The sequence below is a fragment of the Nostoc sp. FACHB-888 genome, from assembly GCF_014696655.1.
In the GTDB taxonomy this organism is placed as follows: domain Bacteria; phylum Cyanobacteriota; class Cyanobacteriia; order Cyanobacteriales; family Nostocaceae; genus Nostoc.
Genome location: NZ_JACJQM010000038.1, coordinates 1 through 57671 on the forward strand (window position 1 = coordinate 1; position 57671 = coordinate 57671).

Sequence of the window (57671 nt, forward strand, 5' to 3'; positions counted from 1 at the left end):
CAACGAAGGCAGGAGTTAGGGGGCAGGAGGCAGGAGGAAAACTGACCCCTAACTCCTGCCCGTGACCGGAGGGAACTTGGGTTTAAGACCCCCACCAAATTAAAAATTTGGTGGCTTTTATTCAGGAGGGGTCTGAATCCCCTTGTGAATAAGACCTTCTGCCTTCTGCCTCCTTCAATTATAAGTTCCTTAAGTAAGCAATACTTCGCCAAAATTTGATACTTTAGTTCTGTGCATCTGTCACAGGAAACAATTATTGAATTTACGAACTAAGACTCAAGAGTTATTGGAAAATTGACAGTGAAGGTAGTCCCAATGCCTTGAATGCTTTCAACTTGAATATGACCCTGATGATGTTCGACAATAGCTTGGGCGATCGCTAATCCCAATCCTGAACCAGCAGCGCTGGCTGTAGCTGTATTCCCAGTTGTATGAGTCCGTGCCGGATCTACGCGATAAAAGCGATCAAACAAGCGTGGTAGTGCTTCTGCTGGAATTCCAACACCAGTATCACTCACTTTAACTTGCAACTGAGCGGTGGTATAACGTAGTCCAGAAACGCGATTTATTCCCTCTATCCGCGCCAATTCAACTTTCACGCGTCCACCTGCTGGTGTGTAATGCAAAGCATTAGCAATTAAATTTGTGAACAGCCGCACCAGTTGATCCCAATTGCCTACAAGGGTAAACCAATTTTCCAGTAATTCTGGGTTAGTTTCAGAAGCAGGCGGATCAACTAAGTCTAGAGAAAGGGCAATTTTTTTTTCAGGAAATAATAATTGTTGTTCTTCAACCACCTCCATCAACAAAGCGTCCATCGGACAAGGTGAAAAGATATCTTTGCTAATACCACTATCCTGTCGTGCTAAGAACAGTAAGTCATTGACTAATTTCCCCAAACGCTGCGTTAACCGTTCCACTATCTTTAATTGTTGCCGATACTGCAAAGAAGTAGCTGCTTGTGTCTCTGCTAAATCCAAGTCAGCAAGGGCAACTTGCACATTTGTTTGAATCAAAGTAATCGGACTTCTAAGTTCATGGGAAGCATCAGCAGTAAATTGTTTGAGGCGTTGATAAGATTCACGTACGGGTTCCATCGCTTTACCCGAAAGAAACCAGCCACTTGCGCCTACAGAAAGCACCATTACCCCAATACCTAGTGCCAAATCAAAAATTAGCTGGCGACTAGGTTTAGTAACTTCAAACCAGGGATGACTAACACGCAGATATCCTAATACCTGCCGTCCCACTTGCACTCGTTGGGTAACTTGCCGTAATAATAGTGCTGAGTCGCTCCAAGCCCCCTTCTCTGCCTTGACTACGCGTACAGTTTCACCAGTAAGATTGGCATGAATGGGAATATTTAGGGGTTCAAACAGAGTTGACCAGAGTAATTCACCCGTCGGGCTAAACCATTCTAGGTCAATATGGTCATCTTCTACATTGTCAGCATTATTGCGAAAACTGGATTCTACATTAACGCGGAATTTGCCAACATCACCATTGATCGGCTCAACTACAAGCGATCGCTCGACAATTTCCACCACATGATTGAGGGTATCGTCAATCCGCTCGATTAATGTACTGCGGACATATAAATATACTCCACTGGCGAATAATAATAGTAATACAGCGGTGATGGCAGTGTACCAGACGGCAAGACGGCGACGAGTAGCTTGAAACATTAAGTCAGTGAGTTAGGGAAGATGAAAACAGAGATGGTATCACCAATTATTTTCTCTACATAGACTTTCAGTATGGTTATTATAAGGCGCTTCACCCTATGCACTATTTAACTTACTATGTTTATATTCTCCAGTGAAATGGGCTATATCTGCCTGCCTTTAGGTCATTATGGCAAAATCTAAAAAAAGCTCTAACCCTATCAATCTCAGCGATCCACAATATTATCTTAACCGAGAGTTAAGCTGGCTGGAATTTAATAGCAGGGTGTTACATGAAGCCTGTGACGATCGCACACCTCTTCTGGAACGCCTCAAGTTTTTGGGAATCTTCAACTCTAATTTGGATGAGTTTTTCATGGTGCGGGTTGCTGCTTTAAAGCAACAAGTAGATGCAAAAATCAGCCTGTTAACTCCCGATGGTCGGACACCACAACAACAGCTAGACGATATTCGGTCTACCCTGATTCCTCATGTAATAAAAGAGCATCAACATTTTGAGCAAATACTTCGTCCCCTATTAGCAAATCATGGTATCCATATTCTGGATTACATAGATTTGAATCAAAAACAGCGAACTCATCTAAATAGCTATTTTGAGGAACAAGTATTTCCAGTTTTGACTCCTTTGGCTGTTGATCCTAGTCATCCCTTTCCTTTTATTTCTAATCTCAGTCTAAATCTGGCTGTTGTGGTCAAAAATCCAGACACTGAAGAAGAATTCTTTGCCAGAGTTAAAGTCCCCAGTGTTCTCCCACGATTTTTACCGATTCCGCCGGAATTGGGAGATCAAAATAACGAAAAACCTGCCCACTGGACTGGAGTACCTTTAGAACAAGCGATCGCTCATAACTTGGAATCTCTATTTCCAGGCATGAACATTCAAGAATACCATCCGTTCCGCATTACCCGTGATGCCGATTTAGTCTTAGAAGAAGATGAGGCAGATGACTTATTGTTAGCAATCGAACAGGAACTGCGAAAACGACGGCTAGGTGGGAGTCCAGTCCGCTTAGAGATTCAATCCCAGACTCCTGAAATAGTGCGATCGCGATTATTGCACGATTTGGAATTAACAGAAAGCGATCTTTACGAAGTAGATGGTCTTTTGGGACTGCGGGATTTGATGTCTTTTATGGCCTTGCCATTGCCAGAACTTAAAGATCCACCACGCCAATCTGTTGTACCATTACGCCTGCAAAGGCTGAGGGAACCAAGTTTAAACCCAGATGCGCCAGAGACAGACGAAGGAAAAGACTTTTTTGCTGTAATTCAAGAAAAGGATTTGCTAGTACACCATCCTTATCAATCCTTTTCGGCTACAGTGGTGCGCTTTATTACCCATGCTGCCTACGATCCGAATGTGTTAGCCATCAAGATGACCCTTTACCGGACTTCTGGTGACTCGCCCATTGTCAACGCTTTAATTGCAGCTGCCGAAAATGGCAAGCAGGTATCCGTACTGGTGGAATTGAAGGCGCGATTTGATGAAGAGAATAATATTTACTGGGCAAGACGACTAGAAAGAGTTGGAGTTCATGTTGTCTATGGTCTAGTAGGACTGAAAACCCACAGTAAAACCATCCTGGTGGTACGCCGGGAAAAAGATCGGATGCGTCGCTACGTGCATATTGGCACAGGTAACTATAACCAGAAAACGGCACGGCTGTATACAGACTTAGGATTATTTAGTTGTCGTGAAGAATTAGGTGCTGACATCACAGATTTATTTAATTTCTTGACAGGTTACTCCCTGCAAAAATCTTATCGAGAATTACTGGTTGCACCTGTAAATATGCGCGATCGCTTTTTGGCACTAATTCACCGCGAAATCGAAAACGTTCAGAATGGATTTTCTGGGCGCATTGTTGCCAAAATGAATTCTCTAGTCGATCCGCAAATTATCGCCACTTTATATGAAGCTTCCCGCGCCGGAGTGCAAATTGACTTAATTATCAGAGGCGTTTGCTGTTTGCGCCCAGGACTCAAAGACATTAGTGAAAACATTCGCATAATCAGCATTGTCGGTCGCTTTTTAGAACACTCTCGGATTTATTATTTTCATAACAATACACAAGAGGAAATCTATATCGGTAGTGCCGACTGGATGCGGCGCAATTTAGATCGCCGAGTGGAAGTAATTACCCCAATTAAAGACCCTGATATTGCTAAAGATTTGCAAGAAATTATGGGAATTATGCTCGCCGATAATCGCCAAGCTTGGGAATTACAAACCGATGGCACTTATATTCAACGCCGTCCTTATGAGGATTCTCCAGAAGCTAATTCACAAAAAATTCTTATGAATATGGCATTACGCTCAAGTGGGGTAGTTTCAAACCTGATTGATTAAAAAATAAGTTAGCAATACCTTAATAGCTAGCTCAACTTAGTTTTTTTTAGAAAACTTAACTTTATTGAGAAGTTTTCTAAGTTGTTTGTCATGGGTTCGCACAAGTTATTCAACCACAGGATAGAGTCAGTGCTGGCATTCGTTCCCATAGACTAGAGAGGTTGTTCTGAAATAATTTCGTCTTTCCCCTCAATGCTAATGTTATCCTGTGAGCTTTCTACCTTGCGTGTTCTAGTAGTTGATGACCATGAACTGACTCGTTTAACTTTACAATTAGTTTTTTCTTGCCAGGAAAATATTCAAGTAGTAGGTTTAGCCAGTAATGGTGAAGAAGCTATAGAAATGGTTAAACGTTGCCATCCTGACGTAATTGTTCTAGATTTACAAATGCCAGTTATGGATGGCTGGAGTGCGTCTAGTCACATTAAAGCTATATCTCCAAACACGCAGATCCTTGCTTACTCCTCAGTGGAAGACGTAAATCTTCAGGGAACAAAGGCAATGTCTAGCTTTGATAACGTTTGTAAGAAAGATGTACCTACAAGCGAACTTATTGCCTTAGTTAGGCAGTTAGGTCACCGTGCAGGCGATGTTTAACTTGCCGGATAAATTATACAGCAATTATACAGCTATATTCCTTTGCAAACTCACGCTTAGTTCAGTTTGAGGATTTGAGAACATGATAGTACTGAGGAGCGTCGGTATAACTTGAGGTTAATGGTTAAACCGACGCAATTTTTGATAATTTCTACTCTATCGGAATGGTGCGTCGAAATTCATCAATTAATTCGTCTAGCTCTTCCAAAGCCTGATTTACGTCAACTCTCAAAGTTCCCAAATTTGGTTGCTCAAGTAAGCCTAACAGGTACTCGCGTTTGCTTTGAACTGCGAGAATTCGTTCTTTTATAGTCTGTATATCCATTACCTTTTTCCTATTTTTAACTACCTTTAAATTTAAAGTTAACTCAAAATCCAACATTCTGGCGCACTCTACGCCTTAGTAGTCTACTATACTAAGCTTGTGACTGAGGAACTTTCCGCGTTCCTGCATCTACCGAAGTTCTGGGCAAGGAAGATAGAACCTCTTGTTCATGGAAATTTTGAGTTGGTTGAATACTACTGACTAGAGACGATGTTCTTCCCTAAATTGTTATTCATAGCCGATGATAATAAAACTGAGGTATTCAGAATTTATATTAATTTAAGCTCATGCTACGCAAAATCTCTTTGGGAACACTCGGTTTAACTATTGGTGGCATATTAACCATCATAGGCTTCGTCGCCTATGCTGATAATAATGCCACACTCAATCTTGTCGGATTTTTTTACGGGATTCCTCTATTGTTGGGAGGGTTGGCCCTGAAAGCTAATGAACTCAAGCCAGTACCCTTTAGCCAAATTACGTCACCGTCAGCCTTGATATTGCGGGAACAGCAAGCAACTGATACTCAAAATAAAATTCGCAAAGACATCACCCGATATCGTTACGGCCAAGATGCTCATCTAGATACAACACTTTCTTTTCTGGGTTTGAGTCCCTCAGACCAGGAACGGCCAACAGTAACAGGCTTACGAGAAACAGAAATCAATGGCAAATATGCCCTAATTTTAGAATTTGATTCACCCCTAGTGCCAATTGATGTGTGGCAAAAAAAGCAGGAAAAAATGACCAACTATTTTGGCCCTGGATTGGAGGTTGAAATAACGCAGCCATCTGAAAATACAATTGAGTTAGCGCTGATCCATGCTCCACAACAGTCATTAGTCAGTAGTCAATAGTCAAGAAGAGAAATTATGATTGTCTAAACTCCATGCGTTGATGGCTGTCGTTATCCACATTCCTGTAACAGTTAAAGTGTAATGTTAACCAACATCTCACCCATAAGTTAACTTCTGAACTAATAGCTTCTATAAGACTAAGGGAGGAATGAAATTTTCACTTTTTAAAAGCAATAGAAGCTATTAGCCTCGGAATTTATTCTCAGACCGGATAGCAATAAAACGGAAGTTTAAAAGATTTTGATTAATGATAAAGCTTTTAAGTATAAGATTTCCCCCCTGCTTCTTCCTTAACTTATTTTCCTTTTAACCACTTATGAAACAAGTCACTTTTCTAAACGAACTGCATACCACTGCAAATATTGCCCTGGAGCAATATCTAATTTGCAACTTGTGTCAAGTAAGTATTGTGCTTGAGCTTCCGCAGTATCAAACTTTTGCAAGTCAGGTGGTAAATCTTGAATTATGAGTTGTTGGAGAGTTATTTTGAGCTTTTCTAATAACTCTGATTGTGTTAGGAATTGCTCTGATTGATTTGTTTCTAGAACAACAAAATGATCTTGCTGATACATTAATGAGTCTGGCATTTTAAAGATTTAGTGGATGTAAATAGGGTTTAATTTTTTTGTAAGAACTTCTGATTTTAACGTAGCTAATAAAACTTTCCTTTGATGTGCTGTCTGGCAAGAAATTTAAAATTTAATTGTTGAAAGTATTAATTTTGTTCTAGTATATCTTCATTTAAACTTAATAACAAATCTATAGTTTTTCAAAAAAAATAATCTATTTTTTAATTTAACTAAACTATACTGAATGAAATGTAATAAAAGTTTTACTTGATTTCTTAACCTGAACTTGTTGAGAAATAAAGCTTTGCACCAAGTTTAATATCAATTTTATGTAATTATACTCAACCTCCGCAGCAGTTACCAAATAACTAAATAAATTTAAGTCCAGGATACTTGTATTTTGCCTTAAATCTCTTTGAAGCATACCTTGGCGATCATTTTAACCTGTATCTTTAGGTTTCTAAACTAACTACAAAACTAAAATAATTAAGATGTGCATTTGCAATTCTCAAAAAAATTTCAATTTGACTTTAGCAATGGGGAAATATAAAAGTAACATTTCCTCCCATAACCACAGCCGAACAAAAAGGTAACAATTGCCTTCGTGTTCCAATTATAGATTGTCTATGCAACTTAGTTATCTACCGCTTGCTTGGCTCACTAACATTGAGCAGTCTATTGCCAAAAAACAGTTGATTGTGAAGCTAGACACACCTTTGCCACAAATCCTGGCATTGATGAAAACAGCGACCGCTCCCATGCGATTGAGTTGCACAGCCTTTTTCAGGATAGTCCCGCAAGTGGAAGGCAACTCATGTCAGGCATAAGCTCATTTTCTGTATCTAAACAACCACCACTGATTCTAGTGGCTGATGATGACAAAACCATCCGCGTGTTGTTGCGTAAAGCTATGGAACAAGAAGGTTACCGAGTGGTCGAGGTCAATGATGGTAAGCAATGTTTAGATGCTTACGAGGCTATCAAACCGGATATAGTTTTGCTAGATGCTGTAATGCCTGTGATGGATGGTTTTACCTGCTGTAGGCACTTGCTCCAGATTGCCAGGAATAATCTAAGATCAGCTGTTGCAACCTTTGATACTGACTCGGCACTTAATAATACTGTGATCTCTAAGATATGGGAGCGCACTCCTATATTGATGATCACGTGCTTGGATGATGAAGAATCCGTAGACCGTGCTTTTGACGCAGGGGCGACTGATTATGTCACTAAACCAATTCACTGGCCTGTATTGCGCCAAAGGTTACGCCGACTACTACAGCAAGTGCAAGTATACAAACAATTAGAGGCGGCAAACCAAGCTTTGCAGCACCTTGCCAATGTAGATGGCTTAACTGAGTTGGCTAATCGTCGCCGTTTTGACGATTACCTCAATGCTCAGTGGATTAATCTGGCACAAGAGGAATCTCCTTTGTCAATGATTTTGTGTGATATCGATTATTTTAAGTTTTATAACGATAAATATGGTCATCCTGCCGGAGATGTTTGTTTACAAAAAGTGGGAGCTGTATTAAGCCTCAAGGCACAAAAACATCAGGATTTAGTAGCGCGTTATGGTGGAGAAGAATTTGCTGTGATTATGCCATACACGCCTGCATCTGGCGCAGTTCACGTTGCCGCAGCGATACAAGAGGGAATAAAAGATTTGCGAATTGTTCATGATGGGTCTGCGGTGAGTCAGCATATCACCTTAAGTATGGGCGTGGCTACTGTTGTGCCCACTTGGGAATCCTCACCTTCAGATTTGATTGTCCAGGCAGATAAAGCACTTTACCAAGCTAAGGCTGGGGGGCGCGATCGCTTTGTTTCAAGTTTTTAATTGTCATTAGTCATTATTCATTAATGAATGACTAATCCTTAAAAAGGATAAACTGGTAGTGTGAAGTGAAACCATGCTCCATTATTGGGGGCAGAGTCTACCCAAATTTGACCATAATGTGCCAGGATAATCCGTTGGCATAAACAAAGGCCAATCCCGTAGCCTACTGTACCTTCATCCCGTTGCAGGCGGAAGTGGTTTTCAAAGATGCGATCGCGATTCTCTACAGGAATACCAGGCCCAGTATCGCCAATACTAAACTGAACTTTTTGGGTAGTACGGTGCAATCCGGCAACACTAATCCTGCCACCTTCTGGGGTATATTTGATGGCATTATCCAACAGATTCACTAGCACTTGACGGATGCGTTCTGGGTCAGCATATACATAGGGCAAATCACTAGGAATATCTATTTCTACCTTTTGAGATTTGGCGGTGTAGCGATCGCACAATTCTTCTAGTACATCTAAGAAAAGTTTACCTAGTTGTACTTTTTGTGGTAAAATCGGAAACTCTGTATCTTTGCCACGACCTACCTCTAAAAGGTCAGCAATCATCCGGTTAATAACCTTAGTTTGATTGCGGGCTTGTTTTAATAAATGCGCCGTCATCGATGGCTTAAGGCGCTGGAATTGTCCTGTATCTGAATTGTAGTTAGACTGGAGAGTTTCGATGGCGATCGCAGCAGCAGTTAGCGGATTGCGAAGATCGTGCGCCAGCATAGAAATCACCCGGTCTTTAAACTGTAGCTGCTCTTGGAGGTTATCTTTTTCCTGCTTCAAACGAAAAATTTCGTCTGAGAGTCGGATTAATTCCGCAGAAACAGCAACTGAACGGATAGTGGATTTGGGTAACATCACCCTAGTATTGTCGTCTATACGTTCTTGTAAGTCTTCCTGCACTTTTAAGTAAGCGTCTACAGCAGTTTGCCAGCGAGGCCACCAATTTTTCAATTGCGCTATTATATTACTCCCAGCTAGAACCTGTCGTGGTTCCGGATGGATTTTGATTAAAGCTGGCGTTGCTATCAATTTAAAGTGTTCTGCTAAGTAAGGTTGTTGTCCAACATCGATAGTTTGAAGTTCAAAACTATACTCAGCCTGCAATTCTTTTAAGTAAGCACGGATTCGCTGTACTTGTTGCCGGGACTTTGGGCGTCCATCGACAAACAGTAACAGCTGGAGTGGAGCCTCAGAATAAATAGGCTGATCCTGGGAAACTTGCATGTAATCGTGTTTCAGCACTGGTAACAACCCGGCGACGCTTTACAGAAAGTAAAATAGACTGACGGTTGTCAATGGTCGTTGTTTTTCTTCAATTTAATATCTATTCTAGATTCTTAATACTCCTATCAGTTCTGCGTTTTTGACATAGACATATCTTTTTCAGCCTTTTGCCGCGTTTTGGTTAACTTCATCTCCAAGAAACGCCCAAGTCCCTTGAATATAAGTCTTAATTTGCCCTGAATCAAAAATTTTCGTCAGAGCTAGCAGGTGAAAGGTTTAAAACTATGTCAATTCGAGTACTTGCTTTGAACAAGCGATTACCCAAGCAAACGCAGATGCTAATTGTATCTAATCTATCAGGAAGCTGTTAACTGTTCAGACCAAGTTTGTAGAGGGCTTTCTCAACCGCCAGTGCATCCGATGAAGTGTCTTTTTTGCCTCTACCCAATCATTACTAAAATTGGGAAAACAGTTACAGCTAACTATAGTACTGCCTCTATAACTTGCGAAGCACACCCTCTATCCAGCCTTCCTAAAATAATCCTTACCCTATCCCAGAAGAACAGGAGATGGATTGCCAAGGAGAAAACTTTGGATAACCTAGAGGCGATGCCTACGGCGGTAAACTACGCATTTTTAGAGTCAGCACTCACTGTTTTCGAGGCTGCCAAGAAACTCTTGACTACAGCGCAAGTAGCACTTTCCCCAGAAAATCAATTTAGAGATACTAGGAAAACTGTTGCGATACTTGACTGCTTTGCCTATGACCCCGACCCCCAAGAACCACAAACTTACGCTAAGTTCCTGAAATTGCCTAATATTGGCATTTTCTACCTATTGCCTTACTCAGCTTACCATCGTCAGATGAATAATTTCCAGAATCGATTTTAAGCTAGCGTTAGCGAACTTTATCTATTCCCCTCTTTGAGTGAGGCTAAGGGGGGCTTTAGTTCTAGTCTATCACTTCAGTTGGTTGGCGTAGCCTTTGCCCGCCGTAGGCATGGCACCAACCTAATGCATCTGGAAAAAGATAAAGCTTTTAGTACCTACACTCTTATTTGGTGGCCTCCCTTCAGCGATCATTTTTGGATTCGTCAAGTACTTGGTTTGAGCATCCAAATCATAAAACTCTTATCTAGCAGGTATTTCACGTTTATTTATGTTTTTTTCCCAAAAATGTTAGTTTGCCAGAATTTTAGGGAACTCTATAAATAAGCATGGGAATTATCAAAACCTAATGGCTGTAAAACGAAGACAATACGGTAGCTTTTGCTACCGTTTACTCATTTTTAGAGATATTATCATTTTTACCAACAAAGACATTTACCAAGAGGGCGTTGTGAGTCGGTAGTGTCTTTTAGTGATAAGCTGATGCGCGCCTAAATTGTATAAACACTCTTTACGGTCGTTAACTGTTGACGGTTATCAGTCAACAGTCATAGGTCATCAGCCTTCATGTAAATGTTCAAGTTAAATGCGTAACAGCTTATACCAATTTGAAAAAAGAATGCGACAGATGGGTAAGGGCACAACAATGTTGTGCCCTTACAAATAATTGATGTGTCGCAAACATTATTTGAATTGGTATTATTAATAAGCTAGAGAGGCAGAGGAGCAGAGTAAATGGGTTTTTATCCAATATTCCATTCCTAATGCTTAATGCCCCATGCTCATTTAATGAACAGTGTGCGCTAGGGTAGAAATTGAAACTCAATTTGTGATTTCCTGTGCTTCCCTGTAAACGTCCAGCTGTATTTCTAATTTGGCCTGTTCTACTGACTTCGTTAACAGCCTGTGCTAACAGTCCAATCACCAAAAACCTTGAAGAATCTTTAGCGGCAGATCCTAAGCTGCAAAGCAATCCAGTTGTCTTTGGAGAATCTCAGAGTAATCAACCGCAAGCACAGCAAAACGAATCAACAGTTCAGTTACCACCTGATTTTCCCAACGAGATCCCACTATATTCCAATGCCAAACTACAGGAAGTGACACCTGCTAGCGGCTCAGAAAACAGAATCTCAACTCGTTGGCTAAGTTCTGACCCCAGTAACTTTATTGCTAATTTTTATAGTAGCCAGTTTAAAACAAATAATTGGCAGATTTTGCAACAGCCAACAGATGATGCGGGAGGTGTGTTTGAGGCACGTCGTAACGATTTGCTGTTGAAGGTTTCCATTCAGCCTAAATCAGTTACTAACCCTACACCAAATCAACCCCAAACAGCAACCGAATTATTAATTGACTACGTACTGAATAGTACTGCAACGGCACAATCTACCCCAACTACAAATCCTAACGAAATAACTAACGCCGTTCCTCAACCAGGTAATCCACAGTTCATTGGGCCGATACCACCCGCAAACCTGGCAGCACAGCCACCAAATACAGCTAATAACCAAACAACTTCTACAGCCACAGCCGAATCTCAGGAATTCAATGATCTGAATAAGGCACCCCAAGAATGGCGGCAACATATCCAAGACTTGGCTGCATTAGGTGTTTTGTCTATAGAACCAGAGGCAACCAAGAGCAATACTACCACAACTAACCAGTTTGAACCCGGTAAAATCGTTACACATCGGGAATATGCTCGTTGGCTAATTGCTGCTAACAATGCCATGTATGCCAGCAATCCAGCTAAACAAATTCGCTTGGCATCAGAAACTACTCAACCAGCTTTTAGTGATGTGTCGGCAAAAGACCCTGATTTTCCAGCAATTCAGGGATTAGCCGAGGCTGGGTTAATTCCCAGTCCTTTGTCTGGAGATTCTACAGTAGTTTTGTTTCGTCCTGATGCACCCCTAACGCGGGAACAGTTGCTGCTGTGGAAATTACCTCTAGATACTCGCCAAGTTTTACCCTCTGCTAACTTAGATGCGGTCAAACAGACCTGGGGTTTCCAAGATGCGGCGCGAATTGACCCCAAGGCTTTAAGAGCAGTGTTGGCTGATTACCAGAATGCTGAACAATCAAATATTCGGCGGGTATTTGGTTATACAACTCTGTTTCAACCCAAAAAACCAGTAACTCGTGCTGAGGCTGCTACAGCTTTGTCGTATTTTGGCAGTCAGGGTGAGGGTGTATCGGCTAGTGAAGCTTTGAAATTAAAGCGAAGTTAAAGTGAAGTTAAAGCTAAAGTGATGGCTACAACGATTTACGCTTATGCAGCCTTGATTTGATCGCAGTGAGTTCATAGCAATCACAAAAGTGGACAATATCTACCCTTTAGCATAGAAAGTTTGCTATCTATTTGTAATATACTTTTTTTATTAAAAAAATGTAAATCTAAGTATTTACACCCTTTTAAGCTGTGCTTGATGAAGTTTTGAGGCATAGTTAGGTAAAAACATAAATTAACTTAATAAGCGTACTTAGTTTTGAAGTAAGTCAAAAGACAACCTGTCAGACTATCGCTCTTTACTTTTAAACAAATTATAAATACCACAGGTAAAACAAATATGACAAAACAAGCTGTAGCGGCAGGATTTGTTCTATTCTCTTTCATGTTGCCGACCAAAGCCTCGGCTGCGAGTTTTGATCAGCTTTATGTATTTGGCGATAGTCTTTCTGATACAGGCAATATATACAATGCTACCGATAAAAAATATCCTTCAAGCCCACCTTACTTTGAAGGACGTTTTTCCAATGGGCCGCTTTGGGTAGATTATCTCGGAGATCAGCTTGGGTTAAAGCCTACTTTATTCACTACTATTCCTTCCACACCAATTGCTACCCAAGGGATAAACTTTGCCTTCGGTGGTTCTAGTTCTGGTTTAGATAATGCTGTTCTTGACAATAGAGGATTACCGGGGGTACTTAAACAAGTCCTCGGTTTTGCCGAAACTCTGCAAACAAATAATCAAACTGCTGATCCAAATGCACTTTATACATTGTGGGGAGGTGCGAATGATTTCTTTTTTCTAAACCCCGAAGACTCTACTACGCCAATCAATAATATATCCTTGGCGTTGAATACTCTGGTAGGAGTCGGCGCGAAAAATATTCTTGTGTTTAACTTGCCAGATTTGGGACAGATACCAGCAGCTAAAAATGGTAATCGCAATCCTACAACCTTAAGCAAATCAACTAGTGATTTTAACTTGGGTTTAGGAGAAACTGTGAGCGCTTTGAGTCAAAACCCAAATCTCAACATCATCTCTGTTGATACTTATTCCTTATTGAATCAGACAAGTGCATTAGGTTTTACGAATGTAACTGAGTCTTGTCTAGATAGGCAAGATATATGTGATCCAGCTAACAACAAGTTTCTCTTCTGGGACGATTTTCATCCAACGACTGCTGCTCATAAGTTAGTAGCAGATACTGCACTGGCTGCAATTGAGGCTAAGTCTGTTCCTGAACCTGCGATAAACTTGGGGATTTTAGCTCTTGGTGCTTTTGGTGCGGTAGGAGTGCTGAAGCGTCAACAAAAAAGGTCAGCACTTGTATTAGTCGGTCGGGTTGTTGATGCACAATAGTCTCATATAACAGTTGAAAATTAAACTAACTGTATTGATGTGGGATTACGATCGCTTATTTCAAATTATTGAAGAATTAATCATGCACCATTCTCCTAGTGGTGCAGAAGGTGAAATTAACCAGTTGTTGATGCAACGATTTGCGGCGCTGGGTGTGGAAGTATGGTGCGATCGCGCCGATAATATTATTGCCAAGATTCCCGGCAAAAGTCCAGACCGAGCGATGTCTAACGACAAGCCGCTTCTCTACGAGAGGCTTCGCCAACGCGTCTACGCTATCACCGCACATAAAGACGAAATTGGCGCAATTGTCAAGAGTATCGGTGATGAAGGTCGTGTCAAAGTCAGCAAACTTGGCGGTTCTTTCCCGTGGGTTTATGGCGAAGGCGTTGTCGATTTACTGGGAGATAACGAAACCATTAGCGGTATTCTCAGCTTTGGTTCCCGCCATGTTTCTCACGAATCGCCCCAGAAAGTGCAGCAAGAAGACACTACTGTTAAGTGGGAAAATGCCTGGGTTGAAACGAAGCTCACGTCTGCTGAATTGGAAGCAGCTGGCATTCGACCTGGAACTAGAATGGTGATCGGTAAGCATCGCAAGCGTCCAATTCGGTTAAAGGATCATATTGCTGGTTACACTTTGGATAACAAAGCCTCTGTGGCAATTTTGCTCGCTTTGGCTGAAAACTTGAAGCAGCCAGTAGTCGATGTTTATTTAGTAGCTTCAGCAAAAGAAGAAGTAGGAGCAATTGGGGCGCTATTTTTTACCCAAAATCAGCCTTTGGATGCTTTAATTGCTTTAGAAATTTGTCCATTATCTGAGGAATATCCTGTTAAAGACGGGGAAAGCCCTGTACTTTTATCTCAAGATGCTTATGGGATATATGATGAGGGATTAAATGGACAACTGCGCCATAGTGCCAAGCAACTCAATATGCCAGTGCAGTTAACAACTCTAAGTGGGTTTGGTAGTGATGCTTCAATTGCCATGAAATTTGGACATGTTGGGCGTGCTGCGTGTTTGGCGTTTCCCACACAAAATACACATGGATATGAAATTGCTCATTTAGGAGCGATCGCTAATTGTATCGATTTATTAAAAGCTTTCTGCGAAACTGAGTTTGAGTGATATTTAGAGACTTTGATTTGAAGGAGCGATCGCATATCAACCCAAAATTGCGTGAATTTTTCTGGTTGTCGAAAATGCGCGTAGGCGTAGCCCGTCGTAGACATCGCCACAATTTGCGTTTACTTTCCAAATGTCTTAAGTGTGGGGCTAGGTTTAAAATCCCTGCCTTATGGGAGCAGGAGCGTTGCGATTGCGGCCGCTTTCCGTTTGAGGAAATAGTAACTGCTCAAAAGTTGTTTATCTAGGGTATTTGAAGAAATTTAAATTAGCTTTCATTTACAGAAAACGCATAGTTACCATTTGGAAATCGGATAACTGGAATCCAGAAAGGTACTCCATACCAACTCTTATCCACGGCGGTCTACGCCAACGCATTTATAGATTTGGCTTCGCAATTGTGATTTCGGCAGTCGCATTTATCGATTTGGCGATACCTACGGCGGGCTACGCCAACGCAATTATGATTTAGGCGATCGCAAAGTTCTGTTTTTCAATTGATACGCTATTCTCATCGCCATTGATTCAACCAACGTATTTGCCCAGGCCAGTCTTCTGCTTGAGTTTCTGATAGCAAGCGATCCAATGCTTGAATGAGGTCAGACAAATTCCAACTATTTTGTGCCGCTAGAATAATGCCTCTATGCTGCGGATACTGAATTCCAAGGCTGGCGGCTCTAATCGCAAACGAAATAAACAATCTACTTCAAAAATTACTCCAGTTGTAGCGGTTCTTACTACTCAACCTACTCAAGCTGCAATTGCGAATGCATCAACTAACGGTAATGGCACAACTCCATTGCTGCAATAATCCACCTAGCTTGAAAATGGGAGTAGGGATGTTAAAACAATTCGCAATTCGCAATTTGCAATTACGTTTTGTGACGGGGATTTAGCTTAGGCATCATAAACGCGCTGCTTGATAGAAGCAGGGGACTTAAACCCCCACCACTTGTTAATCTGTCACCGACGAGGAATAATTAGTCACTGTACACTTGATTTATGTCAAACTTTAGTGTTGAGTAATACTTTCATCAAAGCCGATGATGGGATTTGAACCCACGGCCTGCTGATTACGAATCAGCTGCTCTACCACTGAGCCACATCGGCGTACACAATCTAAGAGTATAACATGATTTAATCATGGTAGATCAAAATCGCAAAAATCGCCTTAACCCTGAACAATACGCCAGCCTCAAAGCAGAAATAGCCGCTCCTTATCGGGGCTTACGCCAATTTATCTACATCGCTTTCGGTGCTTCTGGCTCAATTGGCGCATTCGTCTTTTTCTTCCAAGTGCTTGCCGGACGCAATGTTGAGACTGCTTTACCTAGTTTGGCTCTCCAAGTAGGAATTGTTGCTTTAATGGTCTTTCTCTGGCGCTGGGAACAGCGTCGGCAACAACGCGTCCAATCGGGTAAAAATCCTAATTCTTGAAGGAAGAAATTTTAGCTAGTTAATTTTTGACTGTTTTCTTTTGATATATATTTATATTCTGCAAATTTATTAAGGCTTTTATGAAGATTAAAATATAAAAAGAGAAAAAATAAAAAAATTATTAGGAAATCCGAAAAAGCAAAAACTTCTAAGAAAATATAAATCGTTGAAACGGGGTCAGCCAATATAAAGACCCTGTGACTATAAACCCAATCACATTCAAATGGGGCCAGCTATATTTAAAGACCCCTAGAATTAAAAAATCACTATATTGGAAGCGCCAGACTAATTTTATTAGTTTGGCGCTTTCAATTTGCTAACTAGGCATTTACTGAACTGTTACCAAATAGGATGAAGGAATTGGTTGGGCACGTCCAGCATTGACAAGTGCTTGGTAAACAAAGGCAGCAACTTCGGCTCTAGTCGCTTCACGATTAGGATTGAGTTGCTTTGCTACGGGATAGTTGATCACTAATTGCCGTGCAGTTGCCGCAGCAACAGGAGCGATCGCATATTTAGGAATCTGGGCAGCATCGGTGTAAAAGGAAAGGGCATTCTGATTACTCGCTGTTAAGCCCAAACCATTAGCTAAAGCGACTAACGCCTGCACTCTGGGAATTTCCTGTTGTGGTTTAAAAGTGCCATCGGGATAACCAGAAACAAATTCACTCTGGTAAGCAGATTGAATTGCAGCGTTAGCCCAGAAATTGCTTGGTACATCCTTAAATTTAATGGCTGCACGTTTAGTTGCTGGTGTTAGGGCTTTAGTGACAATAGTGGCGAATTGAGCGCGGGTTACAGGATCATTGGGTTTAAAGCTGCCATCAGGAAAACCAGCAATAATATTTTGAGAAGCTAAAGCTTCGATGTAAGCTTTTGCCCAATAATTTGCTGGCACATCCTTAAAGGCGACAGGCCCTCCAGGAGGTACGTCAACAGTTGCAGCAACGAAATTTACTGAGCCGAAAATCTTTTTCTGATCAATATCGTTGCCAACAGCGAGAATTTGACTGGTTTTTGTGGCGTTGTTCACATCATAACGAGTGTTATTGCGAATAAGATTTCCACCAGGATTTTCATTAGTGCCAAGATCGGGTAGAGCATTGACAGTTGCTATTATTCCATCCCGCTTATTGTTCTGAATGACATTCTTACGCAATACGGGCTTTGCTGATTCGGAGATATAAAGACCGTCTTGGTTTTGGATGATTTGATTCTCCACAATTAGAGGTGTGGAAGTACCACCAATCGCTAAACCAAAACCAGTATCCTGAAATAAGTTATTCCTGATTTCTCCTTGGGCAGTTCTAGCAATTGAAATCCCGTTGCCTTTGTTTTGCACAAAGAGATTACCTTCAACTGTGGGATTGCCTGTACCCGTGACAAAAACACCCTCTCTGACACTGTTAGTAAAAGTACTGTTTTTGATAATCGGATTAGTTGACTCCACCCACACCCCCGTACCCCGGCTATTTGGATTAGTGACGGTGACACCTGCGATCGTGGTATCTCGGTCGGCAAGCATGGTAATGTCTTGCCTGGCAAAGGTTCGACTAGTGTAAAAACCTCCACCTGTAATTAATATCCCCTGACCTTTAGTAGCTTCATCACCCCGCAGTGTCACCCCTGGTTTCAGCAACAACGGGAAAGTTTCGCCACTTTCTTGGTTATAGTTCCCAGGTGCTAACTGAATAACCGCACCTGGTTGGGCTTGACTAAGAGCGAAACTGATGCTCTTGTAGGGTGCAGTTGACGTTGTACCAGCACCTGCACTATCTACACCAGTTTGTGGATTAACGTAAATCGTTGCGGCTGTTGTTGGAACTTGCGCTGTGAGAGTTGGGGCGATACCTTCTGGATGACTAGCACCAGCATTAACCTCACCAGGTAGTAATATTGACCCACTAGAAACGACTAACAAAGCCGTTAGTCCGGCTCCCAGGCGTAAAGTATAACTGAGATGACTGCTAGAAAGAAGGCGAAAATTTTTCGCTAGAGAAATGTGAAAACCCCGGTATTTCATTTTTTCCGTCTGTGATGTGATGAATTATGGCCGAACAAGGTTGAAGGTAGCAAGCAGTCTTGTAGCTGCTGTAAAACCCATGCAAAACTATACTGGATGATTAGCAATGATCCAGCTAAATTCCTTAGATAGATCACAGAACTTATACATTAGTTATATTTTTTTATTCAGGAAATTCCACTAGTACACTGTAGCCGAAGTTTGCCTAGCTTCAACAAGGGGATTTTGCACTAAGTCTTGTTAATTAAGATGGTATCTGGGTTTTCACCAAACTCAAGCTGTACTAAGGACTTTCTGCATGAGGAGATGGCTATCGACAAGTCTCTCGCTGCCTTGTTTAAGCGCTCATCCTGCCTTTACTACGACTATTGAATAATTTATTTTTTTGTATTACCTAAAGCTAGATGCTGTAAATAATATTACTGAAATATCATCACAGTAAAAGCAAAGCTATTGGAAATCGGGAGAAATGCGTTTTAAATTTTTGTGGCTGCGTCGCGCCTTAGTTTTATTAAGTAGTACTTGTCTTCTACTTTTATCCACTCCTGCCTTTGCTGCGGAACGAGTAGTGCTAAACTATGGTATTTTCCGTGAATCGCTTTCTGTAGAGGAGCTATCCACCTTTGCCGAAACAGGTGAACTTTCACGTTCACTACGAGTTAATTTTGCTTTGGCCCGACAAGACCCCAAAGCTATTCGTCAGTATTTAACGGAGCCAGTAAAGGTAAACCTTCTATTATTAGATAGAGTACTAAATAGCTCTATTGGCAATATTATTTTGGATCAAATTAGTCAAGTTATTTATACGCCGTCTCGGAGAGCAGACCGACAGGCTTTGCGAGCCGCTTTGGTACTTTCTGCGAGTCAAGACGGGCAGGTGTCAGTAATTGAAATTATTGAAAATTATCCCACTAACGAAGTGGAAGTTGATGGCAAACGCTTGGAGAGTGCATACCGTCAACTCCGTCGCTTGCAAACAAGCTTACAAGATTTACTTAATTTTTAGTAAGCTAAAGTTTCTAAAGTTTCTCTTAAATACCGTTGTACCTGCTGTTCCAAGCGAATTCCGTGTAATTGAGCATCGCGTTCTAGTTGCCAGCGTTGAAAACCGGAACTAGTGGATATCGCACATTTGAGACTATACCAAATTTCAGTATCAGCAGAAAATTGGTGATCGCTAGAAGCTGGAATTTGAGCCATAGTTTCTCATTCCTTTGTTTTAACTTCAAGGGTAATTGGGCACGGGGCATGGGGTATGGGGCATTGGGCATTGGTTATTAATCCTTTTCCCTCATCTCCCTCATCTCCCCCTACTCTCCTCTCTAGCCCTTTAAGGTGAAATAATATACTTTACGGGCTGCTACGAATCTGTATTAATCCGAAACAAAGATTCCAATAACCGGGGCACGATTTGATTAACTCGCACACCTAAAATTGTGAAATCTTGCTTAATCTTTTCTAAAGATAATGGCTCTATGCCAGCGAATTCTGTGTCATTAGTCACTAAAACTCGCATTACACTCACAGGTACTTGTAAAAATAGATTGCTGCCCAAAAAGGCTAACCCCGCAAATAATAGTGCAACGCTGCGCCATTGTGGAAGAAATTTAGCTGAATTTGCTACTAATGGGGCAATTTGGTAGAGATGCCACAGTACCCAAAGTGATAATACTGCTGCCACTAATGCCAGGATACGATTTAACTTTGTATTAGTTAAACAGAGAATTTTTCGCTGCCGTTCAGTCAGATTTTCTGGCTTTAGGGCTATTCCTAAAAGAGCAAATATATAAAAAGGACGACGCAATTGCATCCATAGTAGAGGAAAAATACCAATGGCGGCAACTAAACATAGCTCCATCCAGACTGGCAAAAACGGCTCGCCTACAGATAAAAACAATAAGCAGAGCAGTAAAAAAATAGGCAACGTCGCCAATCCAGCGACGTGAATCCACAAAATAGGTTCAGAACGAAATGAATGCATAATAAAAAGTTATAAGTTAAGAGTTATTAGGAGTTACAAATTAGCAGTTTTTAACTCCTAACTCCTAATTTATTACTCCTAACTTCTAACCATTTTACCCTTAACACTATCTCGTTAAGGTGAGAGTGCGGCGCTTCGTAACCATCTGATAGGATTCGATGATGTCACCTTCAACCCAATCATTGAATTTATCCATGCCGACACCGCATTCATAACCAGCGTTGACTTCACGAGCATCTTCTTTCATCCGTTTTAGGGAATCAAGGACGCCTTCATAGATCACCTTACCGCCGCGTCGCACCCTGACTTTGCAGTTGCGAACTAGCTTGCCAGATTGAACGTAGCAACCGGCAACCGCACCGCGACCGACTGGGAAGACGGCACGGACTTCGGTTTGACCCAAGGGTTCTTCGACCAACTCTGGTTCCAAAAGACCTTCCAAGGCATCTTGGATATCTTCTAGGAGTTTGTAGATCACGTTATATTCTCGGACATCTACACCCGCTTCATCGGCGGCTTGTCTAGCACCACTGGCAAAGGTGGTGTTGAAGCCAATAATTACAGCGTTACTGGCAGCTGCTAAGTCGATATCTGTTTCGGTGATTTCCCCAGCAGTAGCCAAGAGCATCCGAATTTGGACTTCGTTTTGGGGGATTTGCTTGAGCGCTCCCACAATGGCTTCTACAGAACCTTGCACGTCTCCCTTCAAGATCAAGTTGAGTTCTTTCAACTCGCCTTCTTGTGCTTGAGCCGACAGGGTTGTAAGGGTAACACGACCTTGTAACAGGCGGGATAGGCGTTGTCTATCGGCGCGATCGCTAGCGAGTGCTCTGGCTTCTTTTTCGTTCTCGAAGACCTCGAACTCGTCGCCTGCTGCTGGTACATCACTTAAACCTAGTACCTCGACAGCAAAGGAAGGAGAAGCAATGTCTACTCTCTTGCCTCTGTCATCTACCATCGCCCGCACTTTACCGAAAGCCGACCCGGCTACCAAAATATCTCCCACATGCAGGGTGCCATTCTGAATTAGCAGGGTAGCAACTGCTCCCTTGGCTTTATCCAGATGTGCTTCAATTACAGTTCCTTTGGCGGTACGATCTGGGTTGGCAGATAGTTCTGCAACCTCTGCTACTAAGAGAATCATCTCTAAGAGCGTATCCAGGTTTTCACCTCTGATGGCGCTCACGGGAACCATGATTGTCTCACCACCCCAATCTTCTGCGGTCAGACCATACTGGGTGAGTTCTTGTTTAACCCGTTCTGGTTGTGCCCCTTCTTTGTCAATTTTGTTGATTGCAACAACAATTGGCACTCCGGCTGCTTGGGCGTGGCTAACGGCTTCAATGGTTTGAGGACGGACACCATCATCAGCAGCCACTACCAACACGGCAATGTCTGTTACCCGCGCTCCTCTAGCCCGCATCGCTGTAAAGGCTTCGTGACCAGGAGTATCTAGGAAGACTATCTGCTGTGGTTTGCCCTCATGTTCCACATCCACATGGTATGCACCGATGTGTTGAGTGATACCACCAGCTTCTCCAGCGGCCACTTTTGTTTTGCGAATTGAGTCGAGCAGGGTTGTTTTACCGTGGTCTACGTGACCCATAATTGTCACGACTGGCGGACGGCGGTGGAGATATTCTAGGTCTTCTGCGCCGACCATTTCTGTAATTTTCCGAGCTTCTGCTTCTCGCTCGACGGTTTCAACTTCTATTTCTAGTTCTTTTCCTACCAGGGTAATTGTGGGAATATCCAGATTTTGGGTGATACTCACCGCCATGCCTTTGAGGAACAGGATTTTAACAATCTCTGTATCGGGAACCGCTAAAACGTCAGACAGTTCTTGCACAGTCAAGGGCCCAGTGATCGTGACCTTTTCGGGACGGTCACGCTTTGTATCGGCTTCTTGTTGGTGGCGACGGTTATTGTGATGGTCACGGCTAGAACCAGATTTAGAACCAGGTTTTCTACTTCCTCTAGCAGTTGGGGCGCTAGCAAGGGTTGCCCCTGGCATCTGCACAGGTCGAGTAGCTTTTGGCTTGGGAGGACGGGCAATGGAAAGGCTGACTTGGACGGTGGCTGGTGAGTCGCTATCGTCATCATCCAGTAAATCTTCTTCAAACTCATCATCCAGTATCGGCTTGATCCGCTTACCTTTGACGCCAGCTTTAGCCTTCTCTTTAACTTCGTCAATTATTTCCTCTTCTACCCACTTCTTGCCGCCTTTGGTGGGGCGAGGGGGACTTGGGCGTTTCAAATCGAGGAGATCAGGTGTGACGACTGGCTCATCACCCAATCCTTGGGATTTGCCCGCTATTCCTGACATCTGTCTGGGTGGAGTAGCGATCGGCATTGCGGCCGCTACACCTTCACCAGGGCGGGCTGGTCTGGGTCTTTGCCCTTCTCCTAGCTGTGATGGTGCAGATGGTCTATTGCCCCTCTGCTCTGGTCTGGTGGGTGCAGGGGTAGGTCGAGCCTGTCTTTGTGGCGCAGATTGCGGAGACTGGTCAGTTGGCAGTTTAGCAACTCTGGGCTTAATTTGTTCGCGATCGCCTTCGACGGATCGTTGCCGTTGGTCACGCTTGAGGATCGGTTTGTCTGCCTGAGATACTTGCTCATCTGCCACCGGGGCTTCTTCTGCCGCAGGTCTTGGCGGTGGGGCAGCTAATTGCGGTTTGATCGGTTTTTCCGCTTTCGGTCTGGGTGGAACTATTTTTTCTGGTTTTTGGGATGCTGTTTTTTCCGACGCCTGATTTGGATTTGGCGTTTGTTCTAAGTCCGTAACAGGAGGAACAGGAGGTTGCTCTTGAGTCTCAGATTGAGTCCGGGGCACAGGTCGGGTTGGTGCTGCCGGCTTCATGGGTGAGACTGGCGTAGCGAAAGGCCGTGGTGGAGAGGGAGGATTAGCTTCAGACAAGGCAGCTTGGGTATTGGTAGCAACTGACGCCTCTGGGGCGTTGGGGGTAGTATTTCTCAATATTTTGGGTTTGCGTATTTCCAAAATTTGCTGTTTGTGGGGTGCAGCAGGTCGGGCAGATCCGCCGTTTGGCGGTGAGTTTGGTTTATGGCTGGTTGTACGTAGTTCCTTTTTGGCGGAGACATTCGTCGCTTCGAGTTTTTCCGCAGCCGTGCGGATGTTTTCTGCCTCGGATTCTGAAATCGTGCTGCTATGGCTTTTGACCGAGATGCTGAGCTGGTCGCAAATTGCTAGTAGCTCTTTGTTATCCAAATTCAATTCCTTTGATAATTCATAGATTCTAACTTTGCCGTTGTTCATCCACTCTTCCCCTTTAATTTACAGTTTTAGCGGATGGTTGCCTGGGAGTGCGACATCTCCATCCTTGGATTACTGTTTTTAGACTGCCGTTCAGTTTTTGCCGGTGCCTCCAATCAGGAAAGAGAGATGTTTCGGTTTAATAATGGCATCCCCACCAGGAATGATGGTTGAGGGACACCCATAAAAATTTTTTAAATAAAAGATTTTTATAGGAACCCCTGACGCCGAACTGCGCCTAAGCGCTACCAGGTTGCCATTTTGTAGTTTCTTGTTTTGGTGATTCTGAGCCTTCCACAACACAATCGATTACATCTTGTTCTGGGAATCTTGCCTCGCCCCTCTTAATTATTGGAGAGCCGAATGCCTTTTACACCCATTTACTATTTTGGCACTAACCTTAACCATCAACAGAGGGTGTCATGAAAGCGCGACTTCGGCTTTCGCACAATTCCTCTAGTAATGACGTCACGAAGTTGTTCCAACTAAATTTGGTTTTGGGTATTGGTGCGGGCTAGACGTTGCGACAAGCTTTGGTACAGTGTTTCTGGCACTGATGCATGTAGCGATCGCCCTAGTCGATTTTTTTTTTGAGCTGCTTGTAGGCAACTCGTTTGTGGACAAATATAGGCAGAACGCCCCATGCCCTGATCTAATTGTACCTTTCCCGATGGAAAGACGCGGACAATCCGCCAAAACTCATCTTTTGAGCCTACTTTCCGGCAACTAACGCAGCGCCGATAATTTGGTTTCATCGGTTCTCTGTGATCTTAGTCCAGCATTCTGGGTGTAAAAATAAGTCTTTTATTACTATTTTTTACTTCTACCAAGGCATCTTTCAGAAAATAATCTTTGAGACTCGGACTACAATCAACATTATCAAAACTTTACAAGGTTTATCAATTACTCGTCGTCGTTAGTATCAAAAGTATCCTCCTCTTCTAATTCTTCCTGATTTTCATCTTCTAATTCTTCCTCAAACTCAAGCTCATCTTCGTCTGATTGATATTTTGCTCTTACAGCCGCAAATTTTTCATCCTCTCCTGCATAGTCGTATTTAGCTTTATCTTTGATGTCTATTTTCCAACCAGTCAGACGGGCTGCCAAACGGACATTTTGTCCTTCTTTCCCAATGGCTAAACTAAGTTGGTCTTCAGCCACGAGTACGTGAGTTTGCCGAGATTCTGGGTCCATCAGGCGTACTTCATCCACCCGTGCTGGACTTAAGGCATTGGCGATATATGTTGCTGGATCTGGCGACCAACGAATTACATCTATTTTTTCACCGCGTAATTCGTTGACTACCACTTGAATTCGCGATCCCCTGGCTCCGATACAAGCGCCTACTGGGTCTACATCGCGATCAAGGGTATCTACTGCTATTTTAGTCCGAGGGCCGACATAACGGGAGGGGGGGTTTGCCTCCCTAGCTACAGCAACTATTCGTACCACTTCATCTTCAATTTCTGGGACTTCGTTGGCAAATAGATAAACCACCAAACCAGCATCAGCGCGAGACACAAGTAACTGTGGCCCTCGTTGTTGGCCTTGGGATACTTTTTTGAGATACACCTTGAAGGTGGCATTTGCCCGATAATTATCGTTGGGCAGCTGTTCCCGCTTCGGTAATTCGGCTTCTACTTCTGGCTGACCAAAGCCACTGCTAACTGCCAGAACCACAGACTGCCTCTCAAATCGCAGGACTCTTGCTTGCAGGACAGTTCCTTCTAAATCTTGGAACTCTTCTTGCACCATTTGGCGCTGTTGATCCCGCAATTTTTGCGCCAATACCTGCTTAGTTTGCATCGCCGCCATCCGACCAAACTCTCCTTGGTCGGGAGTCACATCCAGCACCACAGAGTCCCCTAACTGCGCTTCGGGAGCTACTTGTTGAACTTCGTCTAGGGAAATCTGATGGTCTGTGTTATTGACTTCTTCGACAATAGTTTTGGTGGAAAGAACGCGAAATCCTTCTCCGTCAATATCGAGTTCTACTTCAAAATTCTCAAAATAATCTTCGTCAAACTGTTTGCGCTCTAAATTTTGGGCGCGACGATAACGTTCGTAGCCTTTGAGTAGTGCTTCTCTAATAGCTGATTGAACTGCAAGACGGGGTAAATTCCGCTCATGACTTATACTTTCAATTAATTCTTTTAATCCAGATAAAGTAACCATTGACATAAGCAATCTCCTTTAAAAATTAGGAACTAGGAACTGGGCATTGGGCATGGGGCATGGGGCATGGGGCATTGGGCATTAGGTGCAAAGGCAAAAGATTTGCAGCAACTTACCCTCTGCTTTTCTGCTTTTCTGCTCCTCTGCTCCTCCAATCCCTTAGTCCCTAGTCCCTAGTCCCTAGCCTCTAATCACTCGTTTATCGGCGCTCGTCTAGCTGCACCTTAGTAATTAGGGAGCGGGGAATTTCGACTACACGACCTTTTTGGTTTAAGTAAAGTGCTGTCTCATCCCGGCGAATCAACTGACCAATCCACTCTTGTTGTCCGTCGTAAGGTGGCGAAGTGGAGATGATGACAGGAAATCCTTTAAAGGAAATAAACTCCCTGTCTGTTACCAACTGCCGCGAAATACCAGGACTAGAGATTTCCAAGACATAGGCATCTGGAACGATTTGGGCAGCATCTAAGGAGGCTTCTAAAGCACGGCTCATCCTTTCACAATCATTTAACCCGGTGTCTTGCTCAGGATTGCGAATGTCTACGCGCAACACTGGTGGACTTTGGTTAGTGTGAAAAACTACGCCAACCACTTCCAATCCCAGTTCTTCTGCCACTGGTGTCGCCAAATCAATAATTTGTGGAACTAAAGGATGAGCCATGAGAAAATTCAATAAAAAAAGTGGGCACTGACCCACTTCCTGCGATAGGTATATCTTCCAAGAAGTCTTGTGACGAACCAATAATGATTCGCCTAATTCGAGTTTAGCGCATTTATTGGATAGTCAATAGTGATTGGGGATTGGGCATGGGACATGGGGCATAGTTATTCTCTCTGTCCCCCTTGTCTCTCCTGCTCCCCCTGCTCCCTCATCTTTGCACTACTGCTGGAACTGATACTTGTGTTCGTAACTGCCTGGTTTGCTCGATAATTTGGTCTATGTCTTCTTGGGATAAACGCTGGACGTAGTTGAGTTTTATTTCCTCTAAGAAGTCAAAAAGTAAACTCTGAATTTCTGAAAGTACGTGTTTTTCCTTTATTTCAGATCCCAAGGCATCGCTGAAGCTTTGTACAAGTTGACTGGTGAGTTTTGCACCAACAGGGTCTTCAACAGCGCTAACTAAAGTTTTGTAAAGATTAGTTGTGATTTGAGTAGCTAATTGTTCGCTTAACTGAGTTTGGGCTTGTCCCACACCAGGGAGGTTTTGGAGGTTGCGGTAGACAGGTACTTGATGGAAGACGGTTTCAATGTTGTGGCGCAACATGGCAATGATCGCAGGTTGGATTTCGGGTAGCACTTGGTAGACAATTGTTTTTACCAAAAGACCTGCGATCGCTTCCACTTCATTCACATTATTAATATCTATGTAGGGACGTAAATTTTCTTGTTGTGAAAGCCAGCGCGTTAACTCACCCTTCTGTATTGAACCCTGAACCTGATTAATTACTCTCACCACTACAATTTCTGTGAGTTCTTCGGCAAAATTAGCGACAATCCCCTGATTAATTTGTTTTCGTACTGGATGCAAATTCAATAACCGCACTTGATCGAGGCGAATTAATACAGGTAAGATTCGCAGCCACCGCCAAAATGGCAGTAGTAAAACTAGGTCGTACCAACGCCATAATAGTGCTTCCAACCAGCTAAAACCAGGATGCTGGCGTCTGATCAAGAAAGTACGCCCTAGCAATTCTAAGCCAAATAAAATCACAAAGGGTAAGTCAATAATCCAGAAATTATCAACAAATTCGCCATTTTCACCGATTTCGCGGAAGTAGTTAGAAGCAATCAAAGGGCGGATGCTCTCGTTAAAAAAACTAATTTGTTGATCCCAGCCATTTTGTGATAGATATGGCTGACTCCAAAAAGTGGCAAAGGACTGTTTTGCAGATTCATTACCGATGCGCGATCGCATCCGATTTTTGATTTTTTCCAGAGTCCCACTCTTATTCACTCCCGCAAACGGGTTAGTGTCAACCATTTCGTTGCTAAGACGCCTTATTTCCTCTAGTCTGCTATTTACCTGAGGCGACTGTAACCCTGTTTGGCTGACTTGTTCTTCTAATGCTTTTACTGTTTCTAGATAATTTTTTGTGTCTCGATGAGGTTCAATACCTTTTATTGGGTCATAAATCTGAATAATTTGAGGAAGTTTTCGTAAGTAGAAATCTCGCCAAGGTACGTAACTTAAGTTAAACAAAACTAAACCTAGATTTACGGTGGCAGTAATTGCCATAATTCTTTCAAACCAAAGATTCCGCTGCTTAGAAGATTTTATATTTTTCATATTATGTCATATATTATACATTCTGTAATTGCCTTATCTTTAAGTTGACACAGGTGACAAATATATGCACTACTGTAATTTAGTTTTCAAGGGGTGTATGCGATTCAAATAATAACCTTTGCATTGCTAATATAAGATACTCCTTTTGATGGATGACACAAATTATTTTCTGTTCTTTAAATAAAGCTTGAAAAAGTAAATCACAGATTATTCAAAAAATATTAAAAAATAGCGAAAAAAGTTATTAAACAAACTTAAAATGCAGCTGTTAATGTTTATAATCCTGCTGATTTAACCCAAAGGAGTTTTGAGTATGTGGTGTGGGTTTGGAAAATCAAGCGCGACCTTTGCTGTTACTTGCCTGATAACTGCTAGCATGGTAAGTGTAGACACAGGTTTCGCAGCCCCTCAAGGTAGCTATACACCCGAGCAATTTCGTTCTGTGTTGCGAGGATTAGGCTATAACGTCAAGGTAACAAATAGCCCTTTGACAGATGAAGCAACTAGAAAGGCGATTCGTGAATTTCAGACTGGTTATAAGCTAAAACCAGTTGATGGGATAGCAGGGCCAAAAACCAAGGATTTTGCTGCTAACATCGTTCGAATTTTAGAAGCAAATTTAAATGCAGTAGTAAAACCAAATCCTCCCCTCGCGCGCAATCATTTGTATGATGCCCGCACGGAAGCAGTGGTGAAGGAGTACCAGAAGAAATATCAGTTGTCAGAAACTGGTATTGCTAATTTAGCACTCCGCCAAAAGCTGAATGAAGAAGCAAAGACAGTGTTCAGTCAGCCAACACCAACACCGGGAACTACACCAACACCGGGAACTACACCAACACCGAGAGCTACGCCAACACCCGGAGCTACGCCAACACCGGGAGCTACGCCAACACCGGGAGCTACACCAACACCGGGAGCTACACCAACACCGGGAACTACGCCAACACCCGGAGCTACCCCAACACCGGGAGCTACACCAACACCGCGAACTACGCCAACACCCGGAGCTACACCAACACCCGGAGCTACGCCAACACCCGGAGCTACGCCAACACCCGGAGCTACGCCAACACCCGGAGCTACGCCAACACCCGGAGCTACACCCTAGTCCCTACCAAAAACTTCTACCTCAAAACCTCTCAAGTCATCTGATTTGGTTCTTCTAAGGGTCTGCCCTTGGGTACAGGTAGAGTTGGACGACGGTCATTGTAAGGCATAGGAATGTACTGGACGCTGGGTCGACCTCCTTGTGGCTGTGGGTACAAATCCATAAGACCATAAATAGAATGGGGCAGTCCGACAGTTACGGGCAGCCCCATTTCTGTTGCTTCCTCTATAGTTATCGGATAGTCATGGGTGACACGCCCGGTTGTCAAGGCTTCGATAATCGACTCGATATTTTCTGGCAGAACTTTTTGTTTGGGTATACTGTCTTTTAGCAGAGTCCTTACAAATCTCTGTACCTGCTGTATTGCTTTGCGTGAAAGATCGGCCATAATGAGAGTTTGATCATCAATCTCACCAATGGGTTTATCTTCAACTACTTTCAAGATACTCGCTGCGGGGTAATTGCCCAACTGGGGATCAACTGGCCCCAAAACAGCGTTAGCATCCATAATAATTTCATCAGAGGCGAGGGCAAGCATTGTACCGCCACTCATGGCATAGTGGGGTACAAAAACTGTAACTTTTGCCTGGTGGCGAATTAATGCTCTGGCGATTTGTTCCGTAGCCAAAACCAAACCACCAGGAGTGTGCAAAATTAAGTCAATCGGCACATCTGGCGGTGTAAGGCGAATTGCTCGCAATATTTGTTCTGAATCTTCGATAGTAATGTAGCGAGATAAAGGAATTCCTAAGAAGCTAATAGACTCTTGGCGGTGAACCAGCAAAATTACCCGACTTTTGCGTTCCTGCTGAAATTGTTGTAAAGCACGTAAGCGCCGATATTCTACCTGACGTTTTTGCCAAAGGGGTTGCAAAGAAGTCAGAAGGAGAAAAATCCAGAATAAATCACCAATACCAAAGCCCATAAATATTAATTCTTGTTCAAAAATAACGCTTGACGTCATTATTGTCACAAGTTTTGGGCGATCGCAGGTCTATCTATAGGTTTAAAACTTTCAAACCACACTAAGTAAAAATATTATTAATTACGAATTACGTAGCTTGCTTCTCACCGGAAGCGAGTATTACAAATTACTTATGATTCCCGCCGCCAAATTTTTATAGTATCGTCATCACCACCGCTAACTATAGTTTGACTATTGGGACTGAAGGCGACACAACGAACATAGCTGGAATGCCCTGTAAGTGTGCTGATTTCTCTACCACTGTGTAAATGCCACAGTTTAATAGTGTTGTCCCAACTGGCACTAGCGAGAAATTGTCCATCCTGGCTAAAAGCAACTGACCAAACTGAATCAGAATGACCAATGAAAGTACGAATTTCTCTGCCTGTATTTACGTCCCACAATTTAATTGTGTTGTCACCACTGCCACTGGCGATAATTTCCCCATCTTTGCTGAAGGCGATACAGTTGACGAAGAAAGAATGACCTAATAATGTGCAAATGTTCCTGCCTGTGTATACTTGCCATAATTTAATGGTGTAATCGGTACTGGCACTAGCCACAAGCTGTCTATCCCTGCTATTCGTTGCAGGCGTTGTTGGAGAATAGGCAACTGACGAAACTGAGTCAGAATGGCCTATGAGAGTTTGGGTTTCTATACCTGTGTGTACTTGCCACAGTTTAATTGTACAGTCAACACTACCACTAGCTAGAAATTTGCCATCTGGACTAAAGGCAACGGAATTCACCCAATTAGTATGACCAGTAAGAGTCCGAATTTCTTTGCCTGTGTTTACATCCCACAATTTGATGGTGTTATCCCAACTCCCGCTAGCTAAGATTTCTCCGTTCAGGTCTGCAACTCCCACAGATTTGCCTGACTCCCCTTGATAAGAAAGTTTTGAAGAGATTGGGCTAAAAGCGACAGAATGAACCATATTGGTATGACCAGAAGACCAACGACCGAGTTGACGCACTAGCTTGCCAGTACCCAGTTGCCAAAGTTTAATAGTATGGTCATTACTACCACTAGCAATTAATTGCCCGTCTGAGCTAATGGCGATCGCATGAACCATACTAGAATGACCTTTTAGGGTCTGTACACATTGCCAATTCTGTTGATTTAATACAACAGGTGGAGGCGGTTTAAGTTTAGGCGTTATCGCCAAAGTCGATGATATTAGTGTTATGTTCTTGGCAGTATCAGGGCCCAATAAATCCAACCACTCTTGCACAGACTGGGGACGATAAGTTGACTCCAAATCCATGCCGCACATAATAGCCTGATTTACCCTGTCGCTGATCTTAGGATTAAAATATTGTGGTGGTTCTAAATTAACGTTGTGACGTCTATCATCTGCACTCGTCGGTATAACTGCGGTAAGCAAATTATACAAAGTAGCAGCTAAGGCATAGATATCAATGTATTCTCCTCGTGGCGCTTCTGATTCATACTGTTCAGGTGGGGCAAAACCAGGAGTGCGATACACTGTATGCCTTTGAATCATATTTGGAATAAATTCTCTAGCGATGCCAAAGTCTATCAGCACTGCTTCTGATTTATCAATGCGGATCATAATATTACGTGGTTTAAGATCCCGATGCAGTAAACCTTTGGAGTGAATTAACGTCAAAGCATCGCCAATTTGTCGAATGTACAGTAGCGCTTCTGCTTCTGATAGCACCCCCACTCGTCTCACGTACTGTCCTAAGTCTTCGCCTTCGATGTACTCCATTACCATGCAGGGCAAATTTCCGTCATCAAAGATAGTTTCTATCTGTACTATATGAGGATGGTGACACACAGCTAGCCGAACTGCTTCATCACGGAAGTCTTGCCGTAACTTGTTTCGGTGAAGTATCCAGGCCGGGTGATTTAGGATTTCTTCTTTGAGGGTTTTAATCACTCGCAGTTGATTCCGTTGATTTCTGGCAAGATAAGTAATGCCAATTCCGCCTTCGCCTAGTTGGCTTTCAATAATGTAGCGTCCACCGAATAAAGACTTTCCCGCATTCCACACCATTAGTAATATTTGACAATTTCTGGTATTTATTTTGGCACGGTATCAGAACAGCCAACACAATTTTTGGAAATTCAATTTTGTTTTGTTAATGTAGCTTTTTAAAATTAGTTACTTAGAAAGCATTTTCAATAACCTCAATAATTACTAATATAGAGTTGGGTATACCCTATTAGTTTTAGCTAAACTATACCTTTACATCAAAATTTTATTTGATTAGTCATGCTAAAGTGAACGATGACTTTAGCGATATTTGGTCATAATAGTTTGACTTGTAAGTAACGTGAAATTATGCTAAAGAATCTGAAGCTGAAACAAAAATTTACAATTTTGCTACTGGTAATTCTGACGTTTGGTCTGAGCTTGAGTGGATTTGCTCTTTCTTCTCTGCTCAGAGAGAATGCTAAACAAGATATTAGCTCAACAGGTCTTATGCTCATGCAAACCATGAGTTCTGTTCGCCACTACACCAATACTCAAGTTAATCCAGAGCTGGCTGATAAATTGGAAACTGAGTTTTTGCCCCAAAGTGTTCCTGCATACTCAGCACGGGAAATATTTGAGATTTTACGGAAAACACCAGACTACCGTGACTTCTTCTATAAAGAAGCAACTCTCAATCCTACAAATCTTCGGGATAAAGCTGACGGTTTTGAGACAGAAATTGTAGAAAGGTTCAGAAATAAATCAGACCTTAAAGAAGTAAGTGGATTTCGCTCAATCCCTGGTGGCGATGTCTTTTACATTGCTCGTCCGCTACCAATTTCTGAAGAAAGCTGTCTAAAGTGTCATAGTGTACCCGAAGCTGCACCTCAAAGTATGATTAATCTTTATGGTACAGCTAATGGATTTGGGTGGAACCTGAATGAAATTGTCGGCGCTCAGATTATTACAGTACCAGCAAATAACGTCATCAATAAAGCCCATCAGTCTTCACTACTAATTATCCTAATTGTATCAACTATTTTTATAGCGACTATCCTGTTAGTAAACTTGTTCTTAAATCGACAAGTTGTAATGCCTCTTAAACGCATGACTCGTGTAGCCGAAGAAGTTAGCACCGGACATATGGAAGTTGAATTTGAGCAGATGTCTAATGATGAAATTGGTAATTTAGCTAAAGCCTTTAGACGGATGCAGTTAAGTTTGGAAATGGCAATGAAAAGAATCAAACGCACTCAGGGAAGTATAGGGGAGTAGAATAATTCGTAATTCGTAATGACGCTCTCCACGTTTGCGGAAGGTGTCACAGACAGACTGCGTAGCTTGCTTCTTTGCAGGAGTAAGTGAACTAGCTGCCGCTAGGCTAAGTAATTCGCGTAATTCAGTTTTATATCGGAGATTTAGACCCCGCCACAAAACTGGCTGCGTTTATTTGCTCTTTACTTAACCCTCCAGAATTAGTTAAACAATTCAAAATAATCTCTCAATCAACGGTGGTCTAAATGTTTATGAGAATAAGTTTTTTTTGAATTCAAAAGCTGCTTGAAAGTCAGGAATTTCCTTGGCTATGAGTTCAACAAATTGGTCAGGTGAAATGTAAGGATTTTGAGCTAATATTTCTTCCATAACTAAATTTGCTATTGGGCCAATATGGTAAGCTAACTCTTGGTGACAATGTTTGATAAATGTTGGTTGGAGCGAAGATTGTTGTTCTTTAATTCGCCCATTTTGCATAACAGCTGGTGAAGTAGGTGAATTAAAAATTGTTTCTTCAGGTGGTTGGTTATATGACTGCGATATTGCTGACATAGCCTGAAACTCAGGATTAAATATCGTTGCAGGCAAATCATCAAGCATGATTGCAGGAGACATTACCACTTCTGGTTTTGCAATACGCTCTAAATTTATAAGAACTTCCCTAGCTGTTTGGTATCGCTTGTTAGGTCTATCTGCCAACATCTGATCGAGTACTTGAGCGAAATCATCACTAACATAGGAATAATAACGCCAGTTCCATTCTAAGGAATATTGATCTATTAGTAAGGATGGATCTCTACCTGTGAGTAATACAATAGCTGTCACTCCCAAAGCATAAAGGTCACTAGAAGGGGAACATAAGCCCAAGCTAATCTGTTCGCGGGGAGCATATCCCACTTTGCCGACAAGGGACATTTTGCCAACAAAGGTTACCTGGTGGTTGGGATTTCTCCCTTCATTGATGTCAGCAATTTGCTTGCCTACACCGAAGTCAATCAGCACTGGCAAATCATTGCCATCAGGTAACATAATATTATCAGGTGAAATATCTCGATGGATGATGTTATGTTGGTGGACATACTCCAAAACAGGTAGCAGATTTTTTAGCCACTGTATAACTTCCTCTTCAGAGAAGTTTCTTCCTTGACGTTGAAGTTCTCCCAGTAGCCTAGAATAGGTTTTACCATCAACATACTCTTGTACTAGGAATAATCGACCATCTCCTTCAAAGCAAGCCAAAAACTTGGGAATTTGAGGATGTTGCAATTGATGAAGAATTTTTGCCTCTCTTTTAAATAAGTTGCGATATTGTTCTAGTCCACTCTCCCCTGTGCCTATGGGCGCAAACTCTTTGAGAACACAAGCTTCATTAAAGCGACGAGTGTCAAAGGCCAAGTAAGTTCGCCCCAATCCTCCCTGTCCCAGAAGTTTTTGGATAATATAGCGGTTATCGATTAGAGTTCCAGCAGCTATTTCTGGTTTTGTCATAGGGGACTGTGACATCTCATCGCACTCCTAGCGATTTTATTATTGATAGATTATTCAGTTTGCTGAAAGTCAGAAACTCTAGCAGATAAAAGCTTATAACATCCTTAAAATTGAGATTATCATCACTGTCAAGGCAAGGAAATACACTTTTCTACAATCTTTCGACGGTCTTGTGTAACCAAATAGACAATTTTTACCTGAGTAGTTTGATCTTACTACTCTACTCATACTTACGTATTTTAGCAGCCGTAACATAACCAGTGTCTGCGGTAATCTCTGCGACTGTTCTGGGCATCGCCTTTGGGATTCGCAGATAAACCACATTTTACCCCTAATAACTCAATTGGCACGCACTGAGCTTTGGAACAGTAAGGATATAGTGTGATATCATATTTATCCAGAAAACCTGAGTTGACTAGAGACTTGCCGAAAAAATTATTATATGTATTTCAAGTGCTGAATATGCGTTAGCGCAGCTCGTCGTAGACATCGCTCTCAAAAGTTAATCTTTTTGGGGAGCGATCGCATGAATAGACAGGTACTTTTCATTTAGAATTTAATAACCCGCAACTTGGATTAATAAGTGCGTTACGCTGTCGCGTCAACACTTATTGTTCTATTTCTCTAACCGCTAATTACAGCGATCGCATCAATTTCTACTAACACATCTTTAGGTAAGCGTGATACCTGCACACAAGCCCGCGCTGGGGCTGTATCTTCCGGAAAATATTTAGCATAAACGGCATTCACGGCTGCAAAATCATTCATATCAGCTAGAAATACAGTGGTTTTCACCACATCTTGAAAAGTCGCACCAGATGCTGTGAGAATGGCTTCAAGGTTAGCTAATACTTGCTCAGTTTGTTTTTTGACATCATCAGTGTAGACGACATCACCAAGGCGGGGATCGATGGCAATTTGTCCAGCTACGAATACAAATTGACCTGAAGCTGCGATCGCTTGATTATAAGGGCCAACTGGTGCGGGTGCGTTATCAGTATTAATTACTTTACGAGTCATAGGTATCACTTTCTCTAACGATGTTTCTTGTTTACCGATTTCCGCTTCAGAAGCGATCGGCTTATAGACTTCTCCATCTGGCATTATCGCACCAGTTAGGTCAGCATCTTTAAAGGTTGCCCCATAGATATTTGCCCCAGTTAAATTTGCCTTCTTCAGATTTGCACCATCAAGGTTTGCCATTATCAAATTTGTATCTGAAAGACAGGCTCTTTCTAGATTTGCTTCTTTTAGACAGGTGTTTTTGAGATTTGCTTGTCCCAGGTATACCCCAACTAAATCAGCCTCAGCTAGATTCATTCCTGACAAATTACATTTCTCCAAACTAACTCCCCGGAGTATGGCTTTATGGAGATTTGCACCTTGAAAATTTACTCCAGTTAGCTCTACCTGAGTAAAGTTTGCTCTAGTCAAGTCTGCTTTAGTCAGATTTGCAGCTTTCAAGTTTGCATAACTTAAGTCCGAACCGTTAAGGTCTGCCCAACTTAAATTAATTGACCCACCTTGCATCCACTTCAAATTTGTACATCTTAGGGATGCTCTAGAGAGGCTTGCTTCCCAAAGATTAGCTTTGGTCAGAGTTGCTTCACTCAAGTCTGCTCCATTTAAATTTCCTTTGTATAAATCTATCTCACTCAAATCTTTGCTTGTGAGGTCTACTCCTTGAAGATTTGTTGAATGAAATTTCCGTTGCCCTGCTGCGTATTTCTCTAAAAGTTCCTCAGCGTCCATAATGCACCTTTAAATACCACTGACACAGTATAATCACAAAAACTTTGTGTCACAGATATTCTTGTCTCCTTTTCCTTCGCGCCTCTGCGGTTCGTCCCTCTTACCCACCTCGGATGTATCCCATAATGCCGCCAGATCAGCATCTCGATCGCATTCGTATAATACTGTTACGACAGACTGCAAAACATTATTTATGAATAAACCAGGATGAATATTAAAGAACTACTGATCCAAGAAATTGAATCGTCCTCAGATGTTCTACTAGCCCAAACACTAGATTTTTTACGTTTTCTCAAGACAAAACCAGGAACCGAGGAAATATCTCTTGACCTGTCAAGGGAAAAAAATGATGATACTTCCAATCAGAAAACAAAACCGGAAATACAGGAAGCAACACCAATTATTAGAGGCTCTAAAGCAGAAGACTTACTAAAATTTGCTGGAACCTGGCAAGGGGATGATTTTGAAGAGTGCTTACAGCTTGTTTACGAAACCCGTTCCTCGGCTGAATTTTAGTGATGTACCTCCTAGATACTAACCATTGTAGCCGAATCATTTTTGGAGAAAGCAACGTCATTCGTCGGTTACAAGAACACATCGGCTTAGGCGTTGCAACTAGCGTTATCGTGCAAGGTGAACTTATTTACATGGTGCAAAAGTCTTCTCAACAAGAAGCAAATCTTCGTTTTGTCAGAACTTTTCTGCAAACCATTGACCTTTATCCCATTAGTGGAGGAGTTGCAGATGTTTACGGTAGCCTCAAAGGAGAAATTGTCGAAAATTTTGGCCCCAAAGACAAAGCAAAGCGTAGAAAATTTACAGTTCAAGATTTGGGTTTTAGTGATAACGACTTGTGGATAGCATCAACTGCTTTGCACTATAACCTTACCATCGTCTCAGGGGACAGCGATTTTCAAAGGATACAACAGGTGCAAGCCTTAGCGTTAGAATCTTGGCTTTGACTTCTCCTACCCCAACCTCGGACGTATCCCATAATGCCGATATCGCCAATAATCGCGCAAAATGCGATCGTGGTCAAAACATAAATTACCAGGCACACGCCAATACTCAAAAACTCCTACACCTTTAGCATCATCCCCAGCCACAGGTTCACCCGTCGCTGTCGCTAAAAACACAATGCTAATGGTATGCTGACGCGGATCGCGATTGGGATCAGAATACACCAGTAATTGTTCAACTAACTCTACCTGCAAACCCGTTTCTTCTTCAGCTTCCCGTCGGGCAGCCACTTCCACCGCTTCCCCATAATCTACAAAACCACCAGGAATAGCCCAACCTAAGGGTAGATTATGTCTTTCAATTAACACTATTGGCCGATGAGGTCGATCTACTAGTTCAATGATGATATCAACTGTTGGTGCAGGATTTCGGTAAGTCATAGTTATTTAGTCATTGGTCATTAGTTATTAGTCATTAGTCATTAGTCATTAGCCAAGGACAAAGGACAAATGACAAATGACAAACAAAATGAGTTTACTTGATTTACCTTGCAAATACTGTTCCGTGATAAATTCGATGCGATTGGCTTTGCCACTGCCCCTTGGGCGATGGCATAGCGTGTCCATCAGACAATTGCTCCCTTTAATAATTCAGGTTGCTTATGCCTTTTCCTAGATCCAGTGGTATTTTGCTGCATCCTACTTCCTTTCCCAGCCGATTTGGCGTTGGAGATTTAGGCTTAGAAGCCTATCGCTTCATCGATTTTCTTAAAGATACCCATCAACAATATTGGCAAGTTTTACCTTTGGGCCCCACTGGATACGGTAATTCCCCCTATATGTGCTACTCAGCAATGGCAGGAAATCCCCTGCTGATTAGCCCAGAAAAACTGCGAGATGAGGGTTTGCTATCTGAAGAAGACTTTGCTAATTTACCAGGATTTCCGGTAGAAAAGGTAGATTTCGAGCAAGTTGCGCCGATTAAGATTGGGCTGCTAAAAAAAGCCTGTGAAAAGTTTAAAGTCAATGCTACGGACATCCAAAAAAACGAGTTTGCTGTTTTTTGTGAGAGTAAAGCCTATTGGCTAGATAATTACGCCTTATTTATGGCGTTGAAAGATACCCACGAGAATGCAAGCTGGCACACATGGGAACCAGAATTTGTCAAGCGTAAACCCGAAGCTTTAGCTGAAGTCGAAGATCGGCTCAATGGAGATATTTTTTATTACAAGTTCGTCCAATTTGAGTTTTTCCGGCAGTGGTCAGACCTGAAAAGCTACGCTAATATACGTGGTATAGATATTATCGGCGATATCCCCATCTACGTATCTCACGATAGTGCCGACGTGTGGGCACATCCCGACATCTTTTGCTTAGACGAAGATACAGGAGTTGCTGCCCAAATGGCAGGAGTTCCACCAGATTACTTCAGCTCCACCGGTCAATTGTGGGGCAACCCGGTTTATAACTGGGAGGAATTACAAAAACAAGACTTTAAATGGTGGGTGCAGCGCTTTGAAGCAATGCTGGATTATGTAGATATAATTCGCATTGACCATTTCCGGGGCTTCGAGGCTTATTGGTCAGTAGCCAAAGGCGAAGAAACTGCCATAAATGGCAAATGGGTGGAAGCGCCTGGAGATGCTTTTTTTGAAGTGATTAGGCAAAAGTTGGGCAAGCTACCTGTCTTAGCAGAAGATTTGGGAGTAATTACACCAGAGGTAGAAGCACTGCGAGACAAGTATGAATTTCCTGGGATGAAGGTTTTGCAGTTTGCCTTTGGTTCTGATCCCGGTAATCCATTTTTACCCTTTAATTACCCGCGAAATGCTGTAGTTTATACCGGGACTCACGATAACGACACAACTGTAGGCTGGTTTAATTCAGCTAGCGACTACGAAAAGCAAAATCTGTTGCTTTATTTAGGTTGTATTAGTCCTGAAGGCATCCATTGGGATTTAATTCGCCTAGCTTTGAGTTCCATAGCCAACCAAGCAATTATTCCCTTGCAAGATATTTTGGGATTAGGAAACGAAGCGCGGATGAATTTTCCTAGTATTGCTGAGGGTAACTGGGGGTGGCGCTATCAAGCAGAAGCGTTGACACAAGAATTAGGCGATCGCTTAAAAGTTCTTACCAGACTAAATGGACGCGCCCCGCAAGGGCAGTGAGGAGCGGGAGAGGCAGGGAGCAGGGGGCGAAGAGGAGAATAAAATTACCTCCTTCCCCTCCGCTCCCTGCTCCCTACCCCTCTGCCTCTTGTGCCCCATATTTCAAAACTTGGGTTTTGCCGCAATCCTAACTTCTTCCTCTTTCCCTGGTTCTCCCATTTCCTTGGCTTTTTCCTGATTGACGCTCATTAAAACACCACCAGCATTATCAGTTTTCACTGTGAGTTGCTCTTGAGCTTTCCAAATTCGGTGAGTTCCCTCCGGGAGAGTACCCTCAAACTCGGTTTTGCCATCGGCTACTACCCGAATCCAAGATGATGCTTTTAAAGTGACACCAATCTGTACAACCTGTCCCTGTTGTTCGCCGCTAAGGGTGTCGCTGACAGGTTGAACTTTTAATGAATCTTTTAGTTGGGCTACTTCTGGTTTAACACCGGACTTACGTTTTATGTATGGCTGATTTTGGCTATTACTTGCTTGTAGTACCGCACTATTTAATAACTGAGATAAGCCATTTACAGAGCATACAATTAGCAATATGTAAAGAAAATAAAGGTGAATCGGACGTAGTTGATCAAGGGGTGAAGTATTCCCCATGCCTTGACGGTTCACTTGTGCAGAACTGATTGGAAAAGTGCCAGAAAATTCTACTCCATTCAAGCCTAGTGCATCGGCAAATTGCCTAATTAAACCCTGTATATAGACTGGTTCTGGCAGATCGTTTAAATTACCTTCTTCGATCGCCTGTAACAATCGCTGGGGAATTCTAGTTAATGCAACCATTTGCTCTAGAGATAATCCCTGTTCTTGACGCAATGCCCAAAGTTGAGCGCCCATTTCTGCCAACTTTTCGGCTCGTTGTTGCTCTAATGAAATTGATGGCTGGTGATTATTCTTCTTTCTTAGCCATTTCATGCCTACTGACACTCCTTAACTCCACTGAATCAATAATTAGGTTGCGTTATCTGCTCTTGCAAAAAGCGAATCTCATGATCTTTGAGGTAACGATATTTACCCTCTTCCAAAAAAGGTTCTTTTGGAGTTTGTAATTGAATTGAACCGATAGCAGTCCGATGCAGCTTGATTACTGGGTATCCTAACTGTTGAGCTATCCGGCGAATTTGGCGATTTCTTCCCTCCTGCAACACTATTTCTAAAAAGCTTTGCTCGGCACGATGTTCTATTAGCTGTACCTTAGCGGCCCTGGTTTTTCTACCGTCCAACATCACACCCTGACGCCACATTTGCAGTACTGATTCTGAAGGGTGTCCTTCTACCAAAACACGATATGTCTTGGAAATACTGTGACGGGGATGGGTTAGTCCAAATGTCAGATTTCCGTCATTAGTCAGGATTAATGCTCCTGTAGAGTCTGCATCTAAACGCCCAACTGGGTGAATACCTGAACCCTCGCGTAATTGTTTCGGTAGTAGATCCAGGACTGTTGGTCTGCGGTGAGGGTCGTAGCAAGTCGAAACCACACCTGCTGGTTTGTGTAGCAATAAATATATTAAAGCCGGACGCTGCTTTTTAGATACAGGCTTACCATCAATTGCGATCGCATCTTTTTGGGGATCAACCTTTTGACCTAAATGTGCCAATACTCCATTGATTCGCACCCGTGAGTGCCTAATCATTTCTTCGGCTTCACGGCGTGAGGCAATACCCCATTGAGCAAGAATTTTTTGTAATCGTTCCTCCATCTGGAATTACTTATTTACTGTTAACAATTAAATGATATTTGCATTTTGTAGCGACTAGGCATAAATGTTACATTTAAGACTTGTTTGATTTATCAATAGAAGGCAGGAGGCAGTGACCCTCTGCCACCTTCAATACTCATAAACAAATTCGTTAGATGCCAGAGCAAAATCCCCAAACAACAAATGCAAATAAAAGCCGCATAATTACGCAGGTACTCACAACAGCCCTAAAGCTCTGGCTGAGAGCGCAAGTAAGCCAAATATCTGAATTAGAAGTGGAGATTAAAGCGAGTGATCGCCAAATTCTTTCTGGGCGTATCCCGTCGGTATCTATTTTTGCTACTCATGCAGTTTATCAAGGTCTCTTGATTACAAAAATTCAGTTAATTGCAGAAAATATTCGCATAAACATTGGCTCGGTACTCAGGGGTAAACCCTTAAGACTGTTAGAAACAGTACCCGTGGTTGGCAATTTGATCGTAGATGAGAAGGATCTTAATGCTTCTCTCTCATCTGACTTATTATCGAATGCTTTGAGCGATTTGCTGATTAAGGTTTTACCAACATATTGCCCAAATTCACAACCAATTAATTGGCAAGAAATTATCCTTGATTACAATCAAATTATACTGCGAGGTATGAGAGTAACCAATAATAAAACAACTCCTTTGGAGATTTGTCTAAGCTCACAGTTACTCAGTGGGCATGAGTTGCAACTAGCACATATAAAAATCAAGCCCGACCAGGAGAATATATTAGAGGACAATCATCAGTACAATCTGGATCTTGGCTCAGATGTCGATATCCAAGAACTAACGCTGATCCCAGGTAAGCTAGTGTGTCGTGGGCGGATTAACGTTAATCCTTAATGACGACAAATCAAAAATTCAGAAATTGCTAAGAGCCAAATACCTGTGGCCAAGTTGTCACAACGAAAACTACAACTGCGGCGATCGCTAACAACCCTTGAATCAAATTTCCAACCAAAGAGCCGACTACAATTCCTATACCCGCTTTAACCGCCAACCCGAATTCACGCCGATAAAGATACTCACCAATAATTGCTCCTACAAGCGGGCCTAATAAAATTCCTAACAGTGGGCCACCAAAAGGCAAGGTTGGCAATAATCCCAAAAAGCCCACTACCAAACCGACAATTGCGCCAATTTGCCCCCACTTACTAGCTCCGGCTTGTTTTGCTCCCACATAGCTAGCTAAAAAATCCACTGCGACACTGAGCAGTAAAACTATAATTGTCACAATTAATGGAATCTTGATAGCTGCAAAAGAACTACTAACGATTCCCCAGGCGATAATTGCAATTAAAATTAAGCTACTACCAGGAATAGCTGGAACTACAGCACCAATGATACCCACAAACATTACAGCAAGTAATAGCCAATAAATAATTTGCATAGATAGAATTGTAAATTTCTAAATTTCCGAGTCAGTTAGTAGTATAGATTCACATCTGTGCATAAGTGTCAACTGCCTTTAAGCTGACATCAATAACATCTGTGCGCCCCTACTGCATATTGTATCTGGCAGAGATGACGACAAATACTTAGATTTGAAGCTGAACCAAATATGATTTTCTAGTTCAATCTGGTAAAATCTCTCTGCGATCGCTCTTGGCTCGTCTTGGTAACTGTGGGGACTAATTCAAAAAACTGAACAGCAAGCGCCTTACCGAAACCCCTAACCATAGGCGTAATGAAAACACAAGCCATTCATACTGATACCAATTTTAAAAATGATTGCGACGAATGGATCGCCAAAAAGAAAGCTTATTGATTAACTATTTCACAATCAAAAATCTAAAATTCAAAATCCAAAATGGTATGAGTAAGTGAACTTCCTAAACACTTCAAGATAAAGCTCAAAACCTATGACGAGAAAAATTTTAACTGGATTGAATTCAGCAGCCTACGAACACCCTTTTGATCGCAAAGCCTTAGCTTCTTTGCAAAATATGCCCGGCGTTTCTCTACTACTCAAAAAAATTAACGAATACGGCATCGAGCGCCTACTCAGGCTGCAAAGCCTTGGTAGTGAAATCAGAATTTCATCCCGTAATTTTCCCCAATTGCATCAGGCATTTGTAGAAACCTGTCAAATTCTTGATGTTGCTCCACTTCCTGAATTGTATCTGTTTCGGGGTACAGGTCATATTGAAACCTACATTGTTGGCGTAGAAAAACCCGTGGTGGGTATAAATTTAGATGCAATGGAGTGGCTTGGTGCAGATGAGTTGCTTTACGTTTTTGGGCAGGAAATCGATCGCATCAAGAGTCAGCAGATGGTTTATCACCAAATGGCAGTTGTAATGCCAACTTTGAAAAATTTGTTAAACAGTACCACACTGGGGGTTGGTGGCTTGGTAGCTAGTGGTATGGAACGGGCTTTGTATAATTGGCGGATGATGGCTAGGTTCACTGCTGATCGAGCTGCAATGCTTGCTTGCCAGGATATTGACGTAGCAACCACTACACTAATGAAACTCGCGGGTTTGCCAGATGAGTACTTGACTACTGCTGTAATCGAAGATTTCCTTGCCCAAGCCCGTGAGTTTGCATCCAATAACTTTGATAGTGCTGATCAGCTAATCAAAATATTAAGCCATACAGAACCCGGACTTTCTTGGGTGGTTATGCGGGCTGGCGAGTTATTGAAATGGGTTGATTCAGGAGAATATGAGAATGTAATCCAACAGAAAAACTTAGAGACACCGGAAGAAGCTCAAGAAAAAGAAGGAACAACTGAGGAAGAAAAAGAAGGGTGGAATTTTTTAACTTCTTGGTGACCAAAGAGGCAGGGGAGCAGGGAGCAGGGAGCAGGGAGCAGGGAGCAGGGAGCAGGGAGCAGGGAGCAGGGAGCAGGGGAGAAAAATTCGCTCATTTCCCCTGCCATCCGGGTTTCAGAGCAACTAAATTTATTTATGCCCAAAAGTAAAAATATTTATTTCGATAGCGCAGCGTATACCCTTCTCTACGAGAGGCTGCGCCAACGGGATGCTTCGCTTAGAGCGAGTCAGACGCTCCTGCCGTCGCTACCGCTACGCTATCGAGCGTCGACGACGCGTAACGCGTTCGCATGATTGCGTCTCGTAGATAGAAATAATGCGTCCTCAGTTCAGCAGCCCTACATTTATGTATGGGGTTCTCCCCCTGCCCCCCGCCCCCTGCTCCTTGTCCTCTTCTTTGACTGAACCTGACTTCTAAAATTACCTAAAAACCTAAGTATTAAGAGTAACAGCTAATTTATCAGCAATTCCAGCAATCCAGTTTTCATCTTGTTTGGTGTAGCTACGAGGAGCATTCGCCCCTAAAATTAGCGCACCTTGGTTGCCAATAGGTTGACAAATTACACCTTGAGTATTTTCTGGTAAATAATCAAATTCAAGTCTACCTGGATATATTTTTAGAGCAACTAAATAAATCGGTTTTTGTTTTTCGAGTACCTGTTTTAAGATTACTCCTGGTACAACCTCAGATTTAGTACCCAAAATACCGCGACGCAACAAAACTTTACCTTGATAAAAAACCACTAGCGATCGCGTTACTGTATTAGTCAACAATAAATGAGATGCCCAGGCTAGCTCTGTTTTCACGGCTTCAGGTAAATCTGCTGCTAGTACAAAACCTTCTTCTCCAACTAGTTCTACAGTATCAGGCGATCGCGGCTGAACTTGCTGCCAAATTAAACCCGTCAAAATTAACACCGCACTCAAAATCACACTCAGCACATCAACACGCGATTGAGACTGGGTTAATTCCGGTGTTAATAAACGGTTAATCAGCAAAAGTACAGCGCCTAGCCCACCCACGACAATGGGTAGACGCCGCAAAACTCGATTAGGATCAGTCATTAGTCATTCATTTAGTCATTAGTCACTCGGAATAGGGAATAGGAAATAGGGCATTGGGCATTGATTATTTGCCTAGTCTCCCTCATCCTCCCCTGCCCCCTGCCCCCTGCCTCATCTCCTTACTCCTCCCCTGGTTCAATAATTCGCTGGAAAAGATAACCAGTACCTCGTGCTGTAAGAATCAATTCTGGGTTGCTAGGATCATCTTCTAACTTTGCCCGCAAACGAGATATATGCACATCCACAACGCGGGTATCAACATGGCGTTCTGGTGTATAACCCCAAACCTCCTGCAAAATTTCCGAACGAGAAAAAGGTTCTCCAGAGCGACTAACTACCAACTCTAACAAGCTGAACTCCATACCAGTCAATCGAATCCGCTCATCACCTTTGTAGACTTGTCGCTTATTCGTATCGATTTTAATGTTAGCGACATGGATTACCCCAGAACTGGGAATGCCAGATCCACCGGTTTTGTCTACCCGCCGCAACACCGAGCGAATTCGAGCTTCTAGCTCTTTGGGGGAAAATGGTTTAACTACATAGTCATCAGCACCCAATTCTAGACCGGTGATGCGATCGGCTACATCCCCCAAGGCTGTTAGCATAATAATGGGGACATCTGATTCTTTTCGTAATTCTTGACATACACCATAACCGTCTAGCTTTGGCATCATTACATCCAAAACTACGAGGTCAGGATCAGTTTTGCGAAAAATATCTAATGCTTCTTCCCCGTCGCCAGCCGTCACTACATCGTAGCCAATCATGGAAAGGCGCGTTTCCAAAATCCGGCGAATGCTGGCTTCGTCGTCTACCACCAAGATTTTTTCTTTATGGCTTTCCAAGTTTTTCAATGCTCCTTCACTAAAAATTTACATGATTAATTTTTAATACCATAATATTAAGATATCATTCCATCAATTCATTTGGAAAAAGCTCTAAATACTACTATTATTAGATTTTAGTTTTTTTCAAGAATTAAGTAAATATTAAGATTATTTAATAAGATTTAATAATGGCAAAGCCAAAAACCTTTTTCGTTTGTAACGAATGTGGAACAGAATCGCCCCAGTGGTTTGGTAAGTGTCCGGGTTGCGGTACTTACAACTCTCTAGAAGAACAAATTTCTATTCAATCCTCAGTAGATGTACCCACCCGTGGGGGAGTGGGTAGTTGGCAATCAACTCCAAACAATGGCAAATCTCATGCTAAACCAGCTAAAGCACGATCCTCGTTAACATTTGATCAAATTACTGATCGCCAAATCGCCCGATGGGAGTCTGGTTATGAAGAATTAGATCGGGTGCTTGGAGGTGGGGTTGTCCCAGGTTCTATGGTCTTGATTGGTGGTGACCCGGGTATTGGGAAATCAACTTTATTGTTGCAAGTATCAAATCAATTAGCACAGAAATATCGCATTCTTTACGTAACTGGTGAAGAATCAGGACAGCAGGTAAAATTACGAGCTTCTCGTTTGGGAGTATCAAAAAGCGTAAATCTGGTTAATGAGGAGAAGGTAAAAGTAGTAGATACGACCGTAGTAGTAGATGCTACACTTCCTATAGACCCTGACAGCATAGGTGCAGATTTATATGTACTGCCAGAAACAGATTTAGAAGAAATTTTACGAGAAATAGACTCTCTAAAGCCAAACGTGGCGGTGATTGATAGTATCCAAACGGTGTTTTTTCCGGCGCTGACTTCTGCACCAGGTTCAGTGGCTCAGGTACGGGAGTGTACAGCAGCATTGATGAAAGTGGCGAAGCACGAAGATGTCACTATGCTCATTGTGGGGCACGTTACCAAAGAAGGAGCGATCGCAGGGCCAAAAGTCTTAGAACATTTAGTGGATACGGTATTGTACTTTGAAGGCGATCGCTTTGCCTCCCATCGATTATTACGGACAGTCAAAAACCGTTTTGGCGCAACTCACGAAATCGGCATCTTTGAAATGGTGGCAGATGGGCTGCGAGAAGTCTCCAATCCCTCAGAGCTATTTTTAGGCAACCGTGACGATCCCGCTCCTGGTACTGCCATTGTCGTGGCTTGCGAAGGTACTCGCCCGATAGTTGTTGAGTTGCAAGCTCTTGTAAGTCCTACCAGCTACCCTTCACCCCGTCGTGCTGGTACTGGCGTAGATTATAACCGCTTAGTGCAAATTCTCGCCGTTTTAGAAAAACGGGTGGGAATCCCCATGTCAAAATTAGATTCCTACGTTGCTTCTGCGGGTGGGTTGAACGTAGAAGAACCTGCGGTAGATTTAGGAATTGCGATCGCAATCGTTGCCAGTTTCCGCGATCGCATAGTTGATCCGGGTACAGTATTAATCGGTGAAGTTGGGTTAGGTGGACAAGTGCGATCGGTTTCCCAAATGGAACTGCGGTTGAAAGAAGCTGCTAAGTTGGGATTTAAAAGAGCGATCGTGCCGAAAGGGACAAAATTCCCAGACTTAAATATTGAAATATTGCCAGTATCTAAAGTAATAGATGCGATTATCGCCGCCATCCCCCATCAGGAACTGACAGCCGACGATTTAGAACCCGATGAAGATGATTAACTCATAGCCCTTTTTTAAAAGCCGTTGGGGGAGCTAAAACAGTCAAACATTAGGGTAAAATCCGCGACTTTAACACCACACCAAAGGCCAACCCACGATGACAGCCCTCACTCAAGACTACCAAATCACTTGGGAAAAACTACCCGATGATTACAAACTGCCAAATGATCCAGTGGACAACATCAACCAACCAGCCTTGGCTAATGCACTCACAGAAAGCCTACAATTAGCCGGAAAAGTTTCAGCTAACACCCTAATAACAAGCAATTACGGTATTTGTGCCACTCTCAACAACAGAATGGTTATTAAAGCCCCTGATTGGGCTTTTATTCCCAAAATTAACGTTAATAGGGAAGAAGTAATACGTAGTTATACCCCTCAATTACAGGGTGACATTCCCGTAATTGTAATGGAATTTGTTTCCGATACAGAGGAGACAGAGTATTCTGTCAAAGCGACATATCCCCCAGGAAAATGGTTTTTCTACGAGCGTATCCTAAAAGTACCAAACTACATCATCTTTGAACCAGATAACGGCAGTATCGAGATGTATCAGTTACACACCACAGAACAGTACATTTTGCAAGAGCCTGATGAAAATCAACGTTACTGGATAGCGGACATAAATCTTTACCTTGGAGTGTGGCAGGGTACACGTGAAAACCGCACAGGTAAATGGTTGCGGTGGTGGGATGAACAAGGAAACCTACTGCTTTGGGGTGGAGAATTAGCCGAACAAGAACGACAACGCGCTGAACAAGAACACCAACGCGCCGAACGACTAGCAGCACAATTGCGAACGGCAGGAATTGAACCAGAGGTGTGATATCATGTCCGCTTAAAGATTTATCATGAAGACCACAGAGAGCAGGCAGAAAAAGGACTTTCTGGTTTTTGCACAGATGTTGGAATCTTCGCTATCCGTTTTTTTGGTCAGAATACCCAATTGAATTCTGACTCCTGACTCCTGCCTTAATCAATATCCTCATTCCATAAAATATTAAGCGATCGCTTCTACTAGTTTGCCTTTGTCATGACAAATCGTAGGCGATCGCTTAATTCAAAACTCTTGCAAATACTTGGCAAAAGTCTAACGCCGAGTATTAATGGAACACACTTGAGAAGATATTATTAAGCTTTCTCATTGAAATGTCAAGATTTTATGAATTACTGCTCCAAAGTTTGCCATTAGATATCGTAATTTCCCTTAAATTCTCAGGCTGTGCTGATACACTCTTGCCACCAAAATGCTTATCCATCAACGCCGGGACAAGTCCTGCTTGAATTCGACTATGACGCGTTTTATCTGGCATAACTAGGTTTGGCCCAGCTTTACAATTCTTCATACAACCAGTGCCCTTGATTGTAACTTGGTCTTCTAAACCGCGATCGCTTAAAGCCGCCTCCAACGCCTGACAAAGTGCTTTACCACCGCGTTTCATGCAATCAGACTTTTGGCACACTAAAATCGTAGCTTTAGTTTTAGCTGGTTTTACCTTGACATTATCAATAGATGGGGGTTCTTGCACTGGGGTGGCCGTCTGAATCACCATCTCAGAACGCGCCGCCATCACACGTTCAGCCTTCAGTGTAACTTTGTCTTTTTTTATATCGTATTCTTTATAACCAACAACTTGCAGCCAAGTACCTGGCGGTAAGCGCAAGTCAAAAGCAGCCCGTAAATGTTTAGCTAATTTAATATAAGACTCACCCTCATGAGTCCCCAGCATTAAGCCTTTAAGCTTATAGCCATCTTTAATAACAAAATCTATAAATCTGCCCTCAAGGCAAAACTGCGATACTTCCGTACTGTGAGATGCACCCATTTTTTGACCTCCTTTTAACTAAGTACAAACTATCAAGCGAGATATTCTCAGCAACAGCTAAAAATTAGAACTGTTCATCGCGATTTTTCCAACAGCACTCAAGAGTCCAAATCTGGTCTTGACGGGAGGCTGTTAATCGCCGTATCACACTCCAAAGTTGAACAGCTGTCATAGGAGAGCCAATTTCAACTTTCAATGGCTGGTTAGCCGCACAACTACAGGGAATGTCTAACTCCTTTAGGCGTTGATAGACTTGCCAGCGGTCTGTCCAATTCACCTCTACAAGGTGGTTGCTTTTTATTTCTGAACTAAACGATTTCAAGCGAATTGTCCTCAAAGTGCAACAAACTTGCAGTAATTACCGCGATTTAACTCCCTGGCTTTTGAAAGTCTTAGGAGTTAGCCTCTTAAAACCAGCATACCTTAAGTGCAAACAATTCTCAGTAACTTTGGAAAAAAAATAAAATTTTTGTAGCTATCCCATATTGAGAGGGGAACAAAAAGGACAAAGTAAAAATTTCTCTCCCTGTCTCTGTTGAGAAATATGCACATTTAAGCTCTGATGTCAACATTAATGAGAAATTTATGCAATTTCATGGCACACCCATCAAGTTGCAAATAATAAACTTGATATTTTTAGTAAGCAAAAATACAAAATATTGACATGGCGGATTGGCTTGCTCTTATTATTAAAATGTTAATATGTTAAGAATAAGCAGTTAAAATCTATAACTGTTAAAAAGAGAGGAACGCAATGTCTGAAACGCAAACTTTGTTACGGAATTTTGGTAATGTATATGACAACCCTGTGTTGTTGGATCACAGCGTAACTGCTCCAGTGACAGAAGGATTTAACGTTGTATTAGCTAGTTTCCAGGCACTATACTTGCAGTACCAAAAGCATCATTTTGTAGTTGAAGGCTCAGAATTCTACTCTCTGCATGAGTTTTTTAACGAAAGCTACAACCAAGTACAAGACCACGTTCATGAAATTGGAGAACGTTTGGATGGACTGGGTGGTGTGCCAGTAGCGACCTTCAGCAAGTTAGCAGAATTAACCTGTTTTGAGCAAGAATCCGAAGGTGTATATTCCTCTCGCCAAATGGTGGAAAATGACCTAGCTGCCGAACAAGCAATTATTGGCGTAATTCGTCGTCAAGCTGCTCAGGCAGAGAGTTTAGGCGACCGGGGTACACGCTATCTGTACGAAAAGATTTTGTTGAAAACTGAGGAACGTGCATATCATTTATCTCACTTCCTCGCTAAAGACAGCTTAACTTTAGGGTTTGTCCAAGCTGCTCAAAGCTAAAACTCTCATAATCTAGATTTGTCTACCTAGACTGAAAGAAAAAGTTAGCAGCACTAACTCTTAAAATATTATAAAAAATGGCAGAGGATGATATGCGTATCTCTCTGCCATTTTTAATTTAAGTAAACATATTTACATAATATTTAACGTTGAAAATATTTGGCAATAAGCTAATTAAGATAGATTCTTAGATAAAAATCTATCGTGTGCTAAATAAGCAGACAGATATAGTCCAAAATAAATCATCATTTGTTGTAAGCTGTCATCAGCTTAAATAGTAAAAATTTGCAAAAGCTTTATAAATTTGAGTATCACAATTAAATAAAATTAGAAATACAAAATAGTCAACGGTAGTTAAGAGTTAAAAATTATTATTCTTTTCCTGCTCCCCCTACTCTTTACTCCCCTTTGCCATCAAACCTAGAAAACTTAATAATAAAAAGCACGACAGGGTGTAAAGACCCTTAAAATAATCAAGATTTGTATTCTCGTACTCCAAGGCAACTACTATGCCCCGCCGTGATGACCTCCGGAAGATTCTACTGTTAGGCTCTGGCCCAATTGTGATCGGACAAGCCTCTGAGTTTGACTACTCTGGCACTCAAGCCTGCAAAGCGCTGCGAGAAGAAGGCTATGAAGTGGTTTTGGTCAACTCCAACCCTGCAACGATTATGACCGACCCGGAAACGGCTGATCGCACTTACATTGAGCCGTTAACTCCGGAATTGGTCGAAAAAGTAATTGAAAAGGAACGCCCTGATGCTCTCCTACCAACGATGGGAGGACAAACCGCCCTCAACATTGCCGTTACTTTAGCCAAAAATGGGGTGTTGGAAAAGTACGGCGTTGAATTAATCGGCGCTAAACTCCCAGCCATTGAAAAAGCCGAAGATCGAAAACTTTTTGGTGAAGCAATGGCAAGGATAGGAGTAGCTGTGTGTCCCAGTGGCACAGCCGAATCTTTAGAAGAAGCCAAAGCTGTTGCCCGCCAAATTGGTACTTATCCCCTAATTATTCGTCCAGCTTTCACAATGGGTGGAAGTGGCGGCGGTATTGCCTACAACCAAGAAGAATTTGAAGAAATGGCACAGGTGGGTATAGATGCCAGCCCCGTTTCGCAAATTCTCATTGACCAGTCTTTACTCGGCTGGAAAGAATATGAACTCGAAGTGATGCGTGACTTGGCAGATAACGTGGTGATTATCTGCTCCATCGAAAACCTTGACCCTATGGGCATCCACACCGGAGACTCAATTACGGTCGCTCCCGCGCAAACGCTTACTGATAAAGAATATCAAAGGCTGCGGGATATGGCAATCAAAATCATCCGCGAGATCGGTGTAGAAACTGGCGGTTCTAATATCCAGTTTGCTGTCAATCCGGTTAATGGAGATGTGGTTGTAATTGAGATGAACCCCCGCGTTTCCCGTAGTTCGGCTTTGTCTTCCAAAGCTACGGGTTTCCCTATCGCCAAAATGGCAGCAAAATTGGCTGTGGGCTACACCTTGGATGAAATTAAAAATGACATCACCAAGAAAACTCCCGCGTCCTTTGAGCCGACAATTGACTATGTAGTGACAAAAATTCCTCGCTTCGCCTTTGAGAAGTTTCCTGGTTCCGACCCAGTGCTAACAACTCAAATGAAGTCCGTCGGGGAAGCAATGGCAATTGGGCGCACATTCAACGAATCCTTCCAAAAGGCGTTGCGATCGCTCGAAACCGGACGCGCTGGTTGGGGTTGCGACAAAGCCGAAAAATTACCCAGTGGTGAACAAATCCGCGCCCAACTGCGGACACCTAACCCTGATCGCATTTTCTCCGTGCGCCATGCCTTGCAACTAGGGATTAGTGCTGAGGAAATCTATGAACTGACTGGTATTGACCCGTGGTTTCTAGATAAATTTCAGCAACTATTAGATGTTGAGAAATTCCTGAAGCGGACACCTTTGCAGCAATTGACAAAAGAGCAATTTTATGAAGTGAAGCGGGACGGATATAGCGATCGCCAAATTGCTTATGCCACCAAAACTACCGAAGATGAAGTTCGTGCTTACCGCAAGTCACTAGGGATTATCCCAGTTTATAAAACCGTAGATACCTGCGCTGCTGAGTTTGAAGCGTTTACCCCCTACTACTATTCTACCTACGAAGAAGAAACAGAGGTAATGCCCGCAACCAAGCCAAAAGTATTGATTTTGGGTGGTGGTCCCAACCGCATTGGACAGGGAATTGAGTTTGATTATTGTTGTTGTCACGCCGCTTATGCTTTGAAGAAAGCGGGGTATGAGACGATTATGGTCAACTCTAACCCAGAGACAGTTTCGACAGACTACGATACCAGCGATCGCCTTTACTTTGAGCCTTTAACAAAAGAAGATGTTATTAACATCATCGAAACTGAAAATCCAGTGGGTGTAATAATTCAGTTTGGCGGACAAACACCGCTAAAGTTGGCTATCCCGTTACAAGAGTTTCTCAGCAATGATACATCGGGACTCCTGACCAAAATTTGGGGTACATCGCCAGATTCCATCGACATGGCAGAAAACCGAGAGCGGTTTGAAAAGATTCTTCAACAGTTGAATATCTCCCAACCGCCTAATGGTGTTGCGCGGAGTTACGAAGATGCGCTGATTGTCGCCAAACGCATTGGCTATCCGGTGGTAGTGCGTCCCAGCTATGTGTTGGGGGGACGGGCGATGGAAATCGTTTATTCCGATGCTGAGTTGGAACGCTACATGACCTTTGCGGTACTAGTGGAACCAGAACATCCGATTTTGATTGATAAGTTTTTGGAAAACGCAATTGAAGTTGATGTAGATGCGATCGCCGATCATACCGGACGGGTAGTGATTGGCGGCATCATGGAACACATCGAGCAAGCGGGGATTCACTCAGGAGATTCCGCTTGTTCCTTACCTTCCATTTCCCTATCACCAGCAGTTCTCAATCAAATTCGCACATGGACAGTGCAGCTAGCGCAAGCGCTGTCAGTCGTGGGGTTGATGAATATTCAATTTGCCGTTGTCGGCGCAAGCAGTTATTCTCCCCAAGTTTACATTCTAGAAGCCAACCCCCGTGCCTCGCGTACAGTGCCTTTTGTTTCTAAAGCAACTGGCGTACAGTTAGCGAAACTAGCATCCTTAATTATGTCAGGTAAAACCTTAGAGGAGCTAGGCTTCACCGAGGAAGTCATTCCCAAACATATTGCTGTAAAAGAAGCTGTATTACCCTTTAATAAATTCTCTGGAACTGATACAATATTGGGCCCAGAAATGCGCTCTACTGGTGAGGTGATGGGGATTGACAGTGACTTTGGCCGGGCCTTTGCCAAAGCAGAAATGGGTGCTGGGGAGCGTTTACCACTGAGTGGAACTGTATTTGTATCAATGAGCGATCGCGATAAAGCTGCCGCCGGTTCTGTGGTGAAGGAGTTTATCGATTTGGGCTTTACAGTGATGGCTACCCTTGGTACACGCCGAGTTCTTCTCGAACAGGGGTTAGATATTGAATTAGTGTTAAAACTCCATGAAGGCCGTCCCCACGTGCTAGATGCAATCAAAAATCAGAAAATCCAACTTATTATCAACACACCTTCAGGGGAAGAAGCCCATACTGATGCTAGGTTAATCCGCCGCACAGCTTTAGGTTACAAAATTCCCATCATTACCACCATCGCCGGCGCGAAAGCTACCGTCGCCGCCATCCGTTCTTTACAAAATACGACTTTAGACGTAAAAACCATTCAAGAGTACTGTCCGATGGCGAAGGAGTAGGGACTGGGCACTGGGGAGTAGGGAAGGCAGGGGAAGTAGGGAGAGATGAGGGAAATGAGGGAGATGAGGGGGACAATAGCTGAGAACTTGAAACAAGTCTTTCCCCTTGTCCCTAATTCTCCTTGTCCCCAAGTCCTCTTGCCCATGCCCAATGCCCCATTCCTAGCAAAAATTAAGTAATTGTTATAAGAGAATGACTATAGTTCTCATTAGAGATATTTTAACAAATATGAGGAAGCTTATGTTAACCAGATAATTTCTTAAATTGGCTTCTAGTCAGCCTTAAGAGAGAGGGCGATATTCCATGAACTGGAACAACCAGAAAATTTAATGTCGCTATATAGCCAAAAGATTCTCATAAATGTTACAATTGTTAATAAGGTTCCAATAAAAGAATGTTTAAGAAGCTACCTTTTATCTAACTGTAGATACTTGTGAAAAATAGAAAATAGCTGTAACTTTTAGCAGTTAAGAAGCCTAAATTTGATTATTATGAGCAGCCGAGATTCTCGGGCGCGTAAGTTGTAAACCATAGCACAGGTTCCCAGTCTGACTGGGTAGCACCCTAACAAAGCATCTATCCTTTAATGACCCTACCGCCAAACCCATCATTACCAAAGAGTAGCGCCATGAAGACCGCTCAGACAGCCACAGACCTCGTGCGGACTTACCTGCGTGAGATTGGCCGTGTGCCACTCTTAACCCACGAGGAAGAGATTTTCTATGGTAAACAAGTGCAACGTTCTTGTACTTTGCACGAATCAAGAGAATCTCTTGCCATGCAGTTAGATCGTCAACCGACTCTCGAAGAGTGGGCTGAAGCGACAAAGTTAGAACCAGCAGAGTTGAACGAAGCGATCGCTGATGGTGAGATTGCCAAGCGTAAGATGGTAGAAGCCAATTTGCGGCTGGTAGTTTCCGTTGCCAAAAAATACATAAAGCGCAACGTCGATTTACTGGACTTGATCCAAGAAGGTAGTATTGGTATGCAACGGGGCGTAGAAAAGTTTGACCCTACCAAAGGGTATAGATTTTCTACCTATGCCTATTGGTGGATTCGGCAAGCTATTACTCGTGCTATAGCGGAAAAAGCCCGCACTATTCGGCTGCCCATACATATCACTGAAAAATTAAATAAAATTAAAAAGGCACAGCGCCAATTGTCTCAAAAGTTGGGACGTGCCCCTACAGCTGGTGAGCTAGCTGAAGAATTAGAATTAACCCCCAAACAGGTGCGAGAGTATCTAGAAAAGGCGCGTTTGCCCCTTTCCTTAGATTTGCGGCTAGGTGATAATTACGACACCGAACTCGGAGAAATGCTGGAAGATCCAGGAGCATCTCCAGAAGAGTTTGTGATGCAATCTTCCTTATCTTATGACCTAGATCGCCTGATGGGTGATCTCACGCCACAACAGAAAGAAGTGATCACGCTGCGCTTTGGCTTAACTGATGGGCAAGCTCTGACGCTGGCTAGAATTGGTGAAATTCTGAACATTAGCCGAGAACGAGTCCGGCAAATTGAGCGGGAAGCCTTAACCAAACTTCGCAAGTCTAAAGCCAACATGGGTGAATATTTGGCAAGTTAGGGGAAAGTTGGGAGTTAGAAGTTAAGAGTTAGGAGTTAGGAGTGAGGAGTTTTTAATTAACTTTTCACTCCTTATTTTATTCATTGGGGTGAGAAAATACGCTGACTTTGGTACGGTTACGCCTACTTACACTCCTAAGCTAGGCTGTTACATTAGTTGACAGGAAGACAAAAGAGCTAGCTAAGTCAAATCCAAAATAGACATTTAATATTCAAATCACAAGCGCCGCAGCTAGCAGTGGTAGTTAAGGAGCTAAAAAATGAATAACCAATCCAATCATGTCTCAGAATTTTTCAATAGTGAATCAGAAACTAGCGATTTACTATGGCAGTACGTTAAATCCTTGAGTCCAGAAACAGTTACCCAACTATCTAAACCTGCGTCTGCCGAAGTCTTTCAAGTCATGGAACGGAATATTACAGGACTATTGGGTAATCTACCTTCAGAACACTTTGGCGTTACTGTTACCACCAGTCGAGAAAGTCTGGGTCGGCTTCTCGCTTCTGCTATGATTAGTGGTTATTTCTTGCGTAACGCTGAACAGAGAATGGATTTTGAAATGGCTCTCCAAGGATCTGAAGCCGCCAGCAGCGATATTGACTAGAAATGTAAAATTTAGGGAATTAAATATTTTTCTTGGGCTAATAGGTAGTCACAGTCACCGTGATAGTAATTAAGCATAAACCTCTGCGGAATCCTCGCCCCTAGTTTCCAACGATCACCTCGACTTCGCTCAGGGTAAAGACTGAACAAAGCCGAAGGGTCAAATATCAGCTAAATTTTTTAAAATATCCAAAACAGTGATGAATTGAGGTTAAAATTAGAACTCAGCAGAGTTAGTCTGCCGAGTTTTTTTATGAATTTATGAGTGAAACCAGTTATTTTCCGCCCCATAAAATTATTGGTGTTGCAGTAATTTGGAACGACCAAAAGCAAATTTTAATTGATCGTCGTCGTCCAGAAGGAGCAATGGGTGGTTTGTGGGAATTTCCTGGTGGGAAAATTGAGCCTGGTGAAACTATGCAAGAGTGTATTCAACGGGAAATTTCGGAAGAATTGGGAATAGTAATTGAAGTGAGAGAGCATCTAATTACTATTGACCACACATATACAGACTTGCGCGTTACGCTCACAGTACATCACTGC

50 protein-coding genes and 1 tRNA gene (1 of these 51 running past the window's edge) are annotated in these 57671 nt (G+C 42.6%); 25 read left to right on the forward strand and 26 right to left on the reverse strand.

Annotated features, from left to right (window positions below):
- Positions 1-269: 269 nt before the first annotated feature.
- The gene (locus H6G26_RS21835; protein ID WP_190731251.1) at positions 270-1685 is read right to left on the reverse strand and encodes an ATP-binding protein; all 1416 of its coding nucleotides are present in this window, start codon (positions 1683-1685) and stop codon (positions 270-272) included.
- 169 nt (positions 1686-1854) lie between these two features.
- Between H6G26_RS21835 and ppk1 the strand changes: the two genes are divergently transcribed.
- Positions 1855-4035 (forward strand): polyphosphate kinase 1, encoded by a 2181-nt coding sequence (gene ppk1, locus H6G26_RS21840; RefSeq protein WP_190731252.1) that lies wholly within the window; start codon positions 1855-1857, stop codon positions 4033-4035.
- A gap of 192 nt (positions 4036-4227) precedes the next feature.
- Positions 4228-4632 (forward strand): response regulator transcription factor, encoded by a 405-nt coding sequence (locus tag H6G26_RS21845; protein ID WP_190731253.1) that lies wholly within the window; start codon positions 4228-4230, stop codon positions 4630-4632.
- 151 nt (positions 4633-4783) lie between these two features.
- Here the strand turns inward: H6G26_RS21845 and H6G26_RS21850 are convergent, their stop codons facing one another.
- Positions 4784-4957 (reverse strand): hypothetical protein, encoded by a 174-nt coding sequence (locus H6G26_RS21850; RefSeq protein WP_190731254.1) that lies wholly within the window; start codon positions 4955-4957, stop codon positions 4784-4786.
- 287 nt (positions 4958-5244) lie between these two features.
- Between H6G26_RS21850 and H6G26_RS21855 the strand changes: the two genes are divergently transcribed.
- Positions 5245-5814: a DUF2854 domain-containing protein gene (locus H6G26_RS21855; RefSeq protein ID WP_190731255.1), complete on the forward strand. Its 570-nt coding sequence runs from the start codon at positions 5245-5247 to the stop codon at positions 5812-5814.
- Between the two features lie 326 nt (positions 5815-6140).
- Here H6G26_RS21855 and H6G26_RS21860 read toward each other — a convergent pair whose 3' ends face one another.
- The gene (locus H6G26_RS21860; protein WP_190731256.1) at positions 6141-6401 is read right to left on the reverse strand and encodes a chlororespiratory reduction protein 7; all 261 of its coding nucleotides are present in this window, start codon (positions 6399-6401) and stop codon (positions 6141-6143) included.
- A 608-nt stretch (positions 6402-7009) separates the two neighbouring features.
- Between H6G26_RS21860 and H6G26_RS21865 the strand changes: the two genes are divergently transcribed.
- The gene (locus H6G26_RS21865; protein WP_190731257.1) at positions 7010-7210 is read left to right on the forward strand and encodes a hypothetical protein; all 201 of its coding nucleotides are present in this window, start codon (positions 7010-7012) and stop codon (positions 7208-7210) included.
- Positions 7198-8223, forward strand: coding sequence for a PleD family two-component system response regulator (locus H6G26_RS21870; protein WP_190731258.1), 1026 nt, complete (start codon positions 7198-7200; stop codon positions 8221-8223). Before H6G26_RS21865 ends, H6G26_RS21870 begins: the two co-directional genes overlap by 13 nt.
- Before the next feature lie 38 nt (positions 8224-8261).
- Here H6G26_RS21870 and H6G26_RS21875 read toward each other — a convergent pair whose 3' ends face one another.
- Positions 8262-9467 carry a histidine kinase gene (locus H6G26_RS21875; protein ID WP_190731259.1) on the reverse strand — a complete coding sequence of 402 codons (1206 nt, stop codon included), beginning with the start codon at positions 9465-9467 and terminating at the stop codon, positions 8262-8264.
- A gap of 573 nt (positions 9468-10040) precedes the next feature.
- Here H6G26_RS21875 and H6G26_RS21880 point away from each other — a divergent pair.
- From H6G26_RS21880 to H6G26_RS21895, 4 genes are all read left to right on the forward strand, one after another.
- Complete coding sequence (locus tag H6G26_RS21880; RefSeq protein ID WP_190731260.1) at positions 10041-10340, forward strand: hypothetical protein; 300 nt, start codon at positions 10041-10043, stop codon at positions 10338-10340.
- Positions 10341-11176: 836 nt separating this feature from the next.
- Complete coding sequence (locus tag H6G26_RS21885) at positions 11177-12568, forward strand: S-layer homology domain-containing protein (RefSeq protein WP_190731261.1); 1392 nt, start codon at positions 11177-11179, stop codon at positions 12566-12568.
- A gap of 339 nt (positions 12569-12907) precedes the next feature.
- Entirely contained in the window at positions 12908-13927 is a 1020-nt protein-coding gene (locus tag H6G26_RS21890; protein ID WP_190731262.1) for an SGNH/GDSL hydrolase family protein, read from the forward strand.
- Positions 13928-13964: 37 nt separating this feature from the next.
- A complete protein-coding gene (locus H6G26_RS21895) occupies positions 13965-15056 on the forward strand; it encodes a M42 family metallopeptidase (RefSeq protein ID WP_190731299.1) in 1092 nt (363 codons plus the stop codon).
- A 508-nt stretch (positions 15057-15564) separates the two neighbouring features.
- Here H6G26_RS21895 and H6G26_RS42090 read toward each other — a convergent pair.
- Together H6G26_RS42090 and H6G26_RS21905 are read right to left on the reverse strand one after the other, a co-directional pair.
- Positions 15565-15753 (reverse strand): hypothetical protein, encoded by a 189-nt coding sequence (locus H6G26_RS42090; RefSeq protein ID WP_206757553.1) that lies wholly within the window; start codon positions 15751-15753, stop codon positions 15565-15567.
- A 338-nt stretch (positions 15754-16091) separates the two neighbouring features.
- Positions 16092-16163 (reverse strand) — tRNA-Thr (locus H6G26_RS21905).
- Positions 16164-16196: 33 nt separating this feature from the next.
- Here H6G26_RS21905 and H6G26_RS21910 point away from each other — a divergent pair.
- On the forward strand, positions 16197-16490 hold the full coding sequence (locus H6G26_RS21910; RefSeq protein ID WP_190731263.1) for a DUF3493 domain-containing protein: 294 nt from the start codon (positions 16197-16199) through the stop codon (positions 16488-16490).
- Positions 16491-16818: 328 nt separating this feature from the next.
- Here the strand turns inward: H6G26_RS21910 and H6G26_RS21915 are convergent, their stop codons facing one another.
- Entirely contained in the window at positions 16819-18513 is a 1695-nt protein-coding gene (locus tag H6G26_RS21915) for a DUF1565 domain-containing protein (RefSeq protein ID WP_190731264.1), read from the reverse strand.
- A 469-nt stretch (positions 18514-18982) separates the two neighbouring features.
- On the opposite strand from H6G26_RS21915, the gene H6G26_RS21920 reads away from it, so the two are divergent.
- Positions 18983-19519, forward strand: a complete 537-nt coding sequence (locus tag H6G26_RS21920; RefSeq protein WP_190731265.1) for an alpha/beta hydrolase — start codon at positions 18983-18985, stop codon at positions 19517-19519.
- On the opposite strand, the gene H6G26_RS21925 is transcribed toward H6G26_RS21920, so the two are convergent.
- From H6G26_RS21925 to H6G26_RS21955, 7 genes are all read right to left on the reverse strand, one after another.
- On the reverse strand, positions 19516-19713 hold the full coding sequence (locus tag H6G26_RS21925) for a hypothetical protein (RefSeq protein WP_190731266.1): 198 nt from the start codon (positions 19711-19713) through the stop codon (positions 19516-19518). The genes H6G26_RS21920 and H6G26_RS21925 overlap by 4 nt on opposite strands.
- 160 nt (positions 19714-19873) lie before the next feature.
- Positions 19874-20494, reverse strand: coding sequence for a low-complexity tail membrane protein (locus H6G26_RS21930; protein ID WP_190731267.1), 621 nt, complete (start codon positions 20492-20494; stop codon positions 19874-19876).
- A gap of 106 nt (positions 20495-20600) precedes the next feature.
- Positions 20601-23771, reverse strand: coding sequence for a translation initiation factor IF-2 (gene infB, locus H6G26_RS21935; RefSeq protein WP_190731268.1), 3171 nt, complete (start codon positions 23769-23771; stop codon positions 20601-20603).
- Between the two features lie 482 nt (positions 23772-24253).
- Positions 24254-24523, reverse strand: coding sequence for a YlxR family protein (locus tag H6G26_RS21940; RefSeq protein ID WP_190731269.1), 270 nt, complete (start codon positions 24521-24523; stop codon positions 24254-24256).
- A gap of 148 nt (positions 24524-24671) precedes the next feature.
- Positions 24672-25949 (reverse strand): transcription termination factor NusA, encoded by a 1278-nt coding sequence (gene nusA, locus H6G26_RS21945; RefSeq protein ID WP_190731270.1) that lies wholly within the window; start codon positions 25947-25949, stop codon positions 24672-24674.
- Between the two features lie 193 nt (positions 25950-26142).
- Positions 26143-26604 (reverse strand): ribosome maturation factor RimP, encoded by a 462-nt coding sequence (gene rimP / locus H6G26_RS21950; RefSeq protein WP_190731271.1) that lies wholly within the window; start codon positions 26602-26604, stop codon positions 26143-26145.
- A gap of 208 nt (positions 26605-26812) precedes the next feature.
- A complete protein-coding gene (locus H6G26_RS21955; protein WP_190731272.1) occupies positions 26813-28231 on the reverse strand; it encodes a hypothetical protein in 1419 nt (472 codons plus the stop codon).
- 313 nt (positions 28232-28544) lie between these two features.
- Between H6G26_RS21955 and H6G26_RS21960 the strand changes: the two genes are divergently transcribed.
- Positions 28545-29342 carry a peptidoglycan-binding protein gene (locus H6G26_RS21960; protein WP_190731273.1) on the forward strand — a complete coding sequence of 266 codons (798 nt, stop codon included), beginning with the start codon at positions 28545-28547 and terminating at the stop codon, positions 29340-29342.
- Positions 29343-29373: 31 nt separating this feature from the next.
- On the opposite strand, the gene H6G26_RS21965 is transcribed toward H6G26_RS21960, so the two are convergent.
- Positions 29374-30267, reverse strand: coding sequence for a hypothetical protein (locus H6G26_RS21965; protein ID WP_190731300.1), 894 nt, complete (start codon positions 30265-30267; stop codon positions 29374-29376).
- Positions 30268-30437: 170 nt separating this feature from the next.
- The gene (locus H6G26_RS21970) at positions 30438-32330 is read right to left on the reverse strand and encodes a serine/threonine-protein kinase (protein ID WP_190731274.1); all 1893 of its coding nucleotides are present in this window, start codon (positions 32328-32330) and stop codon (positions 30438-30440) included.
- Between the two features lie 288 nt (positions 32331-32618).
- Here H6G26_RS21970 and H6G26_RS21975 point away from each other — a divergent pair, with 288 nt between their 5' ends.
- Positions 32619-33527, forward strand: a complete 909-nt coding sequence (locus H6G26_RS21975) for a DUF3365 domain-containing protein (RefSeq protein ID WP_190731275.1) — start codon at positions 32619-32621, stop codon at positions 33525-33527.
- A 249-nt stretch (positions 33528-33776) separates the two neighbouring features.
- Here H6G26_RS21975 and H6G26_RS21980 read toward each other — a convergent pair whose 3' ends face one another.
- Both H6G26_RS21980 and H6G26_RS21985 read right to left on the reverse strand, forming a co-directional pair.
- Positions 33777-35030 (reverse strand): serine/threonine-protein kinase, encoded by a 1254-nt coding sequence (locus H6G26_RS21980; RefSeq protein WP_190731276.1) that lies wholly within the window; start codon positions 35028-35030, stop codon positions 33777-33779.
- 609 nt (positions 35031-35639) lie between these two features.
- The gene (locus H6G26_RS21985; RefSeq protein WP_190731277.1) at positions 35640-36767 is read right to left on the reverse strand and encodes a Rid family detoxifying hydrolase; all 1128 of its coding nucleotides are present in this window, start codon (positions 36765-36767) and stop codon (positions 35640-35642) included.
- Between the two features lie 207 nt (positions 36768-36974).
- Here H6G26_RS21985 and H6G26_RS21990 point away from each other — a divergent pair, with 207 nt between their 5' ends.
- On the forward strand, positions 36975-37283 hold the full coding sequence (locus tag H6G26_RS21990) for a hypothetical protein (RefSeq protein WP_190731278.1): 309 nt from the start codon (positions 36975-36977) through the stop codon (positions 37281-37283).
- 2 nt (positions 37284-37285) lie between these two features.
- The gene (locus tag H6G26_RS21995) at positions 37286-37729 is read left to right on the forward strand and encodes a type II toxin-antitoxin system VapC family toxin (protein WP_190731279.1); all 444 of its coding nucleotides are present in this window, start codon (positions 37286-37288) and stop codon (positions 37727-37729) included.
- Between the two features lie 6 nt (positions 37730-37735).
- On the opposite strand, the gene H6G26_RS22000 is transcribed toward H6G26_RS21995, so the two are convergent.
- Positions 37736-38167, reverse strand: coding sequence for an NUDIX hydrolase (locus H6G26_RS22000; protein ID WP_190731280.1), 432 nt, complete (start codon positions 38165-38167; stop codon positions 37736-37738).
- Between the two features lie 221 nt (positions 38168-38388).
- Here H6G26_RS22000 and malQ point away from each other — a divergent pair, with 221 nt between their 5' ends.
- Positions 38389-39897, forward strand: a complete 1509-nt coding sequence (malQ, locus tag H6G26_RS22005) for a 4-alpha-glucanotransferase (RefSeq protein ID WP_190731281.1) — start codon at positions 38389-38391, stop codon at positions 39895-39897.
- 102 nt (positions 39898-39999) lie between these two features.
- Here the strand turns inward: malQ and H6G26_RS22010 are convergent, their stop codons facing one another.
- The gene (locus H6G26_RS22010; RefSeq protein WP_190731282.1) at positions 40000-40812 is read right to left on the reverse strand and encodes a RodZ domain-containing protein; all 813 of its coding nucleotides are present in this window, start codon (positions 40810-40812) and stop codon (positions 40000-40002) included.
- Positions 40813-40841: 29 nt separating this feature from the next.
- Entirely contained in the window at positions 40842-41600 is a 759-nt protein-coding gene (locus H6G26_RS22015) for a pseudouridine synthase (RefSeq protein ID WP_190731283.1), read from the reverse strand.
- 155 nt (positions 41601-41755) lie between these two features.
- Here H6G26_RS22015 and H6G26_RS22020 point away from each other — a divergent pair, with 155 nt between their 5' ends.
- Positions 41756-42469, forward strand: a complete 714-nt coding sequence (locus H6G26_RS22020) for a DUF2993 domain-containing protein (protein ID WP_190731284.1) — start codon at positions 41756-41758, stop codon at positions 42467-42469.
- A 28-nt stretch (positions 42470-42497) separates the two neighbouring features.
- Here H6G26_RS22020 and H6G26_RS22025 read toward each other — a convergent pair whose 3' ends face one another.
- A complete protein-coding gene (locus tag H6G26_RS22025) occupies positions 42498-43016 on the reverse strand; it encodes a DUF456 family protein (RefSeq protein ID WP_190731285.1) in 519 nt (172 codons plus the stop codon).
- 472 nt (positions 43017-43488) lie between these two features.
- Between H6G26_RS22025 and H6G26_RS22030 the strand changes: the two genes are divergently transcribed.
- Complete coding sequence (locus H6G26_RS22030; RefSeq protein ID WP_190731286.1) at positions 43489-44403, forward strand: M48 family metallopeptidase; 915 nt, start codon at positions 43489-43491, stop codon at positions 44401-44403.
- A 432-nt stretch (positions 44404-44835) separates the two neighbouring features.
- Here the strand turns inward: H6G26_RS22030 and H6G26_RS22035 are convergent, their stop codons facing one another.
- Together H6G26_RS22035 and rpaB are read right to left on the reverse strand one after the other, a co-directional pair.
- On the reverse strand, positions 44836-45468 hold the full coding sequence (locus H6G26_RS22035) for a cofactor assembly of complex C subunit B (protein ID WP_190731287.1): 633 nt from the start codon (positions 45466-45468) through the stop codon (positions 44836-44838).
- A 119-nt stretch (positions 45469-45587) separates the two neighbouring features.
- Positions 45588-46316, reverse strand: coding sequence for a response regulator transcription factor RpaB (rpaB, locus tag H6G26_RS22040; RefSeq protein ID WP_190731301.1), 729 nt, complete (start codon positions 46314-46316; stop codon positions 45588-45590).
- A gap of 170 nt (positions 46317-46486) precedes the next feature.
- On the opposite strand from rpaB, the gene radA reads away from it, so the two are divergent.
- Positions 46487-48028, forward strand: coding sequence for a DNA repair protein RadA (gene radA / locus H6G26_RS22045; RefSeq protein ID WP_190731288.1), 1542 nt, complete (start codon positions 46487-46489; stop codon positions 48026-48028).
- Positions 48029-48125: 97 nt separating this feature from the next.
- Positions 48126-48854 (forward strand): Uma2 family endonuclease, encoded by a 729-nt coding sequence (locus H6G26_RS22050; RefSeq protein WP_190731289.1) that lies wholly within the window; start codon positions 48126-48128, stop codon positions 48852-48854.
- Positions 48855-49188: 334 nt separating this feature from the next.
- Here the strand turns inward: H6G26_RS22050 and H6G26_RS22055 are convergent, their stop codons facing one another.
- Together H6G26_RS22055 and H6G26_RS22060 are read right to left on the reverse strand one after the other, a co-directional pair.
- Entirely contained in the window at positions 49189-49854 is a 666-nt protein-coding gene (locus tag H6G26_RS22055) for a (2Fe-2S) ferredoxin domain-containing protein (RefSeq protein WP_190731290.1), read from the reverse strand.
- A 64-nt stretch (positions 49855-49918) separates the two neighbouring features.
- Positions 49919-50176: an Asr1405/Asl0597 family protein gene (locus tag H6G26_RS22060; RefSeq protein ID WP_190731291.1), complete on the reverse strand. Its 258-nt coding sequence runs from the start codon at positions 50174-50176 to the stop codon at positions 49919-49921.
- A gap of 432 nt (positions 50177-50608) precedes the next feature.
- Here H6G26_RS22060 and H6G26_RS22065 point away from each other — a divergent pair, with 432 nt between their 5' ends.
- The 5 genes from H6G26_RS22065 to mutT form a co-directional block, all read left to right on the forward strand.
- Positions 50609-51163, forward strand: coding sequence for a Dps family protein (locus H6G26_RS22065; protein ID WP_100898647.1), 555 nt, complete (start codon positions 50609-50611; stop codon positions 51161-51163).
- A 509-nt stretch (positions 51164-51672) separates the two neighbouring features.
- Entirely contained in the window at positions 51673-54939 is a 3267-nt protein-coding gene (carB, locus tag H6G26_RS22070) for a carbamoyl-phosphate synthase large subunit (RefSeq protein WP_190731292.1), read from the forward strand.
- A 629-nt stretch (positions 54940-55568) separates the two neighbouring features.
- Positions 55569-56525, forward strand: a complete 957-nt coding sequence (locus H6G26_RS22075; RefSeq protein ID WP_190731293.1) for an RNA polymerase sigma factor, RpoD/SigA family — start codon at positions 55569-55571, stop codon at positions 56523-56525.
- Between the two features lie 259 nt (positions 56526-56784).
- On the forward strand, positions 56785-57129 hold the full coding sequence (locus tag H6G26_RS22080; RefSeq protein ID WP_190731294.1) for a DUF760 domain-containing protein: 345 nt from the start codon (positions 56785-56787) through the stop codon (positions 57127-57129).
- Positions 57130-57389: 260 nt separating this feature from the next.
- Positions 57390-57671 carry the 5' portion of an 8-oxo-dGTP diphosphatase MutT gene (mutT, locus tag H6G26_RS22085; protein ID WP_190731295.1) on the forward strand. The gene runs 135 nt beyond the window's last position, so 282 of the gene's 417 nt are visible here — the first part of the coding sequence; its start codon is at positions 57390-57392; its stop codon lies off the right edge, out of view.

What these genes read in the sequence shown, in the direction of transcription:
- H6G26_RS21835 (WP_190731251.1), bottom strand. Translation starts at nt 1,685, where the DNA reads ATGTTTCAAGCTACTCGTCGCCGTCTTGCCGTCTGGTACACTGCCATC.
- ppk1 (WP_190731252.1), top strand. Translation starts at nt 1,855, where the DNA reads ATGGCAAAATCTAAAAAAAGCTCTAACCCTATCAATCTCAGCGATCCA.
- H6G26_RS21845 (WP_190731253.1), top strand. Translation starts at nt 4,228, where the DNA reads ATGCTAATGTTATCCTGTGAGCTTTCTACCTTGCGTGTTCTAGTAGTT.
- H6G26_RS21850 (WP_190731254.1), bottom strand. Translation starts at nt 4,957, where the DNA reads ATGGATATACAGACTATAAAAGAACGAATTCTCGCAGTTCAAAGCAAA.
- H6G26_RS21855 (WP_190731255.1), top strand. Translation starts at nt 5,245, where the DNA reads ATGCTACGCAAAATCTCTTTGGGAACACTCGGTTTAACTATTGGTGGC.
- H6G26_RS21860 (WP_190731256.1), bottom strand. Translation starts at nt 6,401, where the DNA reads ATGCCAGACTCATTAATGTATCAGCAAGATCATTTTGTTGTTCTAGAA.
- H6G26_RS21865 (WP_190731257.1), top strand. Translation starts at nt 7,010, where the DNA reads ATGCAACTTAGTTATCTACCGCTTGCTTGGCTCACTAACATTGAGCAG.
- H6G26_RS21870 (WP_190731258.1), top strand. Translation starts at nt 7,198, where the DNA reads ATGTCAGGCATAAGCTCATTTTCTGTATCTAAACAACCACCACTGATT.
- H6G26_RS21890 (WP_190731262.1), top strand. Translation starts at nt 12,908, where the DNA reads ATGACAAAACAAGCTGTAGCGGCAGGATTTGTTCTATTCTCTTTCATG.
- H6G26_RS21895 (WP_190731299.1), top strand. Translation starts at nt 13,965, where the DNA reads ATGTGGGATTACGATCGCTTATTTCAAATTATTGAAGAATTAATCATG.
- H6G26_RS21910 (WP_190731263.1), top strand. Translation starts at nt 16,197, where the DNA reads ATGGTAGATCAAAATCGCAAAAATCGCCTTAACCCTGAACAATACGCC.
- H6G26_RS21915 (WP_190731264.1), bottom strand. Translation starts at nt 18,513, where the DNA reads ATGAAATACCGGGGTTTTCACATTTCTCTAGCGAAAAATTTTCGCCTT.
- H6G26_RS21920 (WP_190731265.1), top strand. Translation starts at nt 18,983, where the DNA reads ATGCGTTTTAAATTTTTGTGGCTGCGTCGCGCCTTAGTTTTATTAAGT.
- H6G26_RS21925 (WP_190731266.1), bottom strand. Translation starts at nt 19,713, where the DNA reads ATGGCTCAAATTCCAGCTTCTAGCGATCACCAATTTTCTGCTGATACT.
- H6G26_RS21930 (WP_190731267.1), bottom strand. Translation starts at nt 20,494, where the DNA reads ATGCATTCATTTCGTTCTGAACCTATTTTGTGGATTCACGTCGCTGGA.
- infB (WP_190731268.1), bottom strand. Translation starts at nt 23,771, where the DNA reads ATGAACAACGGCAAAGTTAGAATCTATGAATTATCAAAGGAATTGAAT.
- H6G26_RS21940 (WP_190731269.1), bottom strand. Translation starts at nt 24,523, where the DNA reads ATGAAACCAAATTATCGGCGCTGCGTTAGTTGCCGGAAAGTAGGCTCA.
- nusA (WP_190731270.1), bottom strand. Translation starts at nt 25,949, where the DNA reads ATGTCAATGGTTACTTTATCTGGATTAAAAGAATTAATTGAAAGTATA.
- rimP (WP_190731271.1), bottom strand. Translation starts at nt 26,604, where the DNA reads ATGGCTCATCCTTTAGTTCCACAAATTATTGATTTGGCGACACCAGTG.
- H6G26_RS21955 (WP_190731272.1), bottom strand. Translation starts at nt 28,231, where the DNA reads ATGAAAAATATAAAATCTTCTAAGCAGCGGAATCTTTGGTTTGAAAGA.
- H6G26_RS21960 (WP_190731273.1), top strand. Translation starts at nt 28,545, where the DNA reads ATGTGGTGTGGGTTTGGAAAATCAAGCGCGACCTTTGCTGTTACTTGC.
- H6G26_RS21965 (WP_190731300.1), bottom strand. Translation starts at nt 30,267, where the DNA reads ATGGGCTTTGGTATTGGTGATTTATTCTGGATTTTTCTCCTTCTGACT.
- H6G26_RS21970 (WP_190731274.1), bottom strand. Translation starts at nt 32,330, where the DNA reads ATGGTGTGGAATGCGGGAAAGTCTTTATTCGGTGGACGCTACATTATT.
- H6G26_RS21975 (WP_190731275.1), top strand. Translation starts at nt 32,619, where the DNA reads ATGCTAAAGAATCTGAAGCTGAAACAAAAATTTACAATTTTGCTACTG.
- H6G26_RS21980 (WP_190731276.1), bottom strand. Translation starts at nt 35,030, where the DNA reads ATGTCACAGTCCCCTATGACAAAACCAGAAATAGCTGCTGGAACTCTA.
- H6G26_RS21985 (WP_190731277.1), bottom strand. Translation starts at nt 36,767, where the DNA reads ATGGACGCTGAGGAACTTTTAGAGAAATACGCAGCAGGGCAACGGAAA.
- H6G26_RS21990 (WP_190731278.1), top strand. Translation starts at nt 36,975, where the DNA reads ATGAATATTAAAGAACTACTGATCCAAGAAATTGAATCGTCCTCAGAT.
- H6G26_RS21995 (WP_190731279.1), top strand. Translation starts at nt 37,286, where the DNA reads ATGTACCTCCTAGATACTAACCATTGTAGCCGAATCATTTTTGGAGAA.
- H6G26_RS22000 (WP_190731280.1), bottom strand. Translation starts at nt 38,167, where the DNA reads ATGACTTACCGAAATCCTGCACCAACAGTTGATATCATCATTGAACTA.
- malQ (WP_190731281.1), top strand. Translation starts at nt 38,389, where the DNA reads ATGCCTTTTCCTAGATCCAGTGGTATTTTGCTGCATCCTACTTCCTTT.
- H6G26_RS22010 (WP_190731282.1), bottom strand. Translation starts at nt 40,812, where the DNA reads ATGAAATGGCTAAGAAAGAAGAATAATCACCAGCCATCAATTTCATTA.
- H6G26_RS22015 (WP_190731283.1), bottom strand. Translation starts at nt 41,600, where the DNA reads ATGGAGGAACGATTACAAAAAATTCTTGCTCAATGGGGTATTGCCTCA.
- H6G26_RS22020 (WP_190731284.1), top strand. Translation starts at nt 41,756, where the DNA reads ATGCCAGAGCAAAATCCCCAAACAACAAATGCAAATAAAAGCCGCATA.
- H6G26_RS22025 (WP_190731285.1), bottom strand. Translation starts at nt 43,016, where the DNA reads ATGCAAATTATTTATTGGCTATTACTTGCTGTAATGTTTGTGGGTATC.
- H6G26_RS22030 (WP_190731286.1), top strand. Translation starts at nt 43,489, where the DNA reads ATGACGAGAAAAATTTTAACTGGATTGAATTCAGCAGCCTACGAACAC.
- H6G26_RS22035 (WP_190731287.1), bottom strand. Translation starts at nt 45,468, where the DNA reads ATGACTGATCCTAATCGAGTTTTGCGGCGTCTACCCATTGTCGTGGGT.
- radA (WP_190731288.1), top strand. Translation starts at nt 46,487, where the DNA reads ATGGCAAAGCCAAAAACCTTTTTCGTTTGTAACGAATGTGGAACAGAA.
- H6G26_RS22050 (WP_190731289.1), top strand. Translation starts at nt 48,126, where the DNA reads ATGACAGCCCTCACTCAAGACTACCAAATCACTTGGGAAAAACTACCC.
- H6G26_RS22055 (WP_190731290.1), bottom strand. Translation starts at nt 49,854, where the DNA reads ATGGGTGCATCTCACAGTACGGAAGTATCGCAGTTTTGCCTTGAGGGC.
- H6G26_RS22065 (WP_100898647.1), top strand. Translation starts at nt 50,609, where the DNA reads ATGTCTGAAACGCAAACTTTGTTACGGAATTTTGGTAATGTATATGAC.
- carB (WP_190731292.1), top strand. Translation starts at nt 51,673, where the DNA reads ATGCCCCGCCGTGATGACCTCCGGAAGATTCTACTGTTAGGCTCTGGC.
- H6G26_RS22075 (WP_190731293.1), top strand. Translation starts at nt 55,569, where the DNA reads ATGAAGACCGCTCAGACAGCCACAGACCTCGTGCGGACTTACCTGCGT.
- H6G26_RS22080 (WP_190731294.1), top strand. Translation starts at nt 56,785, where the DNA reads ATGAATAACCAATCCAATCATGTCTCAGAATTTTTCAATAGTGAATCA.